This is a genomic window from Paenibacillus sp. J2L1-98 (assembly GCF_056269405.1).
In genome coordinates this window covers 1-57,671 of the sequence record NZ_JBWDNW010000015.1, presented here as the reverse complement: position 1 = coordinate 57,671, position 57,671 = coordinate 1, and the positions used below count along the sequence as shown (strand labels likewise).

At 44.9% G+C, this 57,671-nt stretch carries 46 protein-coding genes and 3 pseudogenes; 44 read left to right on the top strand and 5 right to left on the bottom strand.

The features are described from left to right. The first annotated feature begins 199 nt into the window (after positions 1–199). From AC0YNZ_RS22165 to glf, 5 genes are all read left to right on the top strand, one after another. Complete coding sequence (locus AC0YNZ_RS22165) at positions 200–3,088, top strand: glycoside hydrolase family 3 N-terminal domain-containing protein (RefSeq protein ID WP_475828672.1); 2,889 nt, start codon at positions 200–202, stop codon at positions 3,086–3,088. A 123-nt stretch (positions 3,089–3,211) separates the two neighbouring features. Next, complete coding sequence (locus AC0YNZ_RS22160; protein ID WP_475828671.1) at positions 3,212–5,659, top strand: beta-glucosidase; 2,448 nt, start codon at positions 3,212–3,214, stop codon at positions 5,657–5,659. Positions 5,660–5,665: 6 nt separating this feature from the next. Next, positions 5,666–6,295, top strand: a complete 630-nt coding sequence (locus AC0YNZ_RS22155) for a hypothetical protein (RefSeq protein ID WP_475828670.1) — start codon at positions 5,666–5,668, stop codon at positions 6,293–6,295. Between the two features lie 19 nt (positions 6,296–6,314). Further along, positions 6,315–7,331, top strand: a complete 1,017-nt coding sequence (locus tag AC0YNZ_RS22150) for a glycosyltransferase family 2 protein (RefSeq protein WP_475828669.1) — start codon at positions 6,315–6,317, stop codon at positions 7,329–7,331. A gap of 7 nt (positions 7,332–7,338) precedes the next feature. Further along, positions 7,339–8,523: a UDP-galactopyranose mutase gene (glf, locus tag AC0YNZ_RS22145; protein WP_475828668.1), complete on the top strand. Its 1,185-nt coding sequence runs from the start codon at positions 7,339–7,341 to the stop codon at positions 8,521–8,523. A 678-nt stretch (positions 8,524–9,201) separates the two neighbouring features. Here the strand turns inward: glf and AC0YNZ_RS22140 are convergent. Beyond that, on the bottom strand, positions 9,202–9,354 hold the full coding sequence (locus tag AC0YNZ_RS22140; protein WP_475828739.1) for a transposase: 153 nt from the start codon (positions 9,352–9,354) through the stop codon (positions 9,202–9,204). A gap of 578 nt (positions 9,355–9,932) precedes the next feature. Here AC0YNZ_RS22140 and AC0YNZ_RS22135 point away from each other — a divergent pair. The 3 genes from AC0YNZ_RS22135 to AC0YNZ_RS22125 all read left to right on the top strand — a co-directional run bounded on the left by AC0YNZ_RS22135 (position 9,933) and on the right by AC0YNZ_RS22125 (position 12,413). Further along, positions 9,933–11,846, top strand: a complete 1,914-nt coding sequence (locus AC0YNZ_RS22135; RefSeq protein ID WP_475828667.1) for a glycoside hydrolase family 30 beta sandwich domain-containing protein — start codon at positions 9,933–9,935, stop codon at positions 11,844–11,846. Between the two features lie 117 nt (positions 11,847–11,963). Next, a complete protein-coding gene (locus AC0YNZ_RS22130; protein ID WP_475828666.1) occupies positions 11,964–12,236 on the top strand; it encodes a hypothetical protein in 273 nt (90 codons plus the stop codon). Between the two features lie 39 nt (positions 12,237–12,275). Continuing rightward, on the top strand, positions 12,276–12,413 hold the full coding sequence (locus tag AC0YNZ_RS22125; RefSeq protein ID WP_475828665.1) for a hypothetical protein: 138 nt from the start codon (positions 12,276–12,278) through the stop codon (positions 12,411–12,413). Positions 12,414–12,559: 146 nt separating this feature from the next. On the opposite strand, the gene AC0YNZ_RS22120 is transcribed toward AC0YNZ_RS22125, so the two are convergent. Both AC0YNZ_RS22120 and AC0YNZ_RS22115 read right to left on the bottom strand, forming a co-directional pair. Further along, positions 12,560–14,191: a response regulator gene (locus AC0YNZ_RS22120; RefSeq protein ID WP_475828664.1), complete on the bottom strand. Its 1,632-nt coding sequence runs from the start codon at positions 14,189–14,191 to the stop codon at positions 12,560–12,562. A gap of 1 nt (position 14,192) precedes the next feature. Continuing rightward, on the bottom strand, positions 14,193–15,989 hold the full coding sequence (locus AC0YNZ_RS22115; protein ID WP_475828738.1) for a sensor histidine kinase: 1,797 nt from the start codon (positions 15,987–15,989) through the stop codon (positions 14,193–14,195). Positions 15,990–16,287: 298 nt separating this feature from the next. Between AC0YNZ_RS22115 and AC0YNZ_RS22110 the strand changes: the two genes are divergently transcribed. The 26 genes and pseudogenes from AC0YNZ_RS22110 to resA all read left to right on the top strand — a co-directional run bounded on the left by AC0YNZ_RS22110 (position 16,288) and on the right by resA (position 41,816). Beyond that, complete coding sequence (locus tag AC0YNZ_RS22110; protein WP_475828663.1) at positions 16,288–17,643, top strand: ABC transporter substrate-binding protein; 1,356 nt, start codon at positions 16,288–16,290, stop codon at positions 17,641–17,643. A 72-nt stretch (positions 17,644–17,715) separates the two neighbouring features. Next, positions 17,716–18,597 (top strand): carbohydrate ABC transporter permease, encoded by an 882-nt coding sequence (locus AC0YNZ_RS22105; RefSeq protein ID WP_475828662.1) that lies wholly within the window; start codon positions 17,716–17,718, stop codon positions 18,595–18,597. Between the two features lie 41 nt (positions 18,598–18,638). Continuing rightward, entirely contained in the window at positions 18,639–19,490 is an 852-nt protein-coding gene (locus AC0YNZ_RS22100; RefSeq protein ID WP_475828661.1) for a carbohydrate ABC transporter permease, read from the top strand. Next, on the top strand, positions 19,487–19,657 hold the full coding sequence (locus tag AC0YNZ_RS22095; RefSeq protein WP_475828660.1) for a hypothetical protein: 171 nt from the start codon (positions 19,487–19,489) through the stop codon (positions 19,655–19,657). Before AC0YNZ_RS22100 ends, AC0YNZ_RS22095 begins: the two co-directional genes overlap by 4 nt. A gap of 599 nt (positions 19,658–20,256) precedes the next feature. After that, positions 20,257–22,815: a glycoside hydrolase family 3 protein gene (locus AC0YNZ_RS22090; RefSeq protein WP_475828659.1), complete on the top strand. Its 2,559-nt coding sequence runs from the start codon at positions 20,257–20,259 to the stop codon at positions 22,813–22,815. A gap of 123 nt (positions 22,816–22,938) precedes the next feature. Further along, the gene (locus tag AC0YNZ_RS22085; protein WP_475828658.1) at positions 22,939–23,175 is read left to right on the top strand and encodes a hypothetical protein; all 237 of its coding nucleotides are present in this window, start codon (positions 22,939–22,941) and stop codon (positions 23,173–23,175) included. 75 nt (positions 23,176–23,250) lie between these two features. Beyond that, on the top strand, positions 23,251–23,601 hold the full coding sequence (locus AC0YNZ_RS22080) for a hypothetical protein (RefSeq protein WP_475828657.1): 351 nt from the start codon (positions 23,251–23,253) through the stop codon (positions 23,599–23,601). Between the two features lie 116 nt (positions 23,602–23,717). Then, complete coding sequence (locus AC0YNZ_RS22075) at positions 23,718–25,184, top strand: glycoside hydrolase family 30 protein (protein WP_475828656.1); 1,467 nt, start codon at positions 23,718–23,720, stop codon at positions 25,182–25,184. A 340-nt stretch (positions 25,185–25,524) separates the two neighbouring features. Further along, the gene (locus AC0YNZ_RS22070) at positions 25,525–26,592 is read left to right on the top strand and encodes an alpha/beta hydrolase (protein ID WP_475828655.1); all 1,068 of its coding nucleotides are present in this window, start codon (positions 25,525–25,527) and stop codon (positions 26,590–26,592) included. 171 nt (positions 26,593–26,763) lie between these two features. Further along, on the top strand, positions 26,764–27,009 hold the full coding sequence (locus tag AC0YNZ_RS22065; RefSeq protein WP_475828654.1) for a carbonic anhydrase: 246 nt from the start codon (positions 26,764–26,766) through the stop codon (positions 27,007–27,009). Continuing rightward, positions 27,009–28,781 carry a SulP family inorganic anion transporter gene (locus AC0YNZ_RS22060; RefSeq protein WP_475828737.1) on the top strand — a complete coding sequence of 591 codons (1,773 nt, stop codon included), beginning with the start codon at positions 27,009–27,011 and terminating at the stop codon, positions 28,779–28,781. Before AC0YNZ_RS22065 ends, AC0YNZ_RS22060 begins: the two co-directional genes overlap by 1 nt. Positions 28,782–29,063: 282 nt before the next feature. Then, positions 29,064–29,744, top strand: coding sequence for a response regulator transcription factor (locus AC0YNZ_RS22055; protein ID WP_475828653.1), 681 nt, complete (start codon positions 29,064–29,066; stop codon positions 29,742–29,744). Then, a complete protein-coding gene (locus AC0YNZ_RS22050; protein WP_475828652.1) occupies positions 29,741–31,204 on the top strand; it encodes a sensor histidine kinase in 1,464 nt (487 codons plus the stop codon). The genes AC0YNZ_RS22055 and AC0YNZ_RS22050 overlap by 4 nt, the downstream gene beginning before the upstream one ends. Before the next feature lie 412 nt (positions 31,205–31,616). After that, positions 31,617–32,381: a cytochrome P460 family protein gene (locus tag AC0YNZ_RS22045; protein ID WP_475828651.1), complete on the top strand. Its 765-nt coding sequence runs from the start codon at positions 31,617–31,619 to the stop codon at positions 32,379–32,381. Between the two features lie 32 nt (positions 32,382–32,413). Next, the gene (locus AC0YNZ_RS22040; protein ID WP_475828650.1) at positions 32,414–33,133 is read left to right on the top strand and encodes a DUF4405 domain-containing protein; all 720 of its coding nucleotides are present in this window, start codon (positions 32,414–32,416) and stop codon (positions 33,131–33,133) included. Between the two features lie 13 nt (positions 33,134–33,146). Next, a complete protein-coding gene (gene resB, locus AC0YNZ_RS22035) occupies positions 33,147–34,781 on the top strand; it encodes a cytochrome c biogenesis protein ResB (protein ID WP_475828649.1) in 1,635 nt (544 codons plus the stop codon). Positions 34,782–34,794: 13 nt separating this feature from the next. Further along, the gene (gene ccsB, locus AC0YNZ_RS22030) at positions 34,795–35,970 is read left to right on the top strand and encodes a c-type cytochrome biogenesis protein CcsB (RefSeq protein ID WP_475828648.1); all 1,176 of its coding nucleotides are present in this window, start codon (positions 34,795–34,797) and stop codon (positions 35,968–35,970) included. 20 nt (positions 35,971–35,990) lie between these two features. After that, complete coding sequence (locus AC0YNZ_RS22025) at positions 35,991–36,329, top strand: S-layer homology domain-containing protein (RefSeq protein ID WP_475828647.1); 339 nt, start codon at positions 35,991–35,993, stop codon at positions 36,327–36,329. Then, positions 36,326–36,673 (top strand): S-layer homology domain-containing protein, encoded by a 348-nt coding sequence (locus AC0YNZ_RS22020; RefSeq protein ID WP_475828646.1) that lies wholly within the window; start codon positions 36,326–36,328, stop codon positions 36,671–36,673. Before AC0YNZ_RS22025 ends, AC0YNZ_RS22020 begins: the two co-directional genes overlap by 4 nt. After that, positions 36,621–36,920: a cyclophilin-like fold protein gene (locus tag AC0YNZ_RS22015; protein ID WP_475828645.1), complete on the top strand. Its 300-nt coding sequence runs from the start codon at positions 36,621–36,623 to the stop codon at positions 36,918–36,920. Before AC0YNZ_RS22020 ends, AC0YNZ_RS22015 begins: the two co-directional genes overlap by 53 nt. A 352-nt stretch (positions 36,921–37,272) precedes the next feature. Beyond that, positions 37,273–38,247 carry an aldo/keto reductase gene (locus tag AC0YNZ_RS22010; protein ID WP_475828644.1) on the top strand — a complete coding sequence of 325 codons (975 nt, stop codon included), beginning with the start codon at positions 37,273–37,275 and terminating at the stop codon, positions 38,245–38,247. Positions 38,248–38,375: 128 nt separating this feature from the next. After that, a complete protein-coding gene (locus AC0YNZ_RS22005; protein WP_475828643.1) occupies positions 38,376–38,558 on the top strand; it encodes a hypothetical protein in 183 nt (60 codons plus the stop codon). 19 nt (positions 38,559–38,577) lie between these two features. Beyond that, positions 38,578–38,943, top strand: a complete 366-nt coding sequence (locus AC0YNZ_RS22000) for a cyclophilin-like fold protein (protein ID WP_475828642.1) — start codon at positions 38,578–38,580, stop codon at positions 38,941–38,943. A 190-nt stretch (positions 38,944–39,133) separates the two neighbouring features. Further along, positions 39,134–40,822, top strand: coding sequence for a dienelactone hydrolase family protein (locus AC0YNZ_RS21995; RefSeq protein ID WP_475828641.1), 1,689 nt, complete (start codon positions 39,134–39,136; stop codon positions 40,820–40,822). A gap of 237 nt (positions 40,823–41,059) precedes the next feature. Then, positions 41,060–41,270 (top strand): annotated as a pseudogene (locus tag AC0YNZ_RS21990) (c-type cytochrome biogenesis protein CcsB); the annotation flags it as partial. A gap of 18 nt (positions 41,271–41,288) precedes the next feature. Then, the gene (gene resA / locus AC0YNZ_RS21985) at positions 41,289–41,816 is read left to right on the top strand and encodes a thiol-disulfide oxidoreductase ResA (protein WP_475828640.1); all 528 of its coding nucleotides are present in this window, start codon (positions 41,289–41,291) and stop codon (positions 41,814–41,816) included. Positions 41,817–41,911: 95 nt separating this feature from the next. Here the strand turns inward: resA and AC0YNZ_RS21980 are convergent, their stop codons facing one another. Continuing rightward, a complete protein-coding gene (locus AC0YNZ_RS21980) occupies positions 41,912–42,457 on the bottom strand; it encodes a TetR/AcrR family transcriptional regulator (RefSeq protein ID WP_475828639.1) in 546 nt (181 codons plus the stop codon). An 89-nt stretch (positions 42,458–42,546) separates the two neighbouring features. Next, positions 42,547–43,094 (bottom strand): annotated as a pseudogene (locus AC0YNZ_RS21975) (TetR/AcrR family transcriptional regulator). Positions 43,095–43,479: 385 nt separating this feature from the next. On the opposite strand from AC0YNZ_RS21975, the gene AC0YNZ_RS21970 reads away from it, so the two are divergent. From AC0YNZ_RS21970 to AC0YNZ_RS21925, 10 genes and pseudogenes are all read left to right on the top strand, one after another. Continuing rightward, positions 43,480–44,520: an NAD(P)-dependent alcohol dehydrogenase gene (locus tag AC0YNZ_RS21970; protein WP_475828638.1), complete on the top strand. Its 1,041-nt coding sequence runs from the start codon at positions 43,480–43,482 to the stop codon at positions 44,518–44,520. A gap of 342 nt (positions 44,521–44,862) precedes the next feature. Continuing rightward, a complete protein-coding gene (locus tag AC0YNZ_RS21965) occupies positions 44,863–45,009 on the top strand; it encodes a hypothetical protein (protein ID WP_475828637.1) in 147 nt (48 codons plus the stop codon). Between the two features lie 59 nt (positions 45,010–45,068). After that, a complete protein-coding gene (locus tag AC0YNZ_RS21960; RefSeq protein WP_475828636.1) occupies positions 45,069–46,832 on the top strand; it encodes an RICIN domain-containing protein in 1,764 nt (587 codons plus the stop codon). 792 nt (positions 46,833–47,624) lie between these two features. After that, positions 47,625–49,388 (top strand): Rieske (2Fe-2S) protein, encoded by a 1,764-nt coding sequence (locus AC0YNZ_RS21955; protein ID WP_475828635.1) that lies wholly within the window; start codon positions 47,625–47,627, stop codon positions 49,386–49,388. A gap of 260 nt (positions 49,389–49,648) precedes the next feature. Next, positions 49,649–51,091 carry a GMC oxidoreductase gene (locus tag AC0YNZ_RS21950; protein ID WP_475828634.1) on the top strand — a complete coding sequence of 481 codons (1,443 nt, stop codon included), beginning with the start codon at positions 49,649–49,651 and terminating at the stop codon, positions 51,089–51,091. Between the two features lie 502 nt (positions 51,092–51,593). Then, positions 51,594–53,897: a glycoside hydrolase family 3 C-terminal domain-containing protein gene (locus AC0YNZ_RS21945; protein WP_475828633.1), complete on the top strand. Its 2,304-nt coding sequence runs from the start codon at positions 51,594–51,596 to the stop codon at positions 53,895–53,897. 116 nt (positions 53,898–54,013) lie between these two features. Then, on the top strand, positions 54,014–55,183 hold the full coding sequence (locus AC0YNZ_RS21940) for an MFS transporter (protein WP_475828632.1): 1,170 nt from the start codon (positions 54,014–54,016) through the stop codon (positions 55,181–55,183). 189 nt (positions 55,184–55,372) lie between these two features. Beyond that, positions 55,373–56,743, top strand: a complete 1,371-nt coding sequence (locus AC0YNZ_RS21935) for a glycoside-pentoside-hexuronide (GPH):cation symporter (RefSeq protein ID WP_475828736.1) — start codon at positions 55,373–55,375, stop codon at positions 56,741–56,743. Between the two features lie 29 nt (positions 56,744–56,772). Next, positions 56,773–57,036 (top strand): HPr family phosphocarrier protein, encoded by a 264-nt coding sequence (locus AC0YNZ_RS21930; protein WP_475828631.1) that lies wholly within the window; start codon positions 56,773–56,775, stop codon positions 57,034–57,036. A gap of 371 nt (positions 57,037–57,407) precedes the next feature. Continuing rightward, positions 57,408–57,671, top strand: a pseudogene (locus AC0YNZ_RS21925) (hypothetical protein); the annotation flags it as partial.

The window sequence follows — 57,671 nt, the reverse complement described above, 5'->3', positions numbered from 1 at the left end:
GTCGGAATTAATACCGTTTGTGTAAGTAAGCTTATTATTCGCATTAACTGTGTTAAGATAACTTCTGCAACAAGATGGAGCAGCATGGTAAAAATGAATACGCTTTTATTCAAGGGGTTATTTTAATCGATGTGAGGTGATGGTAACGATTCTTTTAGTTCCGAGATTTGTGGTGCCCAATAACTGAGGAGGGTTACGAATGTTAGAAATTAACTTTCAAGATGTAATAAACATCTTCAATCTTATTAAGCCATACTTGATTGCCTTCGGGATCGTACTGCTCATTGCCATTATTGCGATGATTGCAGTGAGGAAACTATCGAAACCGAAAAAATTTATGGTGCGAAGCCAGTCGGGAATCGTAATTTTCCTGTCACTCATTATTACAACTAATTTGATTTGTTATGGTCCGATGTCCACAATGCTTACTTTGGCCTCGGGTAGAGGCACGATTAGCGATGAAGCCGGAGCGCGAGCCGAAGCTCTAGGTCAAGAAATTGCAGCGGAGGGTATTGTTTTGTTGGACAATGAGAACAGCCTTCTGCCGCTTGAAAACGCTTCAAATATCAATATATTCGGATGGTCTTCTACGAATCCCGTTTACGGAGGTACCGGTTCAGGAGCACTTTCCGGTAAATATCCTACGGTATCTTTACAGGACGGCCTGACTAGTGCCGGATTTCGGTTGAATACTGATCTTGCTAATTTTTATACCGAATACAGGGATGCGCGTCCGGAAGTAGGCCTTTTTAAACAGGACTGGACATTGCCGGAACCACCTGCAGCTACTTACTCTGCAGAGATGATCAATAAAGCTAAAGAGTTCTCCAATACTGCACTGATTGTTATTTCCCGCGTTGGGGGAGAGGGCGCCGATCTTCCTACTGATATGAGTAAGGTTACCTACAACAACAATTCAACCTCTTATAGTGACTTTGAGAACGGAATGCATTATCTGGAACTGAGCAAAAGCGAACGTGACATGGTTGATCTCGTAACTTCTAATTTTGAAAACGTTGTTGTTGTATATAACGGAGCAAATGCTTTTGAACTTGGTTTTACTCAGGAATACGAGCAGATTAAGAGTGTACTCTGGATTCCGGGAGCAGGCCAGACAGGATTTAATGCCCTTGGTCAAGTCATAAGCGGTGCCGTAAATCCATCTGGGAAAACCTCGGATACCTTCGTATATGACTTGACAGCGGCTCCTTACCATAACAATATTGGAGACTTTGAATACAAAAATGTGGATGAGTTTAAGGTGAAATCCAAATTCACAGATGGGATTCCTACATTTGTAAATTACGTAGAAGGAATTTATGTTGGTTATCGGTTCTACGAAACGGCAGCCGCAGAAGGGCTGATCGATTATGACAGTTCTGTGCTTTACCCGTTCGGTTATGGCTTGTCATATACTGCATTTGAGCAGGAAATGGGAAACCTAACCGTAGATGGAGAAGGTAACATTTCGGTCGATGTAACGGTTACCAATACAGGTTCCGTAGCAGGTAAAGAGGTTGTGGAACTGTACTATACTCCGCCATATACGAATAGGGGCATTGAAAAGTCGGAAGTGAACCTTGTTAAGTTTGATAAGACGGATTTACTTGAACCAGGAGCTTCGCAGACCATCACACTGACCTTCAAAACGGAAGATATGGCTTCCTATGATACTTATGGCGCTGGTTCATGGGTACTGGAGGAAGGGGAATATCGGATTTCTCTGAGATCCGACTCGCATACCGTTATAAATGAACAAACATTTCTGGTAGATGAGACGGTCACCTATGCGGGAGACAATAAACGTTCTACCGATAATATCGCAGCTGTTAACCAGTTTGATTTTGCAGAAGGGGATGTTTCTTATTTATCCCGTCGGGATGGTTTTGTAAATTACAAAGAGGCTATAGCAGCTCCGGCATCCATGCAAATGAGCGAAGAAGCGAAAGCCAAATTTAAAAATGACTCCAATTATAATCCAGCGGACTACAACAATGCTGAAGACAAAATGCCTATAACGGGTGCCGATAACGGAAAGAAACTGGTCCAAATGCGGGGGCTCCCTTATGATGATGCAGCGTGGGAACCTTTATTGGATCAGTTGACCATCGATGAAATGGTATCGCTCATTGCATATGGGGGTTATGGGTCACAAGCGGTAAAATCGGTAGGCAAAATTGCTACGATCGATCTCGACGGGCCTGCTTCAATCAACAATAACTTTACAAAAGTCGGTTCTATCGGATTTCCTTCTGCTGTCTTGATGTCAAACACCTGGAACGAAGATATGGCAATGGCCTTTGGGGAAAGCATTGGTGAGATGGCGGAGGACATGGGCGTATCTGGCTGGTATGCTCCGGCAATGAATATCCATCGCTCCGCATTTGCAGGACGTAACTTTGAATATTATTCCGAAGATGGTTTCCTTTCCGGAAAGATGGCGGCAAATGCCGTAATGGGTGCTGAAAAATACGGTGTTTATGCTTACATCAAGCATTTTGCACTGAATGATCAGGAAATCAATCGGTGGAGAATGCTCAATACGTGGTCCAATGAACAGGCAATTCGTGAGATTTATCTGAAGCCTTTTGAAATTGCAGTAAAAGAAGGTAAAACCAAGGCAGTGATGTCCGCTTATAACTATATTGGAACGGAGTGGGCAGGTAGTTCCAACGCACTGCTTAATACGGTTCTCCGCGATGAATGGGGATTCCGGGGAGTGGTTGTTTCTGACTACTTTGCGGGGTTTGGTTATATGGATGCCGACCGGGCCATCCGCAACGGTGGAGATTTTTCTCTAATCCCATATGAAAATGACGGCAATATTGTAGATGACACCGAAAGCGCTACTTCTGTACTGGCAATGCGCCAAGCTTCTAAAAACATTTTGTATACCGCTGTTAACAGCCGTGCCTATAGCGAGGGAGCCCTCAATCAAGGCATGCCTGTATGGCAGATTGCGGCGATTATCATTAATGTTTTATTGGCTGGGATTATCATCTTGCTGGAAGTACTGATATTTAGGAAGTTCAGAAAAACCTTCAAAAAAGTGGTAGAAACACAAGAGGATAACAACGCTCTAGTGTGAACAATAACAGATAGTGGAGAACAGGTTTTCGATTAAAAATAAAATATAGGACATAGAGTAGTCTTTAAGTCTGTACTTAAGACTTCAAGACTGCTCTGATCCAAAATCGATGGAGAGAAAACCATGAAATATAAAGAAATCATCCAACAAATGACATTAGAAGAGAAATCTTCCTTAATGTCAGGCAAAGATTTTTGGCAGACACAGGATATTGAGCGACTCGGAATCCCCAGCATTTTTCTTGCCGACGGACCGCATGGAATTCGAAAACAGGCGGCAGCAGCAGACCACCTTGGACTCAATGAAAGTATTCCGGCCACTTGTTTTCCGACTGCCGCAACTGTGGCAAATAGTTGGAATACTGAATTAGGCGAGAAAATTGGGAAGTATCTCGGTGCAGAGGCTGTTTCGCAAAAAGTGAATGTCTTATTGGGACCCGGAATCAATATGAAGCGAAATCCTTTAGCGGGAAGAAATTTCGAGTATTTCAGTGAAGATCCTTATCTAGCTGGGAAAATGGCCGCAGGCTATATTCGAGGTATTCAATCACATGGCATTTCTGCCTGTGTAAAGCATTTTGCTGCTAATAATCAGGAAGAGAGACGAATGTCGATTGATACAATCGTTGATGAAAGAACGCTTAGAGAAATCTATTTGACCGCATTTGAAATTGCTATCAAAGAAGGTAAAACAAAAACGGTCATGTCTGCTTATAATATGCTGAATGGCTCCTACACGAATGAGGATTTACATTTGATGAGAGAAATTCTGCGCGATGAATGGAATTTCAAGGGTGTTGTCGTAACGGATTGGGGCGGAAGCCATGATCGTGTGGCAGGATTACTTGCTGGTAATGAACTCGAAATGCCGACAACTGCCGGCGAGACAAATGAGGAAATTATTCAAGCCATCAAAAGTGGGAAAATAAAAGAAGAAGTTTTAGATGAGTGTGTAGACAGATTGCTTGATCTTATTTTTACAACGGAAGAAGTATACAAAAATCCGCAAAACGAGTTTAATGTGCGAGAACATCACAAAGTAGCACAGGAGGCTGCGGAAGAATCCATTGTTCTTCTTAAAAACGAAGAAAATATATTACCAATCACAAAGGACAAAAAGGTCGCTATTATCGGAGAATTTGCGAAAGAAGCGCGATACCAAGGTGCAGGATCATCCATTGTAAACCCAACCATTATGGATAGTACATTAGATTGCCTTAAGGAATCGGGAATCGTTAGTATGGGGTTTGAGCCTGGTTTCGAACGTTACGGAAAGAAAAATCAGAAAAAAATCGATAAAGCGTGTGCACTGGCAAAAGATGCGGATATCGTTCTTTTATACATTGGTTTGGATGAAGCGACCGAAGCAGAGGGATTAGACAGACAGAGCATGAGGATTCCAGAGAATCAAATTGAGTTATTAGACGCTTTGTATCAAGTTAATAACAATATCATTGCGGTTCTCTCTTGTGGGGCAGCAGTAGAAATGCCATGGATTGATAAGGTAAAAGGATTGGTACATGGTTATCTGGCAGGTCAGGCAGGAGCAAGAGCCATTCTAAGGATTTTGTCAGGCGATGTGAATCCCTCAGGGAAATTGGCGGAAACCTATCCGCTTAAATATGAAGATACTCCTTCCTATCATCAATTTCCTGGTAAGGAAATCAGCGTAGAGTATCGAGAAGGTCTTTATATAGGTTATCGTTACTACGATACAGCAAATGTGAATGTACTTTTTCCGTTCGGTTTTGGACTTAGCTATACATCCTTTGAGTACTCCGATATTCAAGTAAATAAGGAAGGTGTAACCTTCAACATAACAAATACTGGAGAATTGGCAGGAATGGAGACTACTCAGCTCTATGTGGGTTGTAAATCCAAGGATATCTTCAGACCTAAAAAAGAATTAAAAGGATTTGCAAAGATCTTTATAAATCCAGGTGAGACAAAGACAGTAACCATTCCTTTTGACGATAAAACTTTCCGTTACTTTAACGTAAAGACCAATTGCTGGGAAATCGAAGCGGCTGATTATGAAATTATGATTGGTGCATCATATGCCGATATCCGATTGGCAGGCGTCATTTCAATTGAAGGTACGGGAGCGCCACTTCCGTATGATAAAGCGAAACTTCCATCCTATTATTCTGGAAAAGCAAACAAAGTTAGCTTGGAAGAATTTGAGAAATTGCTGGGTAAAAAAGTACCAGAAGCCAGATGGGATCGAACAAGACCGCTAGGATACAATGATACGATTGCCCAGTGCCAGTATGCAAAGGGTGGAATGGCAAGACTTGCTTTTAAATTAATTAATTTCTCACATTGGTTTCTAAGTAAAATCGGAAAGAGAAGTACGGCTAATCTTATCATGATGTCGATCTATCATATGCCGTTTCGTGGCGTTGCCAGAATGACAGGTGGCGTAATTAATATGCCTATGTTGGATGGTATTTTGATGATCGTAAATGGTCAGTTCTTTAAAGGTTTGCGTTATGTGTTAAAGGAAAGAAGAAAAAAGGAAGAGGTCGCAATGGCAAAAAAAAACGTGATGCAGGCGACGCAGGAGGCATAAAATAGGATGAGTAACGGAAAATTAGAAACGAATAAAAATGGTATAGGAATAGCAGGATTATGGAACAATTATAAGGAAAAGCATCCTAATACAGCTCAATTCATCGTATTCTTTTTGCTGAGTAGTGGAATGACCGTATTACAACTTATTTTAATGCCTGTTTTTAAGAGCATATTTGCACAAACATCATTAATAACTACAAGCTTTCAAGTTTTCCAGTTTGGACATAACTTTGATGGAAGTGCTTATTATTTATTCGATTATACAGCAGGTTCGCTTGCATCAGGAGGGGGAGGTGGGCTGGCCTATTTCCTCGCAGTTCAACTAACGATCGGAATTGCACAGATCATTAATTTTTTCGCTCAGAGAAACATTACATTTAAATCAAACAGCAACATTTGGATGGCTGCTTTTTGGTATGTAGTTGCGTATATTTTAATAACAATAGGTGCTGCCGCAGCTCAAGGATTCTACAAAGCTCCTATCTATAACCTATTAATGAACGTATGGGGAATGGGTTCATTTGGTGAAACAACAGCAGATCTTATTACAATGATGATAAATGCTGCAATTTCTTTCTGGGTATTTTACCCCATATTTAAAATCATATTTAAACAAGTACCTGCAAAACAGTAATAGTAAAGGTTGTGTTGGTATGAAATTATTATCAGTAGTAATTCCTTGTTATAATTCGCAAGAATACATGAGATATTGCATAGAGTCCCTTTTACCTGGTGGGGAGAATGTAGAATTATTGATAGTAAATGATGGCTCCATTGATCAAACAGCAGAAATTGCAAATGAATATGCAAAGAAATACCCAACTATAGTAAAAGTACTCCATCAGGAAAATGGCGGACACGGAGAAGCTGTAAATGCTGGTATCCGAAATGCAACCGGATTATATTTGAAGGTAGTAGACAGTGATGACTGGGTAGATACAAGAGCATATCTCAAAATACTAAAAACTTTGAACGATTTTGTGGTAGAAAAGAAATCAGTTGATATGATTATTAGCAATTTTGTATATGAAAAAGAAGGCGCAAAGTACAAGAAAGTTATGAAATATGAAAATGTGCTTCCAGAAGGGATAATTTTCTCTTGGGACGACATTAAGCCTTTTCGTAAAGGACAGTATATTTTGATGCATTCTGTCATTTACAGAACACAGTTGCTAAGAGATTGTGGGCTGGAACTTCCCAAACACACCTTTTATGTTGACAATTTATTTGTATATGTTCCACTTGAACATGTAAAGAAACTCTACTATATCAATGTGGATTTTTACAGATATTTTATAGGCAGGGAGGATCAATCGGTCCAAGAGAGTGTCATGATCAAAAGAATTGATCAGCAGATTAAAGTAAATAAGCTTATGATTGAACAGGTGCAAATTAAGAATATTGAAAGTCCAAGTCTTTACAAGTATATGCTTCACCATCTGGAAATTGTTACGGTTGTATCTGCTATTTTGTTAATACGTTCAGGAACGGCAGAGAATCTAGAAAAGAAAAAAGAATTATGGAAGTATATTAAGGAAAAAGATTTAGAATTGTATCGTAGTCTTAGACACGGGATAATGGGACAGTTAATGAATTTACCAGGACGGGCAGGACGTAGTATTTCTGTAGGGGCCTACAAAATATCACAAAAAGTTGTGGGATTTAACTAGTAACCAAATGAAAACAGTTTCAGGCGATCTTCGTTTATCATTTAAAAAAATTAGGAGTAGGATAACTATTAATACAAAATATGACTTTCTAATTGTCGGTGCTGGTCTTTATGGTGCGGTGTTTGCACATCAAGCTAAAAAGGCCGAAAAAACCTGCCTCATTATTGATAAGCGGAGCCATATTGCAGGAAATATTTATACAGAGAAAATCGAAGATATACAGGTGCATAAATATGGGGCACATATTTTTCATACAAACAATAAAGAAGTATGGCAGTTTGTCAACCAGTTTACTGAATTCAATCGATATACCAATAGTCCAGTTGCCAATTATCATGGTGAAATATATAACTTACCGTTTAATATGAATACGTTTAACAAAATGTGGGGCATAACCACTCCAGATGAAGCAAAGAAGAAAATTGAACAGCAGCGGAGAGAAAGATACGTTGAAAACCCGAAAAACTTAGAGGAGCAGGCTATTAACCTCTTGGGCAGCGATATATATGAAAAACTGATTCGCGGCTACACAGAAAAGCAATGGGGACGTCCTTGCACGGAGCTGCCAGCCTTTATTATTCGCAGATTGCCTGTTAGATTTACTTACGACAATAATTATTTTAACGATCTTTATCAGGGAATTCCAATGGGCGGATATACTGCTATGGTTGAACGAATGATTGAAGGAATCGAAGTAAAACTCGATACGGACTATCTGGAAGATAAAAGTTATTGGGATAGTCTTGCGGACAAGGTCGTGTACACCGGTCCTGTTGATGCTTATTTTAACTATCAGTTTGGTGTGTTGGAGTACAGAAGTTTACAGTTTGAAACTGAGGTTTTGAATACGGACAACTTTCAAGGGAATGCTGTCGTAAATTATACCGATCGCGAGACACCATATACAAGAATAATTGAGCATAAACACTTTGACTTCGGTACTCAACCCAAAACAATCGTCACACGTGAATATAGCGTCGAATGGAAACTAGGCGATGAGCCATATTACCCTATCAATGATGAAAAAAACAGTGCGCAGCATGAAAAGTATAAAACATTGGCTGAAAAAGAAAGCAACGTTATTTTCGGAGGGCGTCTAGGTGAATACAAGTATTATAATATGGACAAGGTCGTCGAAGTTGCTTTGCGCAAGGCAGAAGAAGTTTTAGAGCATAGAGGACTGACCCCATAGCATGAGACAAATTAAAACACAATCAAGAAAATTCCCCCATGTCGTCATATGAACTGCACCTCGTCAAGTAGACAGTATAATAATTAGGCGGCCTTGGTCCTGTATTCCATTAGACTAAGGCCGTTTAGTTTGCTTGTAATCGTTCGATGTCCCTCTTAAGCTCCTCAAAAGTATGGTACGTGTAGGTTCAAGTACCAACTAGAGGAAACCATTGAAAATAGAGAAAAGGGTTTATGGGAGATTTATCCAAATAATAGGGGAGGTGATTAAATGAACGATTTGCTTCAGGTCATACCCAAATTATATACATCTTTAGCTGATTGAATTGCTTGTATTATCTATATCTCGGTATTAAAAAATGTCTTAATGGATGGAAGCTTGTTACATTTTCTGGTGGAGCTCTGATTGTGCAATCTGTTTTTTGCAATTGACTAGGACGTGTTTTCAAACCTAATTTAGCCATAGTAAAATAGAGGCCAGTGATAAAAAGGCCCCAAAAGTGCAGGCCAGTTTATCGTAACGAGTAGCCAGCCTGCGATAGTGTTTGAGCTTATTGACCAAACATTCCACCAGATACGTTCTTTATAGAGCAAACAATCACACTGACGCTGAACCTTACTATATTTACGACTCGGAATTACAGCTTTACCTCGCTGCTCTTCAATAAGCGCCAGAATCTTATTTCATATCGTAGCCGCGATCGGCTATGATATTCATGCCTTTCAGTTCCATGTTTCGAAGCATTTCAAAGCCCGTGACACAATCGTGGCGATTTTCAGGCGTGAGTTCAAAACGAGGGGGATAACCAAGCGCATCCACAATGGCATGAATTTTTATCGTTAATCCGCCTCTGGAAAGTCCGATTTCCTGAAATTGCTCCCCCCTTTTGCGTCCGCCCCATGCTGATGGACGCGGACGATGGTAGCATCGATCATAATATTCTCAAAATCGGGAGATATAGAAACGTGCTTCAGAATTTCATTCTAGATACCAGCCATCTGTCAGCGTCGAAAACGCGTATACACCGTCTTCCATGAGCCGTAAAATTCAAGCAAATCTCACTATGGTGCGCCAGAGCTAGAATAAAGCTTTAGCGGCACCCAATGAACATAGCGGAAATCGGGCGAAGCATTATCGATTGAGGTCTTGAATACCATGAAACAGGTGGGTATTAAGTATTATTCATTGAGCAAGATGAGGGCGACGACCGCCTTGCAAGCATCCATAATTTCCAATATTTTTATCAATAAAATATACAAACAAAACGAAAGAATACCCCCTTTTTATTTTTTGAAAGTAACCTATAATAAAGATATTAATTAATGTAAGCGTGTTCAAAAAAAGATTCGGGGGCGAAATAATAGTTCGGATATCAGTTTGCTGTACATCTATTTTAGGAGGAAAGAACCATGATAACTTTAGCGGTCGGACCTAAAAAAAAATTACTCTCAAAAGGTTTGATCTTTTTTGTAACGATGGCTGTTTGGCTCACTTTTTTGAATTCAATCCAAGCGGAGGTATTTGCCGCACCATCACCTGTAGAAGTATATTTTAGTTCCGAATCCACTAATACGCTGCCTAAAAGTTCGAACTGGTATATGAATACAGCGACAGCAATGTCGGGCGTTACGTATCAACTAAGTAGGCAAGCAGACCTAATATTCAGCAACCCGAGCGGAGCTGATGTAACGACTATATCAATAAATCCAAATCTCCAATACCAGAATATATTAGGTATCGGTACTTCTCTTGAGGAATCGACCATTTATAACCTTTCACTTATGTCTGCTGGAAAGCGTGACGAAGTACTCAGGAAATTGATCGACCCGATAAATGGTGCCGGCATGAATCTGTTCCGGATAACCCTTGGTACTTCCGACTTCACGAACCGTGATTTTTATACTTATGAAGATACGCAGGGTAGTTTCTCCATTCAAAAAGATATCGATAATAAGATTATCGAAACGGTAAAAAAAGCAATATCAATCGGCAAACAGACTAATAATCCCATTAAAATTTTTGCAAGTTCTTGGACGGCACCCGCTTGGATGAAAACAAGCAAAAGCCTGATCGGTGGTTATTTGGACAGGCCATACACGAATCAATTAGCGGTATATTATCGCATGGCCATCCAGGCTTACCAAGCTCAGGGCATTCCGATTTATGCGATGACCATCCAGAACGAGCCTTTATTTGCTGCACCTGATTATCCTAGCATGCTGCTTACACCGGAAAACGAGCGCGAATTAACCATCGCCCTTAAGTCAGAATTTGACGCTCATAATTTAAGTACGAAACTATGGGCTTATGACCATAACTTCGGAGATGCATGGAGCCACGTACCTGGAGTTTTGAATGACACGCAGGCATATTCGTCTCTAGACGGAGTAGCTTTCCATGATTACTCCGGTGAGCCTAATGTAATGACAGAAATACACAATGCTTACCCGAATAAAAACATGATGGTAACGGAGCGTTCCTTGTGGGGAACCACAGGTGCGGACCGGATTGCACAATATTTCCGAAATTGGTCCACCACATATGAAGCGTGGGTAACGATGTTGGATCAAGATATCGCTCCTGAGAAATGGACAGGCATTCCGGATCCAACTATGTTGATCCAAAGCCCCACAAATCGGGATACTTACTGGGCAACGCCAGAGTACAATTTCATAGCCCAGTATTCAAAATTCGTGAAGTCTGGCGCAAAACGCATCGACAGCAACTATGGTTCTTCAGAAACGGTGACGAACGTATCTTTTATAAATACGGATAATACAGTCGTCAGCGTAGTAATAAACCAAACTGGTTCCACGCAAACCTTCAAACTGCTTGCTGACGGCAAAGAAATTTTGACAGCCATACCGGCCAAAACAGTTGCCACCTATAAATGGACTCGGGACGGAGCATGTGCTAATGCCCCGATTGGAGAAACGATTGCTATAAAAGCGACTGTAAATAATCGTTTTGTTGTTGCAGAGAATGGCGGGTCAAGTGCACTGATTTCAAACCGTGACACTGTCGAGACATGGGAAAAATTTCTTGTCGTGGATGCCGGAGGCGGAACTATTGCACTTAAATCACTGGCAAACAATAAATTTGTAACCGCTGAGAAAGGAGGCTCGGCGATCCTAATCGCTAACAGAGACATTGCTCAGGAATGGGAGCAGTTCTTTTGGATAAATAACGGAGACGGTACCTTTTCTCTTCTGTCTAATTCGAATATGAGGTATGTAACCGCAGAGAATGCCGGAAGCAGTCCTCTAATTGCAAACCGAACTTCAATTGGAGGTTGGGAGAAGTTTCAGTATTTCATTCAGTAAACGTCAAATAATCTCTAACCTAAAAAACCGCATAATGCGGTTTTTTTGTCTTATTCACTTGCATTGCATTAATGTTATCTGAACCTTCATAGCTTTCTGTTTTATCAAAACTTGCGCATGAAAAATCCTATACAATCCAAGGCAGAGAAGGGCTTAGGCATAGCCGACAATGTGCTCAGTCACGCATTTCAGCAGGAGCTTGGACTCACGTCGATCTCGGCACCCCAACTCAGTCGCAAGCACAAGAAAGTGAATCCGGATCTGCTTCAGCATGTGTTCGAGCGTCTCGTTAGGCGGATTCTCTCGACATACCGTGCACCGGCTCATCGCAACAAGATCAGGATCATCGACTCGACAACCGTTGCCCTGTGCTTGCAGAAGTACAAATAGGCCCAGTTTCGCAAGACTAAGGCGGATATCAAGCTCTACATGCGACTGGCATTTGTCGGCGAACAGGATGTCATGCCGGAGAAGGCAACCATCATGGCGACCAAGAAGAATGACCGTACTGAGCTCGATGAGCTTATCGATGAACCGGGCGTCACCTATGTGTTTGACCGCGGCTAATCGACTACGCGGCATTCGATCGCTACTGCGAGAGCGGCATCTCTTTCGTCACACGCCTCAAGAGGAATGCTTGCCTAGAGCCCCTGGACTCCTTTGAAATCCCGCAAAACAGCAGGAGCCATCCAATGGTCGGCTCCTGTTTTTTATCATAATAAATTTTCTTTTTTGTATTGGGAGGGCAACATCCCTGTCCATTTCTTAAATGTTTTCGTAAAATGGGCCTCATCGAAATATCCTACTTCTCTGGCTACCGTTTGTATTTTTTGATCCTTGGATTGCAGTAAAGCTTTCGCTTTTTCGATACGATATTGATGGATATAATCTAAAAAATTTATTCCAAGTTCCTGTTTGAAGAGAGTTGACAGATAGGTACTGGAAACGAAAAGGGATTTTGCGACTGTTACCAGCGAAAGGCTGCTTGAATTGTAATGTTCGGCAATATAATCTTGTGCTTGCTGCACTTTACGCTTCGGTATTTTGTGCGGATTAATAGCTTCGATAATTTGACGAATGATCCTGTACACGAATCCAGCCAATTCCTCTAGAGTTTCAATCTTGCTAACCTGTTCGTCAAAGCTGCCAAGTTCAAAAATCCAGTCGGAATCAGAGTTCTTTCTTCCTTTAGCCAGAAGCATCATTCTATTAATGAAGGTAAGTGTACGTAAGTTGATCTCTTTCCTGGAATGTGAGTAGTCTGCTTGAAATGTCGCGAGCCATCTCTCTGTGTCGGTGAGAACCTCGGCATAAAGTCCCGCTCTTAAATTTTCAAGCGCAGACTGCTCAACTTTCAACAATTCAATTTGATTAATATTTGTGGGGAGTGTTTCTTTCTTTAGCTCGGTAATATCTTGATAAAAGTAATATTTATCAGATCCATGGAAAAAGCGACGTTCAAGCGCTTTAAGTGCCTCTTCATATGCAATATGAAGGTGATTAATGTCTTCTTTTGAGTTACTGATTCCTGCACTGACCGTTACAGAAAGAAATTCATTTATATTTGCAAGAACTCGAGTTAAACCTTTGACTAACTTATCTTCCATTAACTCGAAAATCCCGTTACAAATAACGACTATGTTATCTTGTTCCTTTACAACCTCAATCGGTTGAATCAGATCATGCTCGAGTGTTTCTTTAAAAATATTAGAAACAGCAAAGCTAAGAAGCTCGGTATCCGTAGTACTGTAATTCAAGCTTTCCAATGTCCTGTTATCAATTCGTAACACTATGACAATGACATGTTCAAAGCTTGTATTCATACGGACATTCTTATGCTGCTCGCGACGGTTATCAGTGACTAAAGGAGGAAAGTTTAGCCATTGCTGCAATAGCTGGGATTTGACAAGAGGATTGTTAATATGCAGCTGATGTTCTAATCCTCTCATTTCATCCGTTAGTCTGCGCTGATTTAATATTTTCTCGGCAACACTTGTAAAGACAGTTTGGATTTCGTTAGGCGAACACGGTTTAACCAGAAAGTCGGATACACCAAGACGCAATGCACGCTGAGCATATTCGAAGTCGCCGTATCCAGAAAGTAGGACAATGGATATATCCCATTGTTGTTCGCGAATCTTCGTTACTAATTGCAGACCATCCATTAAAGGCATACGAATATCGGAAAGAACAAGATCAGCATGCTGTGATTCTAAAAAATGTAAAGCCTCCAACCCGTTTGCAGCTTGCCCGCAAATCTGGATTCCTAGCGTGTTCCAATTGATAAGATTCGTTAAACCCTCTCTTGTTACATCTTCGTCTTCTACAATCAACAGTTTAAGCATCTTAGTTATCACCTCTTGTTTTGGGGAGGGTAATCAATACTCTAGTCCCGAAGCCAGGTACGCTCTGGATATCAAGTGAAGCACGATCCCCGTAATACAACCGAATCCGGTTGCCGATATTTATTAGTGCGAAACTTTTGTTGTTAGTTAAGGAAGAACCGACCCGATACATATATTGCAACTCATCAAGCTTTTCCTCTGAGATACCTATACCGTTATCAGTGATTTCAATTTCTACCGTATCACCTGTAGAGTAAGCTTTGACATGAATGGTGCCCATATCGTCGGTCAAGGGTTCAATTCCATGAACCACCGCATTTTCAACAAGTGGTTGAAGAAGAAGCTTAGGTATAGAGAAAAGTTCGATCTTCTGCTCCATTTCCAATTCATAGGTCAGTCTGGTAGGGAACCGCATCTTCTGAAGAAATAAATAATGCTCCAAAAATTTAAATTCCTCTTTTAAAGAGATAACGTCTTTGCCTTGGCTTAAACTGATTCTGAATATACCTGACAGTGAGTATATCATCTCTTCGACTATCCGATCCCCTTTTTTATGAGCCGTCCAAGCAATCGTATTTAGCGTGTTGTATAGGAAATGGGGGTTAATCTGAGATTGAAGTACCTTGAGTTCGGCTTGTTTTTGCTTTAGCTCGAAGGAGTACATCTCATCAATCAGTTCTCTAATTCGCTGTACCATGACGTTATATCCGGCTCCAAGTTGTCCGATTTCATCCTGACCGTCTATTTTGACTTGTTCAAAGAAATTACCTTTTTGAAATTTCTTCATTGAAAGTAAAATGTTTCGTATTGGCTTAGTAATCACCCCTGAGATCGACCAGGAAACAAATACACTAAGAAGTAGGGTAATGAAGATAATGGTAATTGTCAGCCAGGTTATTCTGTCCATTTGAGCAAGCAATTCACTTCGCGGTTGCAGGACAAGCACATGCCAGCCAGTATTTAAGGATTTAATATGCGCGAATATCCATTTTGAGGAATCAATTGCAGAATCTATTAGCTCCGGGTCTGTTATAGCATGATCAAAGTATGGCAGTTCATTAATGTTTCTTCCGACCCATTCACCGGAACTGTTGGAAAGGATACTTCCATCCGTATCGATAACAGTGATTTCTACATTGTTTCCGGCAACGGGCAAATATGTTTTTCGTATGTCTTTTTCATCGATTCCTAGAAGAAGTATTCCTTCTGGCTTATAGGTTTCATTATTTTTTAAAACTCTTGTAAGCAGAAGCTTATTTTTGTTATCTCCAGAAAAGATGCTTTTTGTCCGTCCGGGAACTTCAACACTCCATGAATCGATTTTTTTACTTTGTAAAATTTTATCGTAATCATAAATTTGACGGTATTCTTCAAAAGAAATAGCGGATGATAACCCTTTATTATTAAATTGAATTGGAAGGAAATGATCCGAATAGATGGTTAGAAATTGAAAATAAGGCCGTGTAACCATAAGGCGGCTAATCGATTCGATTACAGTCTGGTTCATGACATACTGTCTATTACCGGTACGGGATTTCAATAAAGCTTGTATCTCCGGTGTCAAAAATAAAAAGTTTGATATATCAATAGCATCCTGAGCCATATAATCGAGATGGGAAATGACTTGGTTGGCCGTACTGGCTTGTTTAATACTCATTTTGTTAACGATTTCATTAGATGCGATGCGAAAGGAGACAAAACCGGTAAGTGTTATCGTCAACACGAGAAGAGGAACAAACCATAGTAAAATTTTGTGGCGTATCGGTAAGTTCAAATATCGAATATATGCATTTTTCATCAAGTCACCTACCTCTTTATTCAGTAATACGTTATACATTCACCTTATACTATAAGAACTTAATGAGAAGAATACCATCGGTAAATGATTCAAACCATAAGAATATACAAAAAATACGATAAAATGACCTAATTTAGGGCAGAGTAGGGATGCATGTTTCGTTAATTCTATGAAATCTGTTCTCTTCAATCTAATAAATATACAAAATATACAGAAGAATAGGTCCTACCAAGAAACGATGTTCACTCCTATAATGAGGACAGAAACACAAACAATACGAAATTAAGGTGGGGTTTCAATGAAAGGGTTCACTTGGAAAAAAGCAAGACTCGGATTGGCGGTTTTGATTGCGGCTGTCGGTTTATCGGCTTGTGGAGGCAACAAAGTTCCGGAAAATAATGCTGCTGAATCACAGGCTGAGACGTCCGCTGAGACGTATACGCTTAATTTTTTTACAAATAACTCCGACCGTTCTGTAGGCCAAGGAAAAATGGAGCAAGAGTTGATTGACCGATACATGGAAGAAAATCCGAACGTTACGATTGAAGTCGAGACGCTTTCCCCGGATCCGCAGTTTCAAGACAAAATCAAAGTATATAATTCTACCGAAGAACTTCCTGATATTATCAGTTCATGGGGGAACAGCAGTTACCTAAAGCCATTGGTTGATAGCGGGGCGCTTGCAGAAATTGATCGTTCGGCATTGACAGAACTTGGTTTCGTTGATGCTGCTCTTGACGGTTTCAGCTTTAACGATAAGCTCTACGGCTTCCCGAGAAACTCTGATTTCTGGGTATTATTCTACAATAAAAAGATTTTTGAAGATAATGGAATTACACCGCCTGCATCGGAAGCGGAACTAATGAAAACAATTGAGGTTTTGAAGGCAAAGAACATCATTCCGATTGCAATGGATGGACGAGAAGCATGGACTTCCGGTATTTGGTTTGATACTATGCTTCAACGCGTAACCGGTTCATGGAATAACTCCAAGGACGCATTTAACGGGACGGGAACATTTAATGACGGTAACACCGTTGCTGCAGCAGCAGCAATAAATAGATGGGTTGAAGCCGGAGCTTTCGGTGAAGGTTTCATTAACCAAGATTACGGAATGGCCCGCAATATGTTCGGTCAGGGTAAAGCAGCAATGTTCATGATGGGGCAATGGGAAATGGGGATGGCAACAGATGAGAACTTCCCGTCAGAAGTCCGTGATAATATAGGCGCAATCGCGTTTCCAACGGTTGAAGGCGGCAAAGGCACAACGAATGATTTGACGGCTTGGTTTGGCGGCGGTTACTCAGTATCTGAAAGATCGGAGCATAAAGAAGAAGCGATTGCCTTCCTGAAATGGATGTTCAAACCGGAAAACTGGGCAAAAGGCGTATGGCAAAACGGAATCACATTCCCGGCACAAAAATATGATGCGTTTCTGACTGGTAAAGAAACATCGGTACAACAAGATTTGAGCAAAATCTTTAACGGTGCAGCTTCCTTTAGCGGAACCGTTGCTCAAGACAAATTTACAGCTGATACGCAAAAAATATATTATGACTCCTTGCAGCAACTTGAAGGAGGAGATCTGAGTCCTGAAGAGTTCTCGAAAGCAATTGACGAAGCGGCGAAGAAATCTTTAAGCGATTCAAAATAAATTAAAAGAAATTTCAGGGCGGGCGGCAGCTTTTAACCACCCGCCCTGAAATTTTCGGACAGGGTGGTAGAGATGCATAAAATCTTGAGTGATCGAAATACGATATTCTGGCTGGTTGCACCAGGTCTGCTATTAGTTTCGTTATTAATTTTCATTCCCATTATGATGAGTTTTAATTACAGCATGACGGATTGGAAAGGGATCGGGGATTACCAATATGTAGGATTTCAGAATTACGCGGTTATTTTCAGCGGGGATAGTGTCTTTTGGAAGTCACTTTTGAATTCTGTGTTATTGGCGCTCGGTTTGATAGCTATCCAGCATCCTTTCTCAATATTTGTTGCAATGCTGGTCCAATATACAGGACGGTTTGAAAAGTTTCTTCGAGTTTGTATTTTTATTCCGGCCATCATCTCAACTTTTGTAACGACCAAACTTTGGACCAGTATTTTTGATACACAATTTGGGCTTCTTAATCGGGTATTAGATATCATTGGCCTTTCTAATTTAAAACAAGATTGGCTCGGTGACCCTGTCTGGGCAATAGTCTGTATTGTGTTTGTTTGTATGTGGCAAGGCTTTGGTTATGCATTTTTATTATATTATGCAGGTATAAAGGGCGTTTCCAAGGATTTGCATGAAGCTGCCATGCTAGACGGGGCCTCGCAATTTCAATTAAATACGAAAATCGTGCTTCCGCTACTTGCGCCAGTTATCAGGGTGAATCTTGTATTGGCGGTAGTTTCAGCCTTTAAACAGATGGAGACCGTTTACCTGATGACTGGGGGCGGTCCAGCAAACAGTACCCAATTTTTATCGACCTATCTGTATTCGAAAGCATTTCGTGAGAGTTTGTACGGTTATGGAAATGCAATTTCAATTCTGCTCGTCGTCATTTGTTTAATCGTAACTATCTTGATGAATCGTGCCATGAACCGGGAAGTGGGGGAATAATTATGAGTACAAAAACAATCAACATCACTGGGTCCCGTAAAGTGGAAACGACTTTCCTCAAAACATTAACTGGACAAATTGCGCGTATCGCTTTTTTCGTTTTTATGATCTTTATTGTATTTATTGATTTGTTTCCATTAATCTGGCTTTTCGATTTCTCGTTATTACGCAGCGGCGATTTTTTCGGATCGGACATTCTAAAATGGCCGAATCCGCCGATGTGGAAAAACTACTCAGACGCTTTCAAGAATGCGCAAATTCCGTTGCTTTTTGGAAACAGCCTTTTGATTTCCGCAGTCTCTATTTCCCTGACTATCTTTTGCTCGATTCCATTGAGTTATGCCTTGACGAGAATGAACTGGAAGCTTCGTAAACCTGTTCTAGCTCTCGTTATGGCTGGAATGATTATACCGATTTATTCGACATTACTGCCAACTTTTAGTTTATTTAATGAAATACGAATGTTGGATTCATACTGGGCATTGATTTTACCTTATGCGGCTTTCCAAATTCCAATCAGCATGTATATAATTACAGGCTTTATGGAAAGTGTGCCCCGTGCCTTAGAAGAGGCAGCGGTATTGGATGGTTTGACGGTTCCCGGAATGATTTTCAGAATCATTTTGCCTATCTTGAAACCGGCAATTGCGACAGTAGCTGTACTCGCATTTCTGAATTGTTGGAATGAATTTATTATGGCCGTTACATTTATTGATAAGGATTCGCTGAGGACCTTACCTTTCGCTATCGTTTATTTTATGGGGCAATATTCCTCCAATTATGGTGCACAGTTCGCTGTACTTGCAATGATATCGATTCCGTCGATTCTTATCTATTTAGGTTTCACGGATCAAATCAATAGAGGAATTACGGCTGGTGCAGTTAAAGGATGAAATACAATACGGACAAGAAAACGGTCGATCAGGAGGTTATTCCTGACCGGCCGTTTTCGTTTTGTGGGCAAGCGAAAGCCACCGGCTTACAGGCTTACTTTTCGCAAGCTTCGAGACAGGAATCCGCAGAAGGCCGAGGAAGCGGGAACATCTTTGCCTTGGCCTAAACTGATTTTGAATATTCCTGACAGTTTCAAACCATAAAAATATAAAACAACTACGACAAAATGACCTGATTTGGACAGAACGGGATTGTATATTTGGTTAATCTTGTTAAATCCTTCCTCTTCATTCTAATAAATATACAAAAAATACAGAAGAATGGTTCCTAGTAAGAAACGATGTTCATTCCTATAATTAGGACAGAAACACAATCAAAACGAAAGGAGGGCTTTCGATGAAAGTGCTTACTTTGGAAAAAATAAGACTCGGATTGTGAAGGAACCCGTTTCATACCCTTTTTGATGTTGTTGAAATTTTAAACATGACTAGTTGAATTTTTGTATAACACATCATCTGAATAAACGGTAAAGTTATATTTGCAAGTTAAACCTATTTTCAAGAGGGGGCTCAAGAGAAAAAAGATATTCGTATTTTGGGAAAAATCTACTGTGCTCGTCAGAATTGAACTCGAGGAGGAATAACTAGAGTGAAAGTTTCGTTAAAATCTATTGTACGTTCTTCAATGCTAGCCATCAGTCTTACTTTAGCCGTATCGCCATTCAGTTACGCCGCTTCAGCTGCTGGCAATCAGGACCGTCCTTGGATGGATACATCCCTGTCGCCCGAGAAGCGGGCCGACCTGGTTCTGGCTGAGATGACGCTGGAAGAGAAGGTCGACCTGATGAGCGGCAACCAGGAGTTTGGGACGTACGCCTTCTACAACGCCCCGATTCCTCGCCTCGGCATCCCGGAGCTGGCGATGCAGGATTCCGCGTCCGGTATCCACGCGCATGGCTGGCAGACGCTCAACACTGGAGAGCACGCGACGGCGCTGCCGTCGGCGCAGGCTCTCGGCGCCACTTGGTCGCGCGAGACCACCAAGCGCTACGCCGACCTGGTGGCCAAGGAGACCCTCGCCGCCAATGCCAACGTGCTGCTGAGCCCGGTCGGCGACATCCACCGCAACCCGTACTGGGGTCGCACCAACGAGAGCCCCAGCGAAGACCCGATCATGACGGGCAACTACCTGACCGACTTCACCAAGGTCGTACAGGACAACGGCGTGATCGCCACGCTGAAGCACTATCTGGCGTACAACCAGGAGACCAACCGTAGCAACGGCCAGAACACCGTGGTCTCCGAGCGCGCACTCCGTGAGGTGCACGCGCTCCCGTACGAGGCGGCCATCAAGGATGCCGACCCGGGCAGCATCATGTGCTCGTTCAACAAGATCAACGGCGTGTACTCGTGCGAGAACCCGCACACTCTGCGGGGTTTACTCGACAAGTTCGGCTTCACCGGCTTCGTCGGGACCGACTACGGTGCAGCGTTCACCACCCAGGGCTCGCTCAACGGCGGTGTTGACGTCGAGACCGGAAACAAGGACGCCTACTCCGACAAGCTGCTCCAGGCAGTCCAGAACGGACAGGTGCCAGAGGGACGTCTCGACCAGTCGTGCCTCCGCGTGCTCGTCACGATGTTCAAGTGGGGTCTCTTCGACCGCCCCATCGCGCCCGGAAAGATCGACGTCGCTGCGGGCAGCAAGCTCGCCCAGGAGGTTCAGGAGCAGGCCATTACGCTGCTCAAGAACGACGACAACGCTCTTCCGCTCGCTGCAGGGGCACAGAAGATCGCCGTGATCGGCGCTGACGCGGACCACAACGCGATTGGCGGCGGCACGCCGTTCGTCCTCGCGACCGAGCAGACGACGACTCTCGATGGCATCATGGAGCGTGCGAGTGACGCCGGTGCCACCGTCGAGTGGGTCAAGGGCAACGACCAGGCCAACGGCGCCAACACGCTGGAGACGCGCGGCATGACGGCGGTTCCGTCGTCGGTCCTCTCGCCGAACAACGGTGTCGGGACGGGTCTGGACTCCTGGTTCTGGAAGAACCAGAACTTCCAGGGCTCGCCCGACGTGAAGCGTATCTCCCCGCAGGTCAACTACGACGTGGGCATCCTCGCCACGCTGGACACCCCGGGACCGTCGCAGCTCACGCCGCCGCCGGTGAACTGCCCGGTCTGCGCCGGCTCTGCTGTTTATGAGGGCTGGATCAAGCCGCCGGCCACGGGCCCCTACCAGCTGTCGCTGACGGGCTTCGGTGACGCCGCCCTCGAGATCGACGGCCAGCAGGTGCTCTTCATGGACGGCGCATACGGAACGCTTCCCGTCTCGACGACCCCGGTCCTGAACTGGAACGAGGGCGAGAAGCACAAGATTCGCGTCACGTTCAACGGGAACGCCCCGTTCGAGATCCTCAAAGACGGTGCGGTGCTGCTGCAGTGGAAGACCCCGGAGGGTGCCCTCTCGCCGGAGATCCAGAAGGCCGTAGAGGCCGCGAAGAACAGCGACGTGGCCATCGTGTATGCCAACACGATCGAGGGTGAGGCGCACGACCGCGTGTCGCTGAAGCTTCCGCAGAGTGGCGACCAGCTCATCAAGGCAGTGGCTGCGGCCAACCCGAACACCATCGTGGTCCTCTCGACCGCCGGCCCGGTTACCATGCCGTGGCTGGACGACGTCAAGGCCGTGGTGCAGACCTACTACGGTGGTCAGCAGCAGGGCCGCGCGCTCGCCCGCGTGCTGTGGGGCGACGTGAACCCGTCGGGCAAGCTCACGATGACATACCCCACCAGCGAGGATGCTCTCGCTCCGGGTGTCGTGGCTCCCTACGCCGGCTCGGCCAACAAGGACGTCGTATACTCCGAGGGCGTCAACGTCGGCTACAAGGGCTACGCGTCCGCGGGCATCACCCCGCTGTTCGAGTTCGGTCACGGCCTGTCCTACACGACCTTCGAGTACAGCAAGCTCAACGTCCCGAAGAACGTGTCCGCCAAGGCGATCGAGAAGAAGACGATCAATGTGAAGTTCCAGCTCGCCAACACCGGTGCGCGGAGCGGTGACGAGGTCGTGCAGGTCTACCTCGGCCTCCCGTCGTCGACCGGTGAGCAGAAGCGACTCGTGGGCTACGCCCGGGTGAGCACCGAGGCCGGCAAGTCGACGAACGTGAGCATCGACATCGATGCGGGCGCCTCGACGCACCCGCTGGGCTACTTCGACACCGGCAGCGACAGCTGGAAGATCGCTTCGGGGATCTACACGGTCTACGTGGGCGGATCCTCGACCGACACGCCGCTGCAGGCGACGTTCACGGTCAAGTGATCACCAGGTAGAAAGCAATGGGGGGCGGGGCCGTCAAGGCCCGCCCCCCATTGCTGCCCCGGCTTCTCGTCTGAAGTCTAGATACGCTGAGTCCGCGATGGTGGGCTTTTGAGGAGGGTCGCAGTGACGGCAGGCGGTTTGCTTGTTTCGGTGTTGGCGATTCCGTCGACCGCACTGGCGATGAACTTCTACCGTGCCGATAGCGACGCGGAAGGTGACTTCCGCACGAGCGCCGCCGAGCGCCTCGATCGCCTTCGCGCGCACCTTCACCGCGTGAGCGATGGAGATCTGGTCTTGGTCGGTGAAGCCCCAGGGTGGAAGGGGGCACGCCAATCCGGCGTGCCGTTCTTCGAGAGCTGACCGGACAATGCGGGATTCGAGAGCGGCGACGCAACTGGATGGTCGCAGTGGAGTAACGGAAGAGTTTCGCAACAAGTGGACAGAGATCTTCCTTACACTGGAGACTTCAAACTGACACATTATTCTTCGCAGGACTATAGTCAGTTAACAAGTCAAACGGTAACCGTTCCGAACGGAACGTACAAGTTAACCGCTTGGGTACGTTCCGGAGGTGGTCAAAACGAATTGAAACTATTCGCCAAAAATTATAGCAAAGGCAATGACGAAGTGAATGCTGTCATTGGTTCCAGTCCGTTCAGCTACTGGAAGCAATACACGATTGAAAATATTCGTGTCACAAACGGGAAAATCGAAGTCGGCGTATGGTCTGACGCTAAAGCGGGCCAATGGGCGGCATTCGATAACTTCGAGCTGACAAGAAAGTAAACTCAAAAAAATCGATGTTATTAATGTAAGCAATGCAGAATCAATTCCCCACAATATTAATTATTGTGGGGAAATTTTTATTGAAAAAGGAAAGGATTTTTATGGAGGAACAAAAGATGCACCATCGGACAGGATGGATTCTCACCACCATTCTCGTAATCGGTCTGTTGATCGTTCTCGTAAGTAATCGTGATATTGTTCCCGAAAATAAAGCAGAGGTTTGGTTAACTACGGGGGATCAGTCCCACTTGTTATCGCAACAAGATCCAACTGTGTTTGCTAATGATAACGATGAATCTTTGCCGGTCATCGATGTAAACGCCAATGTCCGATATCAGAAGATGGACGGTTTTGGCGCGGCGGTCACGGGTTCTTCCGCCTATCTGATTAACCAAAAAATGTCGGATGAACAACGGGAAGCGTTAGTAAACGATTTATTTACGAGCCAAGGCATCGGCATGAATTTCATTCGCCACACCATTGGGGCGTCGGATTATTCAGTGGATGAAGACGGCAATCCGAGCAGCTATACGTATGACGATATTCCATCGGGGACGGACTATGAACTTCAGCATTTTTCTGTTGAGAAAGACATGGAAGTCATTCGCCTGCTGAAGGCGGCGGTGGACAAAAATAAAAGCATCAAAGTGCTCGGTACGCCATGGACGGCTCCGCCCTGGATGAAATTCGGCGAACAAACGTATAACGGCTGGTATTTAAATTACACAGATCCGCGCGTGTATGAAACATACGCTAATTATTTTGTTCGATATATCGATGCTTTTGCCCAGAACGGCATCCCGATCTATGCCATTACCGTCCAGAACGAACCGGAGTTTTCTACCCCGGATTATCCGAGCATGAACATGAGCGCTCCCGAACAAGCCATGTTTATCCGCGATTATTTGGGTCCCGCTTTTGCCAGAAATAGAATTCCCGCAAAAATTATCGCTTTCGATCATAATTGGGATTTAGGGGTGAGCTACGCCGATCAGGTGCTGAATGATAGCGGAGCAAGCGATTTTATCGCCGGCACCGCCTTTCATTGCTACGCCGGAACACCTGATGTGATGACAAGGGTTCACGATTCCTTTCCTGAAAAAGAAATCCACTTTACCGAGTGCAGCGGGGGTGAATGGAGTACTAACTTCGGCGATAATCTAAGCTGGCAAATGTCCAATCTCATCATCGGCGCGCCCCGGAATTGGGCGAAGTCCGTACTATTATGGAATATTGCGCTTGATCCAAGCGGCGGGCCCAAAAATGGAGGCTGCGGGAATTGTCGAGGCGTAGTCACCGTTGATCCGAATAACGGCGCAGTGACGAAAAACGTGGAATATTTTGCGATCGGTCACAGCAGTAAATTCGTCTTGCCCGGAGCGACGCGGATCGACTCTACGAATTATAGCGGAAGTATTGAGAATGTGGCGTATGAAAATCCGGACGGGTCGGTTGTGCTGATCGCGGTGAATACCGGTCCCGAAGCCGCTTCATTCAAGGTACGCTGGAAAGCTAAATCGTTCGCTTATACCCTGCCTTCAAAGTCGGCGGTCACATTCCGGTGGAACTCCTCTGTCAATTGATAAGGCGGATTCGAGTTCTCAGGTACAACATCTCTAATATGCGCAAACTTAAAGGGCCGTTATCTGACGGCCTTTTTTTGGAAATAAATACCAGAAAATTATAAGGTAATTCTAAGGTATCTCGAAGATTAATCTCAGGTATCTCGCCAATTTGTAAGGTAAAATCAATAACGAAAACGGTCGTTCGATCGGATAAGGTCAGGAGGTGATCTGCGAAATAACCGGGACCGTATCCATTTATTCGAAGTCCCCTCATGCAGTTCTGTTTACAGACAAAGAGGTTACAATCGAGACAAGGAGATAGGATTTCAGGAAAAACTACTTATTGGAAGGTGTTAAAATGAAAAAAAAATTTACTATCGCTCGTTTCCTCAAACTTACCGTTATGGCACTGGGCTTGGTATTAACGACGGCCGTCGTTAGCGCTGCATACACGCCGGACATGTCCAATGGAGCAGACAACTTTTACAAGAGCAACAAGGTAAACGTGCAGAAGGTTGAGTTTAAAAATCAATACAACATGAATGTCGTAGGGAATCTTTTTATTCCCAAAGGTTTGAAGAAGAACACCCAAAATCCTGCGATTATTGTCGGGCATCCTATGGGCGCAGTAAAAGAACAAAGTGCAAATCTGTATGCCACGAAAATGGCTGAACAGGGATTCGTTACTTTGTCCTTAGATTTGTCTTTCTGGGGGGAGAGTGAGGGTCAGCCTCGCAATGCTGTTTCGCCGGATATCTATGCCGAGGATTTCAGTGCCGCGGTGGATTTCCTGGGCACCCGGTCGTTTGTTGACAGGGATCGGATTGGTGCTATCGGGATCTGTGGCAGCGGAAGCTTTGTCATCAGCGCAGCCAAGATCGACCCGCGCATGAAAGCCATTGCGACAGTCAGCATGTACGACATGGGCGCTGCCAACCGTAATGCGCTTAATCATTCCCTGACACTTGAGCAAAGAAAGCAGATCATTGCAGAGGCAGCCGAGCAACGCTATGAGGAGTTCACGGGCGGTGAAACCAAATACACCGGCGGGACAGTGCATGAGCTGAATGAAGATAGCGACCCTATCCAGCGAGAGTTTTTCGACTTCTACCGTACTCCAAGGGGCGAATTCACTCCCAAGGGCTCGTCACCTGAATTCACGACACACCCGACGCTGACCAGTAACGTCAAGTTTATGAATTTCTACCCGTTCGCGGACATAGAGACGATTTCTCCTCGTCCCATGCTTTTTATCACGGGTGAGAACGCTCATTCCAGAGAGTTCAGCGAAGACGCCTACAAGCTGGCGGCCGAACCAAAGGAGCTCTATATTGTTCCGGGTGCAGGTCATGTGGATTTGTATGACCGGGTGAATCTTATCCCATTTGGCAAGCTTACATCCTTCTTTAAAGAGTATCTGAAATAGGGTGATGTCGTTCGATCGCATAAGGTCAGGGGGTGGTCTTCGAAATAACTAAACTGCAAACGGGAACTCGAGCGACAACATAGATAACACAGGTGGCGAAACGGGGGCGTAAGTGATAATGAGCCAACAAATGAAACCGTAATTTTCCGGGAGAATGGAGTGGAATAAAGAATGCATGAAAAATCCAATCTGACAAGAATACTCGAACGCACGGGAGTTAAGCTGGAGGATTGGCTACACGCGTTCGACGATGTGTACCAAAGCGTAAGTCATTCGGTTTCCGTGATTCGCAGCCATCCGTTCCTGGAGAAGAGCGGCATACCGGTTCACGGACTGGTTATCGACCCCCACACGGGCAAGCTGGAGCTGGTCGCCGACGGCAACCGCAGTGAACAGCCGGCGGAGATGGCGACATGATGAAGCTTCTTATCGACAACAGGTTTCAGGGCTACTCGCTGCGTCAGTTTCAGAAAGACCTGATGGCCGGTCTGATCGTGGGTATCGTCGCGATTCCGCTTGCCTTAGCTTTTGCGATCGCCTCCGGCGTTAAGCCGGAATACGGGCTTTACACCGCTCTTATTGCCGGATTCCTTACCTCGCTGCTCGGCGGATCGCGATTTGCCATCAGCGGCCCGACCGGCGCTTTCATCCCGGTTTTGTTCGCTATCGTCATGCAGTACGGATATGAAAACCTGCTGATTGCCGGATTCATGGCGGGCATTATGCTCGTCTTGATGGGAATCTTGCGGATGGGCGCGATCATTCAGTATTTCCCGAAGCCGGTGACGATCGGGTTTACTGCGGGCATCGCCGTCATTATCTTCTCGGGACAGATCGCCGATTTTTTTGGCCTGACGGATGTGCGGAAGCATGAGTTGTTCCATGAAAATATGATCGAAATCGCCGCCGCATTAAGCACGGTCAATATATTCAGCTTGCTGACCGCCGTCATTTGTCTTGCGGTGATCCTGCTGGCCACACGGTTTCTCCCGAAAATCCCCGGGGCGCTGCTCGGCCTGCTGGCATCGACTCTTGTCGCCGCTGTGTTCTATCCCGATCAAGTGGCGACCATCGGTTCGAAGTTCGGCGGCATTCCGAATGCGCTGCCGGAGCTGCAAATGCCGCAGCTTTCGATGGATAACCTCACCCTGCTCATCGGTCCGGCTTTGATGATCGCGATGCTCGGCTCGATCGAGTCACTGCTGTGCGCCGTCGTCGCCGACGGCATGACAGGCAGCAAGCATAACAGTAACCGGGAGCTCATCGGACAGGGCATTGCCAACATGGTCACACCGCTGTTCGGAGGCATTCCCGCCACGGGTGCCATTGCGAGGACGGCAACCAATATCCGAAACGGTGCTGTTTCTCCCGTATCGGGTATGGTTCACAGCCTGGTCCTCCTGGCCGTTCTGCTGGTCTTGGCGCCTTTAGCGTCGAAAATACCGTTAGCCAGCATGGCGCCCATCCTGATGTTCGTGGCATGGAACATGAGCGAGCACAAAGAATTCGCCCATATCCTGAAGACCAAATCGTACGATTCCGTCATCATGCTGGCGACTTTCCTGCTGACCGTATTTATCGATTTGACAACCGGGGTTGGGGTAGGCCTGCTTATCTCATTCATCCTGTTCGTCAAACAGATGAAAACGGCGCATACGGTAAGCAAAGTAGCGGCCGACTTCATCCACAACAAGGTATCGACGGAACGAGTCCGTGAAGGGGCCGCTTGTCCGCAAGTCAGCATGTTCAGCCTGGAGGGCCCTTTGTTCTTCGCTGCGACGCAGGCGCTTGAGGAATCGGTCGAGGGCGATATTCGCTCGGGTCAAAAGGTGATCCTGCTGCGCATGAGCAAAGTGCCTTACCTTGATACGAGTGGAGAAGGCGTACTGGCGGGCCTAGCAGACCGCATTCATAAAAGCGGCGGAGTGCTTCTCATCTCGGGTATTCGCAAGCAGCCGGAGAGCATGCTCAAGAAAACAGGGCTTTATGAGCGGATCGGAAGCAGCCGCTTTTTCGAACACACCGGCCAAGCCATCAATTACGTCATGACCTTACTTGACCAGGACAGATGCAAAGGCTGTACCAAGCTTGCTTTCCGGGAGTGCCCGTCCCTGTCCGGAGTGGAAGCAAAAAAATCCGTTGCGGGAGTACGGATCAAAGTGCCGGCATTTGCCGTCGATCAAAGTTGACATCTTCTTTTTAGTAAAAAGGCGCTTGCAGCCGGTCGGTTCAACCGGCGTGCAAGCGCCTCTTGTTGTGAGCCATATTCATGAGCGGCCATCGCGATCTGAACGCAAGCATCAATCTGAGAAACGAAGCCATCAGGCTTCTAACCGTAGGGACTACGGGGATAGCTTAATCAATATATTTGCCCGATAGGGTGAAGTTCTTAGGAATCCCCTTCTTCAAAAATCAATTGATTTTAAGAAGGGGTAGTTCAAGTATAATGTAAGACGAGGTGATTATTCTTGTTGCAGCCAGGCAATATTCGAGTGTTGATTGTAGACGATGAACAAAACATTTTGCAGTTTTTGGAGTTAGGGCTTCAAAACGGCGGATTCAATGTGCGGACCGCTTCAGACGGATTAGAAGCCGTCGTCCAGGCTCGGCAGTTTCTACCGCATGTTGTCGTCCTTGACGTGATGATGCCAGGCATGGATGGGTTCGAGGTTTGCAATCTGTTGAAAAAGATGGATAAGATGGGGATCATCATGCTTACCGCCAGGGAAGAGGTTGATGATCGGGTTAAGGCGCTGAATCTGGGAGCCGACGATTACATGATCAAACCTTTCAGCTTAAAAGAGTTGGTTGCGCGTATTCATGCCAGGGTGCGCAATATGTATCCCGAGATACTTGGTGAAGTGATCCGTGGACCTTTCCGGATTGACGACAGCCGGAGAGAATTCTGGTATCAAGAGGTTCTGCTTGAGCTCTCGCGCACCGAATACGAACTGCTTAAGTTTCTCGTTTTGAATCACGATCGTGTCATGAGCAAATCTTCCATTCTGGATGCGGTATGGGGACACGATTTCGTCGGAGATGAAAATGTCGTGGAAGTATACATCCGATATTTGAGGGAAAAGCTTGAGGATCGCTCGCATCAATTGATCCGTACGATTCGGGGTTCCGGTTACCGGATGAATTTCCAATGAAAGCCCGGTTCCGCTTTTGCCGTCGTGTCGAACCCAATTCTCTCGGCTTTCAGCTCCTCTCCCGCTCCATTTTGATTATGGCCGGACTTTTTATTTTAATTGGCGTTTTTCAATATTTCACGATGCAGCAGTTTTCGTACAGCAAAAAGGAGTGGGGGATTCAAAATCTGATCCGCTCTGTCTCACCCGAGATCTGGATCCGATGGAAAGAGGACAATTCATGGGGAAAAGACGATGTTGCTGCGATTAAATCGTTGCAAAACAACGTGGTGACGATCGCGTTCATCGAAGATAACGGGAACGTTTCAGATCTGTACGTCGATCCAAGCTACCCTTTACCGGTTCCCCGGCTGTCAAAGCAGGAATACCGCGAAATTTTTGAAAGCGACAAAATGACAAATGGTTATAAAATCATCCGGGACGAAAAGAACAACGTTAAAATGGTTATTTACCAGCTAGTCGGACCTGCAGATGCGGATCAGGGCATTGTTCAAGCAACCGTCGATTTGACAGAAACGTTGGCTTTTCAAAAGAATTTATTAACCATTTACGTGATTGGTTCGCTGATCGCACTGATTGTGGGAATGCTTACCTTCCGTCCCATCCTGCAGCGGATCATGGTCCCACTGTCAAGGATCGTGAATACCGTGGAACGAATCCACAGCGAAAATTTGAGTGAGCGTTTGCCGAACAAGCAGGGCCCCGCGGAAGTCGACCGGCTGGCTGTTGCCTTCAACGGAATGCTGAAGCGAATTGAAACCTCGTTTGTTTTGGAAAAAGAGATTCAAGAGCAAATGCGCCGTTTTATCGCTGACGCCTCGCACGAACTCCGCACCCCGTTGACCTCGATCCACGGGTTCCTGGAGGTGCTTCTCGATGGGGGCGCGGGTAAACCCGATCAACTGCAAAAGGCGCTAGAAAGCATGTATAGCGAATCGGAGCGGATAAATAAGCTTGTCGGAGACCTGTTGGCATTGGCGAGAATGGAACGCAGTCCGGATGTCCACATGACTCCGGGCAACCTCGGTGAACTTATTCGCCAGATGGAGCCGCATTTGCGAATGATCGCCGGAGCGAGGAGGATTCGGTTCGATTTGGTCGATGACCCGGCTATTGCTATTGATCCGGACAAGATGAAACAAGTCATCCTGAATTTGTTTCAAAATGCCGTTCAGTATACCGATCCATCCAAAGGCGTTATCCGTATCGGCCTGGAAAAAAGCGCCGGGGAAATCAGGCTTTTGGTCCAAGATAATGGTATCGGGATCAAGGAGATTCATGTTCCGCATCTATTCGAACGGTTTTACCGCGGCGAACCGTCGCGGGCAAGAAAGTACGGCGGGGCCGGTTTGGGGATGGCCATCACCAAATCGATCGTAGAACTGCACGGCGGCCGGATTGAAGTGGAAAGCCGGGAAGGGGAAGGCATGTTATTTCGTGTTTGTCTGCCGGTTGCGTAATTTCCGTTACTGCTCTTCCTTGGTTAAAGTTTCTTGCTAACGGGACCTGATAGATCAAATAAATACAGCGGTAGTCTAGGACAACTTCGTCCGAGGCACCGCTGTTTCTTTTTAATTTCAGCCAACGTTAAGGTAATTCTCAGGTTTCTCGAAGATAATTCTCAGGTATCTCGCCGCTTTGTAAGGTACAATCAAGAACGATCCCGCACACCGCAAGCTGGAGTTCGTCGTCGATGCTGCCACATCACCAAACCTCCTTTAAGATAATTAACAATATTATTTTTTATGTTGAATAACCAACGAATTGCATTAATTTAACCATTGTATGCAGCCTATTTATAATTATAAACTAATGTTGATTAACCAATAAATGATGTTTTTCTTAAAACGAAAACTGGAGGAAGAGAACAATATGAAAAAACGATTAATTCTGTTACTTGGATTACTGCTTTCCCTTATCCTTACTGCTTGCAGCAACACTTATACTGATACAATGGACACTCCAGAGCAAATTGATACAATGGGCACTCCTCAACAAGAGGAGAACTCTTCCGGGGCTAAGTCTGGGGAATACGCTGAGATCGGATCTGGGGCAAACCTTGTTAAATTCCCTGACTTTGAAAAGGGGATCGTGTTTGCAACTTACGATCGAGGAGACATTCATGAAAACATCTATGTAAACAGCAGGGAAGCGATTGAAGCAGTGCAGAACGGAGAGGAGCTTCCGAGCGGCACCGTAATCACTCTCGAAGGATATAAGGATGGAGAGATTGAACATTATTTAGTGATGGAAAAGCGTACCGGCTGGGGTTCCAAGTACTCGCCCGAAGATCGTAATGGGGATTGGGAATACCAGCATTTTACTCCTGAAAGAGAAGTGGCTGAAGATAATATTGGCCGTTGCTTTTCCTGCCACGCAAATCGGGAACGGGATGACTTTATGAATTCGATGGATCAAATGAAAGAGTTTGATTTAGATGAAGTTGCACAATCAGAGAACAGCAGTACAGAAACTCCAATCGCAGCCATGCCTGCAGAGGACTGGATGGTAAGTGAGATACCTGCTCATATGAATGGTTCTAAGGATGTATCTAATGAAGTAAGCAGACCAGTAGGGGAAGAAGAAAAAGCGGGAATACTTCAGGAAGTTCTATTGACAATGTATTTACATCAATAATTGAATAGTCAAAATAGAAAGAGGAGAATGACTTGAATCCAAAGATGCTTTTCAAGCTGGTAATCGACCTAACCATGACAATCCTCATGTTAATCGAAATGGCTTATTATATTACCGGCAATACAGCTCATGAATTCCTCGGCGTTTCAGTACTTGTACTATTTATCGTCCATAATTATTTAAATCGACGGTGGTTTAGTACGATACTGAAGGGAAAGTATAATCTACGGCGTATTCTGCAAATTGTACTCAATCTGCTCTTTCTTGCAGCAATGGCTGTGATGATGATATGCGGAATATTAATATCCAGTGAATTATTCTCCTTTATTCCGGTAGATGAAGACATGATCTTCCGGCAAATACATGTTCAGACAGCCTATTGGGGATTTATCATTATGGCATTACACGTAGGATTTTCTTGGGGTATGATTATCAATTCAGTACGGAGAATGACGGGAATCACCGGCACTAGCCGTATTCGCACCATTGGCTTACGAGTTCTTGCAATGTTGATTGTATTTTATGGGGTATATGCTTCCTTTGAAAGAGAGATTGGTACTAAGCTATCGATTTATAATCCATTTGGTACCTGGGTGAATGATGATTCCGCCATTAAATTTATCATTGACCACCTATCCATCATGGGAATCTATATTTGCGGTACACACTATGCTTTGAAATTTGTTCAAAAACAGGACAAGGGAGAACTCAAAAACACGGATATGGGTTCAAAAATGAGGATTATTAATTAGGAGTTTTTCTAAAATGGAACGTGTAAATTGCGAATGCGGTCATGTTAATCCACACGGAACACTACTTTGCGAATCATGCGGGAAACAAGCTGGTGAATATCTTTCGGAAAAGTCGGTGGATATGCGTTATGAAGGAAGTGCAAGACGTTCCCAAACGTATAATAAAACACTACTGGATAAGGTTTGGAACTTTTTCTCATCCGTAAAAGTAGGGGTCTGGATTATTGCTCTCATATTAGTCGCTTCTGCAATTGGAACAATTTTTCCTCAGCAGATGTATATTCCACCAGATGTAGTACCGGAACAATTTTATCGGGAACAATACGGCTTTTTCGGCCAAATCTATTATCAATTAGGCTTTAACAGGCTGTATGAATCTTGGTGGTATTTTCTGCTGCTAGCTGCTTTGGTAATATCACTTGTTATCGCAAGTTTGGACCGGGTAATTCCGTTATATTTTGCTTTGAAAAATCAAGGGGTTAAGCGACATGAAAGCTTCATACGCAGACAACGTCTTTTCAGTGAAACAAGAGTGAAAGAGAATTCAGATGAGCAGCTGGATTTTGTAATATCCAAATTAAAAAATAAACGGTACCGTATTCGAGAAGAAGAGGGGAATTTTCTGGCTGAGAAAAATCGATTTTCAAGATGGGGACCGTATGTAAATCATGTTGGCCTTATTATCTTCCTTATTGGAGGAATGCTCAGATTTGTACCGGGAATGTATGTAGACGAAATGCTTTGGATTCGTGACGGTGAAACAAGTGTTATTCCGGGAACCAATGGAAAGTATTACTTAAACAGTGACAAGTTTATTTTGGAAACTTATCAAAAAGATCAAGAGGATGAAGTATTTGCAAATGCCCTTTCACGAGTCGGAGATGGAAATGTCATTAAAAATTATCAAACGAATGTGACCTTGTATGAACGTAAAGGTGAGATCCTTTATGGAGACACACCCGAGCTCGTAAAGGTGAAAGATGAGCAGATCAAAGTGAATCACCCTTTAAAACACGATTCATTAGCTCTTTACCAAGTTTCCTACAAGTTAAATGAATTAAACAAGATGACATTTCGTTTAGTTGATAAAAAAACTGAAAAAAGCTTTGGCCAGATTAAGATAGATTTGTTAAATCCGCAAAAGGAGTATGATCTGGGCAATGAATATAAAGTTGAGATTTTAGAATATTTCCCTAATTTCTATTTTGATAGTAAAAGCCGGCCTGCAACAAGATCACAAGTTCCAGACAATCCGGCATTTTATTTTAACATGATATCTCCGGGAAACCCGGATGGTGAAAAAAGCTTTGTCGCCATACGAAATACAATCGAAACACGCGGAGATAATCAATTACAGATGAAATTTGAAAGCGTTGAAATGAAAAATCTTTCAGCCCTTACCGTTCGTAAAGACAATACATTATGGTTTCTTGGATTAGGAGGAGCCATTTTCATGTTTGGAGTTATACAGGGGATGTACTGGAACCACCGGAGAATATGGATCAGAAGAAGCAGTGACGCAATATTGATTGCAGGCCATACAAATAAAAATTGGCATAGTATCCAAAATGAAATAAACAATATTTTAAAAGAAACCGGCTTACAAGAATTAACTGATCAAACAAGCAGGAAAAGCGAGACTAGCTAGAAGGAGGAGAATAATGATCGCTTTTAGCGGCAACTTGCTTTATGCAGCATTCTTTCTATATTTATTTTCTACCTTTCTGTTTGGCGGGGCTATTCGTGATCGGAGAAAACAATACGAAAAACCAAGTAAAGGGGCTGCAGTCGCAATAAGTGTGACCATTCTAGGCTTTGTTACACACATGGGTTATTTTATCACAAGATGGATGGCTTCCGGACACGCGCCGGTGAGCAATATGTTCGAGTTTGTAACAGCTTTTTCTATGATGTTTGTGCTGGCATTCATCATCCTTTATTTTTTGTATAAAGTGTCAATCTTGGGTTTATTCACTTTGCCGATTACATTATTAATGATTGCCTATGGAAGCTTGTTCCCGACAGATGTCTCTCCATTAATCCCAGCATTGCAATCGGATTGGCTTGCTATTCATGTAACTACAACGGCACTAGGTTCAGCTGTTCTAGCCAGCAGCTTTATTGCAGGTATCATTTATTTACTTCGTTCTGTTGAACAGACGAAACCGTCAATGAAAACCTTCTGGCTTGAGGTGATCATGTACACCATTGTGGCGACACTTGCTTTTATTGTTATTACATTGGTTTTTAGAGGATTGCAATATGAAGCTGTTTATAAATGGGTCGATAATAATGGCCAAGAGATGGAGACCATTTATAGTCTTCCTTCCCTTATAGGGCCTAATCAAGGCGAGCTGCTTACAGAAGGTAAAATGGAGGCTTTAGCCCAAGTACCGGCTGTTATTGACGCAGGAAAACTAAATACAGTCATTTGGTCTGCTGTCACGGGTTTGCTTTTATACCTCATACTAAGACTGATTCTCAGGAAAAGAATTTCTGCAGCTCTTCAGCCATTAACGAAAAATATTAAGCTTGATTTGGTTGAAGAAATTGGATATAGGTCGGTTGCGATCGGATTTCCGATATTTACTTTGGGCGCACTTATTTTTGCAATGATCTGGGCTCAAATAGCCTGGACACGTTATTGGGGATGGGATCCCAAGGAAGTATGGGCTCTGATTACATGGTTATTTTATGCTGGATATTTGCATTTGCGGCTCTTTAGAGGATGGCATGGTGAAAGATCAGCATGGCTCGGAGTCATCGGTTTTGGAATCATAATTTTCAACCTGATTTTTGTTAACCTGATTATCGCCGGATTGCATTCTTACGCTTGATAGGTATAAGGAGATGATTTTTGAAAAGAAAGCGAACATCGCATTTCATTAGCCTGCTTCTGGGAATCGTTCTGATTATCTGTATGACTCCCTCTGCTTTCGCGGCAGACTATAACGATGTTGCAGACAGCACATGGTATCATAGCGCCGTAGACTATATGGACAAGAAAAACCTGATGACCGGTACCGGAGGAGGAAACTTTGAGCCGGAAACATCAATGACTCGCGCGATGCTTGTTGCAATACTGCACCGTATCGAAGGTTCTCCGGTAGTATCAGGCAACAGAGGCTTTTCCGATGTCCCCGAGGGCAGCTACTGGTTGCATGGGCGGAAGCAAATCAGATCGTTAAACGTGTGAGCGACGGCAGATTTGCGCCGCACAGCCGTATTACCCGTCAGGAATTCGCCGCCATCCTGTACCGTTATGCCAATTCTAAAGGATATGACGTTTCTGCTTATGCCGCATTTGACAGGTATTCCGACGCATCGCAGATCAGCTCCTATGCAGAAGCTGCCATGCACTGGGCGGTAGGAAGTCAAATCCTTCAAGGCAGCAGCGGCAAACTGACGCCCTCCGGCTCCGCAACCCGTGCCCAGGCTGCGGCCTTGTTTATGCGATTTATGGAAAACATTGCGAAGGAAGAGTCTTTTGAGCCAATTGTTATTGATTGCACAGCTGTCGATGACAGTCAACATGTCTGAACTGAACGGCGTAGAGAAATACTATCATTTTTCGAGTGATCTGCCTGTTGCATCAACAGAAAGGCCGGCAACGATCCACGCAGGCGAAATAATGCTCTGGTCCTCCAATAGCCTGGTGCTTTTTTATAATACGTTTTCCAATTCATACGGCGGATACGTCAAACTCGGATATATAGAGGACATCGCCGTTCTTGCATCGGCACTTGGGACAGGGAGCGTTCAGGTTACATTTTCCGTCAGAATTTAAACGCCGAAGCTGCACCGTCAAACAGCGATCCTTCTGTTGACGAATTTGCTTACTATGCTCCATGGCGGAATCTATATATTTTACAATGGCCCGGCTGCCACTGTTCTATAACTGAAAGGGAAATAGCAAATCACATGGAGTTTATAAGTGCGGTTTATTGATGAAAACTGACCGTTGAAATGTAATGGGTCAGACAGCCCTTAACGGCAGTTCGCCCATTTCGTTGATAAACGCTTATAGGTTTTCTAAACTTGCCCTGAACGGTTTGATACCATTGGCAGTTGCAAATATCAGAGGAAAATATAAAGAACAATTGAAGGCATCTTACCTATTTTGCGGAGGTTGATGGAAAATGAAAATGATGCCGTTAGAGCGTCGAGGAATATCGGACAGCCGTTTAGTGCTGGGCTGCATGGACTTAGGCGGAAGCTGGGATTTTGCGGACCCGGTTACATCCAGCCACATTCGTCAGGCGGAGGAAGCTGTGGAAGCAGCTCTTTCTATTGGAATAACAATGTACGACCATGCGGACATTTATAAGAGTGGCAAATCGGAATTCGTATTTGGACAAGTTCTTAAGCAGCAGCCCCGGCTTCGCGAACAGATCGTCATTCAATCCAAGGTAGGCATACAGCTCACTGACGGCATTTTGCCGCAGCGATTCGACTTCTCGAAAGAGCATATTCTGCATTCGGTGGACGGCATATTAGAGCGGCTTGGCACACAATATTTAGACGTGCTGCTGCTGCACCGCCCGGATCCGTTGATGGAGCCAGATGAAATCGCCGAAGCTTTCACGAAGCTGAAGCTGTCGGGCAAAGTGCGCAACTTTGGCGTATCGAATATGAGCCCGGGCCAAATTCGCTTTCTGCAAAGCGCATTGCCTGATCCATTCGTCGTAAACCAGCTGGAGATGAGTCTGCTGCGTCATCACTGGATCGATCCAGGCATTCACATTAATCAGAGTTTAAAGGAAAACTTCCCTGAAGGGCTTATGGAATTTATGCAGATGGAAAATATTCAGATTCAAGCATGGGGTCCTTTAGCTCAAGGCAGACTTTCAGGAAGAGCATCGGAAAACGCGACTGAAGCGGAAATGAAAACAGCTGCGCTCGTTCAGCAGATCGCCGATGAGAATGAGACGACGCCTGAAGCGATCGTGCTCGCTTGGCTGATGAAGCATCCCGCTTGCATACAGCCAGTCATCGGCACGGTAAATCCTAAACGTATTCTCGCCTGCAAAGATGCTGCTAGACAAGCGGAAATCATGACTAGAGAGCAATGGTACACGCTGCTTGTTAGTGCCAGGGGCGTAAATTTGCCTTAAGTCTCATTAACGAGACACATGGAAGATTGGACGTATTGATTAATAATGCCGGCGTGTATATGAATGAGAATGAGAAGTTATTTGATTGGTAAGAAAAGTTGATCATGCAAATAGTAGGAGGCAATCGGATGAAAAAAATTTTGCTATTGTTTTTCTCTTTAGTAATAGCCTTCACCCTTGTTGCTTGTGGCAGTAAAGACAATGATCGTTCCAATGCAAATGGCGGGGAACTCATAAGCAATAATTCAAGTAAGGAACAAGCGGATACAACTGACGGATCAAACCAAAATACAAGATTCGGCACAAGCTAATAAAAACGGTGATGAAGCGATGAAAGTGAAATTGAAGATCAACAACGAGGAAGTCATTGTCAATATGTATGATAACCTTACGAGCAGGGATTTTGTGGGGAGACTCCCGTTAACCTTAACGTTCGAAGACTACAGTGGAATCGAAAAAATTAGCTATTTAGACGAAAAATTATCTACTGAGGATGCGCCGTCAGGCAGTGATCCTTCAACTGGAGATTTCGCCTATTATGCCCATTGGGGAAATGTAATCTTTTATTATAATGATTTCGGTTATTCAAACGGACTTATTCAATTAGGCAAGATTGAGTCCGGAACGGAAGAGTTTGCTGAAAAGCTCGCAAGTATGGGCGATGATTTTACGGTTACAATTGAAAGAATGGAATAGTTAGAATCACAAAAGGAACATGCGTAAAACTTAGAGGGCCGTTATCCGAACGGTCTTTTTGTTTTACAATAAATACCCTAAATCTATAGTTCTAAGGTAATTCTAAGGTATCTCGAAGATTAATCTCAGGTTTCTCCCTAAATTGTAAGGTACAATCAATAACGATAAAGGTCGTTCGATTGCATTAAACATGACTGCTGTGAACCGGCTCATCAAGGGTCGTATTGAAATTAGCGAAGGATTTCGCAATTTGCTGCGATTGGCAACGAATCGCCGTCAGAGTCGCTGCTTTGGAAGGGGGAAGGCAAACAAGAAAAATATTCTTTGTGCAATTTTCAAACGTGAACAGATGAACATTAACACAATAACAGTGGAGGTAAAAATGAAAATAAAATCTTTTATGAAACGCGGCTTAACAGCGTTGATACTGAGCATGTTTTTATCCACGACTCCCGTTGTATCTGCTGATAACTCCCAAGCATGGGACATGACCTTTGCTCAAAACGACAAGGTGACTGTTGAAAAAGTCTCATACACTAACAGACTTGGCATTAACATAGTCGCGGATTTGTATCTTCCTAAAAACATAGATAGAGCAAAGAAATCTCCCGCAATCATTGTTGGACACCCGTTCGGCGGCGTGAAGGAACAGACGTCCGGCTTGTATGCCCAGGAGATGGCAGAACGGGGCTTTGTAACCCTTGCTTATGACGCCTCCTACAATGGAGAAAGCGGAGGGCAACCGCGTAATATTGCTTCTATGGAAACGTTAGTCGAAGATTTCAGCGCGGCCGTAGACTTTTTGGGCACACGCCCGTTTGTGGACCGTAACCGTATTGGCGTCATCGGCGTTTGTGCCAGCGGCGGATTTGCGATCAACGCTGCTCAGGTTGACCCTCGCCTGAAGGCCGTCGCGACAGTTAGTATGTACGACATGGGCCGCGCCACCCGTGAGGGCGTGGGGTATGCGCCAATACCAAGCGAAGTAATGACCGAGGATGAACGGACAAGAGTTCTTGAAGAAGCCGCTGAACAGCGCTATATCGAATTTGAGGGCGGACAGAAAATATTCGGCTTAGGAACTGCCGTGAAACTAAAACCCTCACAACAAGCGGCTCTCCAAGAGTTCATTGAATACTACGGTACGCCTAGGGGAGCTCACCCCCGCTCAGCCGCCTTGAGCCTTACGAGCACTGGGTCGCTCATGAACTTCTTCCCGTTCTCGCAGATTGAGACGATTTCTCCTCGTCCAATTCTGTTCATCGCAGGTGAGAATGCCCACTCCAGATACTACAGCGAAGACGCCTACAAGCTGGCGGGCGAATCGAAGGAACTCTATATAGTTCCAGGCGCAGGACATGTGGATCTGTACGACAGAATGGAGTACATCCCATTCGACAAGCTCGAGTCCTTCTTCAGTAAAAATCTGGATGGAAAAGGCGTATCCGGTTTAGCTGCACCAACAGCATCGAACGTTTTGATTGATGGCAGGGAAGTCGCGTTTGAAGCTTATAACATCAACGACAACAACTTCTTCAAACTACGCGACCTGGCTATGGTTGTGAATGGATCTGAAAAACAATTCGAAGTAAGTTGGGATGCAGCGAATAACGCCATCAATCTATTGTCGAGTAGAGCATATACACCTGTTGGCGGTGAACTGGCGGTATCCGCTAAGCCAGAGTCAAAACGGGCTTTGTCAACAAGCTCCAAAATATATGTCAATGGCGAAGAGATTCAGCTTACAGCCTACAAAATTGACGGCAACAACTATTTCAAGCTTCGGGATATCGCAAAAGTATTCAACATTGGCGTTACATGGGATGGCATGACCAAAACGGCAGGCATCAATACAAAGATTGATTATAAAGAGGAATAGCACCCAGCCGACATTTTCCGTTGATCAAAGTTGACATCTTCTTTTTAGTAATAAGGCGCTTACAGCCGGTCGATTCGACCGGCGTGCAAGCGCCTCTTGTTGTGAGCCATATTCATGAGCGGCGCCTGTGTGCGGCATCTTGTTGCGGTCAGGCAATATTCGAGTGTTGATTGTAGACGATGAACAAAACATTTTGCATTTTTTGGAGTTAGGGCTTCAAAACGGTGGGTTCAATGTGCGGCAGCTCTTCAGCCATTAACGAAGAATATTAAGCTTGATTTGGTTGAAGAAATTGGAATTGGATATAGGTCGGTTGCAATCGGATTTCCGATATTTACTTTGGCATGGTGAAAGATCAGCATGGCTCGGAGTCATCGGTTTTGGAATCATTATTTTCAACCTGATTTTTGTTAACCTGATTATCGCCGGATTGCATTCTTACACCTAATAAGTAAAGGAGGTTCAGATGAGGAACAAAAAAACCAGATTTATTCTTCGCTTGAGTCTGCTGCTTATTATGATTTCAGCCATAACTTACACACTTTATCAGCATTTCTTTACTGAAAAAAATCAGGTTCAGGTTGGAGATCAAGCACCTGATTTTGTACTTGAAGATATGGAAGGAAATAAAGTTCAGCTATCAGACTTAAAGGGAAAAGGAGTTTTCTTGAATTTCTGGGGGACATGGTGCAAACCATGCGAGCAGGAAATGCCTTATATGGAGAGCCGGTATATTCACTATAAAAACCTTGATGTAGAAATATTAGCTGTTAATGTTGGGGAAAGTGGAGTTGCCATTGAATCTTTTGTTAAAAAACATGGACTCACATTTCCCGTTCTGAAAGATAAAGACCAAGCTGTCACTGAAGCATATGATATTACCCCAATTCCGACTTCATTCTTAATCGATAAGAATGGAAAAGTTCTAAAGGTTATAACCGGTTCTATGACTGAAAAGGATATAGCAAATTACATGGAATTGATAAAATCATGAAAATGATTGAGTCCTTCGAGAAATCATATGTGCCCGGTTTAATAGACCAGAGCGTCCCGACAGGTTAAGCAGGACGCTCTGGTTAGATACATGGATTATAGAGTTCTCTCTAACAATGCCCCAACTTGTTTCGCCATTACTTGAGGAGAATAAGGCATTCCATTCCTAATCCACCATTCAATTATCCCTACATAAGCGGCCCCATTATATTGCAAGATAACATCATCATTTATGTCTGAATTTTTTCCACTTGTCTTGTCAAGTTCATCTCTAAAATCATCCATAAAAAACGTAAGCAGCCGTGTTCTAAAAGATGGGGCTCCTTTACTCGCTAACATTGTCGAAAAGAACAAATAGTTTTTTTCAAAGTAATCAAAAAAGGGCTCCGTGCAGTTGATAAAATCCAATTTGCATGCCCATTCCCCCATTTCCCTAAGCTCCTGAATATGAGCTTCGATGAGTTTATCCAGCAAGTCAAATTTGTCCTGATAATGAAGATAAATTGTACCACGGTTAATGTTTGCCCGGTCGGCAATATCCTGAATTGTAATGTTATCAAAGCTTTTTTCAGTCATCAGCTCAATGACAGCCTTTTTCATTGATTCTTGAGTTTTAAGAACTATCCGATCCACTTTCGCCATCGTATATTCAACCTATCTTTCATTTATAATTAACACTTTTGATACCGTGACCCTTCAGTCTCCCAAGATTGAAACGTCAAAAGCATGGATTACAGGCTTCTCTCTAACAAGGCCCCAACTTGCTTGGCCATTACTCGTGGCGGATAAGGCATACCATTCTTGATCCACCATTCAATTACCCCAACATAAGCAGTTCCGGCATATTGTAGTATAATATCTGCACTTAGATCTTTATTCCAATCGCTTTCTTTGTCAATCTCACCTTTGAACCCTTCAATAAAAGAAGCAAGAAGCCGATTTCTAAAGAATGATGGAGTCCCTTTACTTGCTAGCATGGTCGAAAAAACAAATAATTCTTCTCGAAATATTCAAAAAAAGGTACAAGACCTTCGAACCAATCCATTTCACATGCCCATGTTCCCATCTCCCCTAATTCATTAATGTGTGATTCTATGAGTTTATCCAACAGATCATATTTATCCAGATAATGAAGATAAATGGTTCCGCGATTTACGTTTGCTCGGTCAGCAATATCCTGAATGGTAATGTTATCGAAACTTTTTTCAGTCATCAGTTCAATAACCGCTTTTTTCAAGGCTTCTTGCGTTTTAAGAACTCTTCGGTCCACTTTTGCCATAATAAACTCCACCAAACTTTCTTAGAAAATGAACAGTTTTGATTACTGTGTGATATATCAACAAATTGCGTTTTTTTAACCATTGAACGTAAGCTTCTTACATCTATAATAATAGACGATGTTTGATTACATTTTGCTTACACGCTTTCTGTTGGTTTAGTGATTAATCAATGACTTGGCTTCCCGAAAGATAATCAACAATTTTATTGATTTATTTGAATAAGCAACGAATTGCGTTCTTTTAACCATTGAAAGTATTGTGATTCTATTTATAATTATAAACAGATGTTGATTAAACATGAAGTGTTGATTCGGTTTTATTGCTGAATCACAACCAATTCGATTGTCAAAACTAATTAATTCATTGATTGCAGGAGGTTATACGATGATTAATGCTAATGCACGCGCTACATTCAGTCCAGAAGGCCCATTCAAACTGACCGCGATCGAACGTAGGGATCTCCAGCCGCATGATATTCTCATTGAGATTAAGTACGCTGGTATTTGTCACTCTGATATCCATGCATCTCGCGGCGAGTGGGGACCTGTAAACTATCCTTTCGTTCCAGGGCACGAGATCGCCGGAATTGTCACCCAAGTTGGTTCGGAAGTTAAAAAGTATGCTGTTGGCGACCGAGTAGGGGTAGGCTGTATGGTTGACTCCTGCAGAGAGTGCGATAACTGCCGTAAGGGAGAGGAGCAGTATTGCCTCGATGGAATGACGGGAACCTATGGATCTACCGACAGGTACGGGCAATATACGCAGGGCGGGTATTCCACTCACATTGTCGTAACAGAAGACTTCGTGGTTAGAATTCCTGACGGTATTGAGCTTGATGCCGCCGCACCGCTTTTGTGTGCCGGTATCACAACGTACTCGCCGCTGCGTCATTGGGGTGCTGCACTTGGCAAAAAGGTAGCTGTTATTGGACTTGGCGGGCTTGGACACATGGCTGTGAAGTTCGCTCATGCCATGGGGGCAGAAGTTACGGTTTTATCACAAACATTGAAGAAGAAAGAAGACGGTCTACGGCTTGGCGCGAACCATTATTATGCCACGAGCGATCCGGAGACGTTTAAGCATTTAGCTGGTTCGTTCGATCTCATCATAAATACAGTGAGCGCGGAGATCGATATTAATGCCTACCTTTCGCTCTTGGCGCTGGATGGAACACTGGTCAACGTCGGTGCGCCATCGGAACCGTTGCCAGTTCAAGTATTCTCGCTTATCCCTCATCGTCGGTCGTTTGCAGGATCGGCAATCGGTGGAATTCGCGAAACGCAGGAAATGCTTGACTTTTGCGCTGAACATAGAATTTTCCCTGAAATCGAGATTATATCGGCTAACCAGATTGATGAAGCCTGGGAGCGCGTACTGGCATCAGATGTCCGGTATCGCTTTGTGATCGATATCAGCACAATGTGAGTCGCATGATAAGCTGAGTAAGGAAGCTATTGCGTTTCTGGAAGAGCCGTATGTACCACATCCAGTGGTCGGTCTTGATATAGAAGGCTTTAAATAAGATTAATCCTAGCAAAATATTAGGGGCACGCCTACACCGGTGTGCCTCTTTACTTGGAGGAAAAAAATACACGATTGGTAGCTGCAGAAATCAATGGTGAGATGGAAAACGAATCGATTGGTAACAATCGACCTTGGGGTAAAACGATCCTTAGATTTACTTCCGGAATCTTGTGCAAATTCCGAAAAGAGCAACTCTTGATTAAGAGCCTTACATTTGAAAAGTAGACTAGGAGATTCTCTGTAATGAGCAATAACAACAATCAGCATGTGTTTAGACAGGCTTTGCTGCTGGGTTTATTTTCGACACTGGGGCCTTTTACGATCGATATGTATTTACCGGCGTTCCCGGAGATTGTTAAGAGTATATTGGATTTTTCCAATACCCATTAGTTGAAATGGTTTACAAAATAAAAATAAAAATATATGTAAAATTCAGGGAGGTAATATAAGTGAAAAAAAAGCTGGTTACTTCGCTTCTGCTTGTGGCAATAACACTAAGCCTTATGATCCCTCAGGGAAAAGATAAGCTTGCAACAAGTCCTTCTGATGCTTGGATACAGGTATGGAGCGATGAATTTAATCAGTCTGATATGAGCGCACCCGACGAAAACAAATGGTCCTATGATATCGGTACGGGAACCCTTTATGATATTCCGGATGGTTGGGGGAATAATGAACTGCAGTATTACACAGATAGAAGAGAAAACTCCTATATTCAGAATGGGAAGTTGGTTATTAAAGCATTAAGGGAAAACTACGGCAATAAATCTTATACTTCAGCAAGATTAATATCGAAGAATAAAGGTGATTGGACATATGGGCGTTTTGTTATCCGTGCCAAACTTCCAAATAATCGGCCAGCCGGTGTCACCGATCAAACAGGGTTGAATGGTATTTGGCCTGCTATCTGGATGCTGCCTACAGATAAAGTGTATGGGACTTGGCCGGCAAGTGGAGAAATCGATATTATGGAGATGGTAGGTAAAGAAATTGTAAACAATAATTATAGTATTTTTGGAACTCTACATTTTGGTAATCCTTGGAGTTATACAAATAGTCCCTATAATTTGGCAGTAGATGGTCAATTTCATGATTTCTCAGTCGAGTGGGACCCGGGAGAGATTCGCTGGTATGTAGACAACCATTTATTCCAAACACGGCGGTCTTCTGAGTGGTACAGTTCAGGTAGTGGCGGACCGAATAAGCCATTCGATCAAAATTTCCATATGCTTCTGAATTTAGCGGTAGGTGGTACCTGGCCAAGATCCCCTGATGCATCGACCTTGTTCCCGCAGACAATGGAAGTGGATTATGTGAGGGTTTATCAACGTCCAGCTACAGGTATTATTTCTGGTGCGGAATATAAACTAATCAATTTAAACAGCAATCGTGCTCTTAATGTGGCTGGTGCTGGGACAGCGGATGGGAGCAATGTACAATTAGCAAATGATAACGGCAGTTTCGCACAAAGATGGAAGGTGGTTGCAAATACAGATGGGACATATAAAATGATCAATAAAAATAGTGGTAAAGTATTAGATGTAGCTGCTAGTGGAACATCCGATGGTACCAGTGTTCAAATTCGGTCTGACAATGATTCAGTTGCTCAAAAGTGGCAATTTATCAGCAACGGAGACAATACGGTTCGCCTGATGAATCCCAATAGTGGTAAGATGCTGAATCCGGCATTTAATGGAACTGCAGATGGCACAAGTGTGCAAATTTATAGAGATAACGGGAATATATCTCAAAAATGGAGTCTTATACTGGTAGAAACTCAGGTTATCTCGGGTAAAACTTATAGTCTGGTTAATTTGAATAGTGAGAAAGCGTTGGATGTCGCAGGAGGCGGAACTGCAAATGGTACAAATGTTCAAATAGCCTCTGTAAATAATAGTGGAGCTCAGCAATGGCAGGCCATTGCGAATGGTGATGGAACTTACAAACTGCTTAATCCAAATAGTGGAAAATCCCTGGATGTGGCAGGAGCAGGAACTTCGGATGGCACTAATGTTCAAATTGCGGATTACAACGGTAGTGGAGCTCAAAAGTGGACCTTTGTAAGCAATGGTGATGGAACTTATAGGCTGCTCAATCCGCTAAGTGGAAAAGTATTAGATGTAGCCTCTGGGGGAATAACAGACGGTACCAATGTACAAATCTGGAGCAATAACGGTTCAGGTGCTCAGAAGTGGGTTTTAATTGCGCATTAATTTTAAAAATCAACAGCGTCAGCCGTACGAATCGCCAACGCGACAATGGTAAGCGTGATGTTAGCGGTGCCGCTGAACGGTTATGGTTGGCGGTAGGAGCGGCCCATGTAACCATTGTAGGCAATGTGGTTGCCGGTTGGATTTCTGGACAAAAAGCCGACTTATCCAATAAGGATTTCATGAATTTTGGTCGAACCCTCATGGTTCGAGGGGGGTCTCCATCATTCTGGCTCAACTGGGCGTTGCCGCCGGGCTGAACCCGAGCCTTACTCCCTTCACAGCCTTTTATGTACTGATTTTGGCCATCGCAGTTCCGCTTATGGCGAAATAAGCATTGAACATTTATAACGGTTTGAATCAGATGTTCTCATATTATCACATGTTCGCCGACTCGGGGCAGCAGGCCGGTTTAACAATGGATTTTGAAAGGGTGAGCCTTTCAAGGTCCATTTTTTTGATCCTGATTTCAATTACCACAGACATCAGTTGTTGTAGAAGGTTATATAAGTTACTGTAAAATATGTTGTAAAGGATTTTTTTGCGTACATTTAAATATGACAGAATATTATGAAGTTTCAGATAACATTAATGCAACGCTAGTGAAGTATAATACATTCGCTTTTAAAATGGTAAAAGAAACCTCTATTTTTGTCGTGCCGATTTCCGGCTCATTTATGAAGCAATGGCCGGGGTATTAAGGTATTATAAAACTATGGAAAAGAACGCAGAGGATTCTGACCGGGTACGATTGTTGTACGTTGGAGTGCAGCTTAAAAAAAGGAGGATGTATTGATGAGTGTAAGTTTAAACTGGATTTCAGCAGGGAATTTGGAAGCGCTTAAAGAAGAAGGCGCAAAGGTTATACGAGGCGGTATCGCTGTTTTTTATCATGAAGACCAAGTATACGCGGTGGACAACCGCTGCCCGCATTTAGGCTTTCCTCTTCATATGGGGAGCTTGTGCGACGGGATTTTGACGTGTCATTGGCATCATGCCCGGTTTGACGTTTGCAGTGGCGGTACTCTTGATCCGTGGGCGGACGATGTTCCCTCGTATGAAGTGCGAGTCGAAGGCGGTGAAGTGTGGGTAAATCCGGTTTCCAGAAGTGCGAAAGGCGCGGCAAAATATAAGCATAAACTGAAAGAAGGACTCGAGCAAAATATCGGCATCGTCATCGCGAAAGCGGTCGTCGGACTGATCGAAGCGGGAGTGCCGGAGCAGGACATCGCCCGCATTGGCATCGAATTCGGCACGACATATGGAACGGGCTGGAACGCCGGACTTACGATTCTTACAGCGATGGCGCAAAGCGTCGACAAGCTGGATAAGAACGGCAAAATACTCGCCTTGTACCAAGGCCTTGTCCATGTCTCCCGAGGCAGCTCGGGCAGAGGGACCCGCCACTTGCTGTCGGCTCTGCCTTCGGCGGACGTGCCGTTCGAACGGTTGACCGAGTGGTATCGCAGCTGCATAGAGGTACGGGATACGCAGGGCGCTGAGAAAGTGCTGATCACCGCTATTTTGAAAGGCATTGACACGAAGCGGTTGTCGGATATGATGCTTGTCGCCGCAACAGATCACTTTTACTTGGATGGCGGGCATGTATTCGATTTCCACAGCAAAGCTTTTGAGGCGCTAGAGTGGGCGGAGGTGTCGCAAAAGGAGCAGATTTTAACTTCGCTCGTGCCGATGATGGCTCGTCCGACACGGAGCGAGGAGCTGCACCAGTGGCAGGCGCCGCTGAACCTCGTAGAGCCGATCAAACAAGCGGTCAACGAGCTGGAACAGAATGCGGCGCAGGCGAAGCTCGCCGTTGGGTCAACGGATACGCGGCTGTCTGCTGATATGGAAGAGCAATTGCTGCAGCAGCTGCTGAGCGATAAGCCAGAGCAGACGATAGCTTTGCTGCGCGACCTGCTTATCACGGGAACGGCTCCGGCAAAATTGGCACAGCTCGTTGCTTTGGCCGCCGCGGAACGGATCGTTCGTTTCCATACGCAGAACGATTTTGGCGATTGGATTGCAGTGCTCCATACGTTCACTTATGCTCACGCCGTGCATGAAAGGCTGCTGCAATCAGATGAGCCGCTGCTGCAGCGGGCGATTTTTCACGGAGCCGTTAGCGTATATCTTGACCGTTTCTTAAACGTGCCGGCAGCCGTGCGTCCAAAGCCGTCCGGCTCCAGCGCGCCGGCCAACCATCAAGATCTGCTCGATTTGCTCGATCTGCGTCAGCAGGTCGGACCGGCCGCGCAATGGGTGATGGACTACATTCATGGCGGCGGTGAGTCGGGGGCGCTGCTTAACACGCTTGGCCATGCGCTGTTGCGGGAGGATGCGGAATTCCATTCTTTCCAAATGTATGAGGCAGCAGTGGCCGAATATGACCGCTGGCAAGCGGCGGCAGGCTCTTTTGCGGAGAAGGCCAAAGAAACGATATTAATAGCCTGCACCCGATATTTGGCGGCACATGCGCCAACTGCGCGCGAGCTCCCGCATACGGCTAAAATTGCCTGGAGGCTGCATAAAGGCGAACGGTTGTTTGAAGAAGAATAGCAGATGGACACACGCTAGTAACACTATGGGCAAGGATGGACGATAAAGGAGCAGCTGCCATTGGCAGACTGCTCCAAGGCTAAAGGACAACCTGTTGCAATTCAATGGCTTCGTATAGTGCCTATTTAAAAAGCATAAATCAGAACTCTAAAAAAATGATCATAAGACCCACCGCAAATTTGGGATAAAAATCAGACATTTGTAATTGATGAATGCCATATAAATAACTGTGAAATTCTGTGGTGAAAGGATCGGTTATCATGTGGGATTACCCAAATAATTGGATCCCGGCTATATCACTGGAGCAGATGGCCAATACGAGCTATGACGTTATCATAATTGGAAGTGGTGCGGGCGGGGGGGCAGCGCTTTACCGGTTATGCGAGCTTTGGAAGAATCACGGGGCTATGCGAATCGGAATACTCGAAAAGGGTAATAAGCTATTTCATTCTCATGCCCTGAATATTCCCACTATGAATGTCACACGTATGCGAGATAAATTATGGCCCGATAATTCGACTTATGTCGGGGCACACCTGCCGCAATTTTCAGGAGCCAGACTAACGTTTGCGCTCGGCGGGAGAACGTTGTTTTGGAATGGGATATCTCCTCGTCCTCCTCAGTACGAAATTCAACAATGGCCTGTCCATCCAGGGGAAATGGACATATATTTTAGAATCGCTGAAAGGATCATGAAAGTCACCACATCATATGCTCAAGGTTCATCGATTCAGAATATACTGATGAACCGGCTTCATGCGAACGGTATTCCAGAAGCGACTGATGTCCCGGTCGCCATTGATATGAATGGTTCCCATCTTGGAGAAATTCACTCCAACGCATGGTTCAGCTCTTTAAACTTTCTTGCCTACGCCCTAAATGACAGGCCGTTCGATCTTGCTTTAAATTCTTACACGACACGAGTGCTTGTCGAAAATGGGAAAGCTGTTGGGGTTACTGTAATGTCTCCAGAAAAAAGAACTTACATCATTCGGGCAAAAAACGTCATTGTTTCAGCCAGTGCTTTAGAAACGCCTCGGATATTGCTTCATTCGGGCATCCAAGGTCCGGCGATCGGACGCTATTTAACCAACCATTCGTTAATTGTAGGCACTGGCAAAATCAGCTCCAGGCAGTTTCCGGATCCTATTGGCAACCTGGCTATTTTAAAGCAGGAAACTTGGCAAAATCCTTATCAGATTCAAATATTCGGGACTGGTCCGTATTTTTCATACCAGCAATTCGAAGAAAAGGTGCCACAAGAAGAACTGGCCGTGAGCTTAGGGGCTCTCGGCAGGGTGGAGTCCCGATCTGAAAACCGGGTTTATTTGGACCCCGGCGTACGGGACGATTATGGGGTGCCTATGATCCAGGTCAACTTTTCATACAGCAGCAGAGACCGCATGGTTATCAACGAAATGCACCGGGGCATTATTCAGACGGCTTCGGCAATGGGAGTTGCTTTGGTTGAGGAACCTGACTTGTTTCCGCCGGGAAGCGACTACCATGAATCATGTACCTGCAGAATGGGCACAGACCCGGCTCTTTCCGCTACGAACCGCTTTGGCCAAATTCATGGAATTACCGGTCTATATATAGCGGACAACAGTGTTCTGCCTTCTCTTGCATCGGCGAATCCAACTCTTTCCACCATGGCTTTAGCGATAAGAACGGCGGATCATATTGTCCGACAGAGCGGCTGAAATTTAAGCTTCAATGGCTGGTGCTTTGATGAACATTCGCGGGAGTGATTGTGAAAATTACTCCACCTATGAAGAGCTTGACGTTAACCGTACTGTATCAAAGCATAATTTCAAAGTGAGGTATCTCCTAATGGGGGATACCTCATTAATTTATACGCGATGTTTAACAAACGTGAAGAAGCATAACGCTTTGGTGTCATCATTATTAAGCAACAGTTTATATTTGGCTGGATGGCGCTTCCCGGTAAAGGACACTCGTTTCATTGAGCATTACCTTCTGATGTTGTTGAAATTTTAAACATGACTAGTTGAATTTTTGTATAACACATCGTCTGAGATAAACGTTAAAGTTTTATTTGTAAGAGGGGAAAAGCAAAATGAATAATTGCTTATGCAATTTCTAATTAGCAGTACCCTGTCTTATTCCTTATACACTTGGCTGCATACGCAAAGGAATCTGTGTGGGCGCGGTTTGGTATCAAATAGGCAGAGGGAGGAAATAATGATGAAATCTAATGTGCAGTCGGATATTATTCAAGGGCTGATAGCCCAAATGACGCTGGAGGAGAAGGCCAGCCTTTGTTCCGGGCTTGATTTCTGGCATACGAAAGGAATCGAGCGGCTCGGCATCCCTTCGCTGATGGTGACGGATGGCCCTCACGGATTAAGGAAGCAAATGGAGGGTGACGATCACCTGGGGCTTCATGACAGTGTGCCCGCTACGTGCTTTCCGTCGGCAGCCGGAATGGCCGCTTCATGGAACCGCGAGCTGATTAACCGGATCGGCGAGGCGCTCGGCATGGAATGCCAGGCTGAAAATGTCGCCCTGCTGCTCGGGCCGGGAGCGAATATCAAGCGGTCTCCGCTTTGCGGACGGAACTTCGAATATTTCTCGGAGGATCCTTATTTATCCTCGGAGTTGGCAGCTAGCCACATCAATGGCGTGCAAAGCCAGGGCGTCGGCACGTCACTAAAGCATTTCGCCGCGAACAATCAGGAGCACCGCCGCATGACAGTTGACGCAGTCATCGATGAAAGGACGCTGCGAGAAATATACTTGGCCAGCTTCGAAGGTGCCGTTAAGCAGTCGCAGCCTTGGAGTGTGATGTGCTCGTATAACAAGGTGAATGGGGAATTCGCGTCGGAGAATGAATGGCTGCTGACGGAAGTGCTGCGTAAGGAGTGGGGCTTCGATGGCTTCGTCATATCCGACTGGTTCGCCGTAAATGAGCGTGTGAAGGGACTTCAGGCAGGACTGGAACTGGAGATGCCATCCAGCTATGGGGTCGGCGATTCCAAGATTGTCCAAGCCGTACGCAGCGGACAGTTATCTGAACAGACGTTAGACCGCGCAGTAGTGCGGTTGTTGAACTTTATTTTCAAAGTGGTCGAAAACCGGCAGAAGGACGCATCGTTTGATGCAGAGGCGCATCATCGTTTGGCGCGAGAAGTTGCGCAGGAATGCATGGTCCTGCTGAAAAATGAGGATGGAATCCTGCCGCTGCAAAAACGGGGGACGATCGCCATCATCGGAGAATTCGCCGAAAAACCGCGTTATCAAGGCGGTGGAAGTTCCCATGTCAATCCGACGAAGCTCGACGATGCGCTCGAAGAGATGATAACCGCGGCAGGGGATGAAGCACGGATTGTATACGCCCAGGGCTATAACTTGAACAGCGACGAGGTCGACGCTGAGCTTGAGCAAGAGGCTAAGAATGCGGCGGCACAGGCGGATGTTGCGGTGCTGTTCATCGGATTGCCGGAGCGCTACGAATCGGAGAGCTACGACCGCACGCATCTTGCTATTCCGGCTAATCACCAGGCGTTAATCGATGCCGTGGCGGAAGTTCAGAGCAACCTCGTCGTCGTGCTCAGCAACGGCTCAGCGATCGAGATGCCTTGGATTGACAAGACGAAGGCCGTGCTGGAAGGCTATCTCGGCGGACAGGCGTTCGGAGGCGCAGTGGCGGACCTGCTATTCGGCCGAGTGAGTCCGAGCGGCAAGCTTGCGGAGACGTTCCCGGTCAAGCTCAGCGACAATCCGTCCTTCCTGAACTTCCCGGGCGAGAGCGATAAGGTCGAATACCGCGAAGGCCTGTTCATCGGCTACCGCTACTATGACGCGAAAGAACTGGAACCGCTCTTTCCGTTCGGCTTCGGACTCAGCTACACGCAGTTTGCATACAGCGATCTTAAGGTGGACCGGACTTCCATGAAAGACTCGGAGACGTTAAACGTTCAAGTCACGGTAACTAACACCGGAAAAGTCACGGGCAAGGAAATCGTACAGCTCTATGTGCGTGACGTTGCAAGCACCGTCATTCGTCCGCAGAAGGAGCTGAAAGGCTTCCGGAAAGTCGAGCTGCAGCCAGGGGAGAAGAAGACCGTGGAATTCGTGCTGGATCGCAGAGCGTTCGCTTATTACAATACGGAGATTGGCGATTGGCATGTGGAAAGTGGCGCTTTCGACATTTTGATCGGCGCTACGTCGCAACAGATTTCGCTGCAAACCGCGGTCGAAATCGAAGGCGGCACCGCTCTACCCGTCAGATATCACCGCAACACGATGGTCGGTGACATATTGGATAACCCGAGGGCAGCTGAAATGGCAAAATTGTGTATGGACAAATTTGCAGAATTCGGGCTTGTGGATCAGCTCTCTGACAACCCCGACATGCTGAATGCGATTATACGGTATTTCCCGCTTCGATGTTTGGTCGCTATGGGGCAGGGAGCTTATACGGAGGAAATGCTGGCAGAGGATTTGAAGAAGCTGAACGAGTTGGAGACAGCGGCAGTCAAGTAAGCGGAAAGCCAGTCGGAACGACACACCGTAGAAACCGGGTCGGAGAAAGATTTCTTAACCCGGTTTTCTAAGGTTTTCAAAAGATTAGTCCATTTAAATGAAGATAGGGATGAATAATGAAAGCTGAACGAAATTATTTGCTTATATTCATAATGACTATAGGCGTTTTCAGTATTTTAAATACTGAAATGGGTGTTATCGGAATATTGCCATTAATTGCTGATCATTTTCATGTCAGTATAGCTACAGCCGGGTTGTTCGTGAGTCTCTTTGCGCTTGCTGTTGCAATATCCGGTCCAACGATGCCTTTATTATTTTCGGGCATAAATCGAAAGAAGGTAATGTTGCTTGTTCTTGGCGTTTTCATTCTGAGCAATATTGTCTCCGCATTCGCATCTAACTTTAACATTGTATTAATTGCCCGTGTAATTCCAGGGATTTTCCATCCCATATATGTTTCATTGGCTTTTACAGTAGCTGCAACGTCAGTCAGCAATGAAGAAGCTCCAAAAGCTGTTTCCAAGGTGTTTATTGGAGTATCTGCCGGCATGGTACTTGGCGTACCGGTCACTAGTTATATTGCAAGTGCAGCTTCGTTTGAAATGGCGATGTTATTCTTTGCGATCGTGAATGCTGTAGTATTCATTGCCACATTCCTATTTGTACCATCCATGCCTGTTAAGGAAAGACTTTCTTATGGAGAACAATTAGGAGTATTAAAAAAATCAATTACTTGGCTTTCCATTGCGGCTGTTATTTTCATGAATGGTGCCGTATTCGGTGTTTATAGTTTCCTTGCTGAGTATCTTGAAACCATTACGAAAATTTCTTGGAATTTAATCAGTTTAATGTTGCTTGTATACGGTGCGGCCAATATTATCGGAAATATTATCGCAGGGAAGCTGCTTATTAATAATGCCACCAAATCTGCTGTGTCTTTTCCTTTCGCATTAGGAGCTGTTTATATCATCCTATTCTTAACGGGACAGTTCAGTATGCCTATGGCTTTTTTAATTTTGGTTTGGGGTGTAATAGCGGGTATAGGAAGTAACATTAATCAGTATTGGATTGCGTCTGCAGCCCCCGAGGCTCCTGATTTCGCTAACGGATTATTTTTGACATCCGCTAACTTGGGAACAACAATGGGCACAGCTGTATGCGGATTCTTTATATCAGGAATAGGTACACAATACGTTGTATTAGGTGGATTTTTATTCTTGATATTAAGTATTGTATCTATTTTGCTCAGAACCTACATGTATAATCCCACAAAACAATTTTCGTAATTGCATAGGTCTCTCTAAAACTTTGGAGAGCATCTCGTGACATATATATGCCGCTTGCAGCCTGCTCGCATCCGGAGGAGGACTTGACAGCGAAGAGGAGCTTTTGGCCTCGCTTGATGAAACGAATTGTCATTGAAAGGAGCACAAACGAGATTGAATACAGGAGCAGTTTCTTCAAAAAGTCCCACCATGCCCGAGGCAAAAGTCGTGGCGGACACAGATAAGCAATCAGCAAAGCTCAGCATGAAAGAAAGATTGGGGTATGGCGTAGGTGATTTCGCGAGCAATTTGATCTGGACATCGGCAGCAACCTTCCTGAGTTTCTATTACACAGATGTAATCGGACTATCGGCAGCGGCTATCGGTACGCTGCTGCTGATCGCGCGGGTGTTGGACGCATTTATCGACATTGGCGTCGGCGCGCTTGTCGACAAGACGAAGTCACGTCACGGCAAAGCCCGGCCTTGGCTGCTGTGGATGGCGGTACCTTTCGGTGCAGCGGGCGTGCTGCTATTCACGGTGCCTGATATCGGGTCGACCGGAGTTTTAGTTTACGCATATATCACCTATTTATTGGTGAATCTGGTATACTCCTGCATCAACGTGCCTTATGGCGTTCTTAATTCTTTAATGACTCAGGAGCCATACCAGCGCTCATTGCTCAATATTTACCGGATGGTCATGACGATTTCGGGTGCCTTATTCGTTACCTTTATCACCATGCCACTCGTAAATTTGTTCGGGGGAGGCAAAACAGGCTGGATCTGGACGTTCGTGGTGTTCGCCGTACTGTCCGTCGCTCTGTTCCTGACTACCTTCGCCTCGACGAAGGAGCGAGTCAAACCATCGGTCGTTCAAAAGGAAATTCCGCTCAAGCGTGCCGTACATGCCTTGTTCCGCAATAAATACTGGGCCATGATACTCGGTTTTTCTGTAATCTACTTTATCGAGTACAGTATCATCACCGGAATGAATGTTTATTATACCCAGTATATCCTCGGGGACAGCGGGCTCGTAGGATTAGTTGGTATGGCAAGCCTGCTGCCGATTCTTGTTGGTCTGTTTTTCATCGCGCCGTTCATCAAAAGATATGGAAAGCGGAATGCAGCGATCCTCGGCAGTGTCATTATGATTGCAGGATCGCTGATTATAGCCTTAGATCCCGCCAGCCTTCCGGTCGTATTAACCGGTGTAATCGTCAGAGCGATCGGAATGATGCCGATTACAGCTACGCTCCTTGCCATGCTGGCTGACACCATTGATTACGGTGAATGGAAAACGGGCATGAGAACGGAAGGTTTGGTCTATAGCGGGGGCAGCTTCGGGGCGAAAGCGGGAACCGGTCTGGGAGGGGCCTTCGTCGGATGGGGCCTTACCCTGGGCGGCTATATCGGCGGTCAGGAAACAATCAGCAGTTCTGCCAGTACGGCGATTCAGGTTCTCTTTATCTATCTCCCAGTCATTTTGGGCATTCTGCAAATCGTATTCTTGTGGTTTTACAAGCTCGATAAGGAGTACCCGCAAGTGATAGAGGAACTGGAAGCGGTTCGGACAAACTAAATGGATAAAATGGCTGGAAGGAGTAGGTTATGACTTCAATAGATGTGATGGTTCAGCAGAATGGTTTTCCGTTACTGTTCGCCAAAAAAATCACCGAAACGGCAACGGCTTTTACAGAAGAGGAGATCCGCGTCGTTTGGAAGGCCAAAAATATTGTTTCCGATGCCAAAAGCATTCTCGGCGTGATGGCACTTGAAGTGATTAGCGGTACGACACTCACCATTACTGCACAAGGGCCGAGGGAGCAGGAGGCAGCTGAAAAACTGGTCGAATTGATTATCCAGAATCGGTAAAGGCGGCATTCATTGTGCTGCCTTTCGTCTAAATATATGGAAATAAAAGTAATTTTGCTCAATCTAACAAAGAGGGCCGCCGAAACTCCAGGCGGCCTTCTTGTTATGCGATTCGATTGAAAATTTCAACATGTTAAGCTGATAGTTGTAACAGGAAATGGCCACGATTGGCTATAAGTGCGGCTCGTAACAATATTGCTCCATATGTCGAAGCACTTCCTGGTAAAGAACACTCGTTCATGAGCCTCACCTTTCTAATGTAGTTGAAATTTTAAACATGACAAGTTGAATTTTTGTATAACATGTCATCTGAAATAAACGGTAAAGTTACATTTGTAAGCGATATCATTAATTCGAGGGGGAAAAGCAAGTTGAAAAAAATGCGTGTAATGAGTCTAGTTGTTTCTGCTGCATTGACTTTGACATTGGCGGCTTGCGGTGGAAACAAGACCGAGAGCGGAAGCGGCGAGGCTGGAGGTGCGGCGAAGGATAACGGCGGAGAGAAAAAAATTACGCTCACCTTCCAAACCAATCAGACGGACAAGAGTACAGCCTCTTATCAGATCGAGGAAGAGATTGCAAACAAATATATGAAGGAACATCCAAACGTGAAAATCGAATGGGACCGTCTGGAT

What these genes read in the sequence shown, in the direction of transcription:
- AC0YNZ_RS22165 (WP_475828672.1), top strand. Translation starts at nt 200, where the DNA reads ATGTTAGAAATTAACTTTCAAGATGTAATAAACATCTTCAATCTTATT.
- AC0YNZ_RS22160 (WP_475828671.1), top strand. Translation starts at nt 3,212, where the DNA reads ATGAAATATAAAGAAATCATCCAACAAATGACATTAGAAGAGAAATCT.
- AC0YNZ_RS22155 (WP_475828670.1), top strand. Translation starts at nt 5,666, where the DNA reads ATGAGTAACGGAAAATTAGAAACGAATAAAAATGGTATAGGAATAGCA.
- AC0YNZ_RS22150 (WP_475828669.1), top strand. Translation starts at nt 6,315, where the DNA reads ATGAAATTATTATCAGTAGTAATTCCTTGTTATAATTCGCAAGAATAC.
- glf (WP_475828668.1), top strand. Translation starts at nt 7,339, where the DNA reads ATGAAAACAGTTTCAGGCGATCTTCGTTTATCATTTAAAAAAATTAGG.
- AC0YNZ_RS22135 (WP_475828667.1), top strand. Translation starts at nt 9,933, where the DNA reads ATGATAACTTTAGCGGTCGGACCTAAAAAAAAATTACTCTCAAAAGGT.
- AC0YNZ_RS22130 (WP_475828666.1), top strand. Translation starts at nt 11,964, where the DNA reads ATGAAAAATCCTATACAATCCAAGGCAGAGAAGGGCTTAGGCATAGCC.
- AC0YNZ_RS22125 (WP_475828665.1), top strand. Translation starts at nt 12,276, where the DNA reads ATGCGACTGGCATTTGTCGGCGAACAGGATGTCATGCCGGAGAAGGCA.
- AC0YNZ_RS22120 (WP_475828664.1), bottom strand. Translation starts at nt 14,191, where the DNA reads ATGCTTAAACTGTTGATTGTAGAAGACGAAGATGTAACAAGAGAGGGT.
- AC0YNZ_RS22115 (WP_475828738.1), bottom strand. Translation starts at nt 15,989, where the DNA reads ATGAAAAATGCATATATTCGATATTTGAACTTACCGATACGCCACAAA.
- AC0YNZ_RS22110 (WP_475828663.1), top strand. Translation starts at nt 16,288, where the DNA reads ATGAAAGGGTTCACTTGGAAAAAAGCAAGACTCGGATTGGCGGTTTTG.
- AC0YNZ_RS22105 (WP_475828662.1), top strand. Translation starts at nt 17,716, where the DNA reads ATGCATAAAATCTTGAGTGATCGAAATACGATATTCTGGCTGGTTGCA.
- AC0YNZ_RS22095 (WP_475828660.1), top strand. Translation starts at nt 19,487, where the DNA reads ATGAAATACAATACGGACAAGAAAACGGTCGATCAGGAGGTTATTCCT.
- AC0YNZ_RS22090 (WP_475828659.1), top strand. Translation starts at nt 20,257, where the DNA reads ATGGATACATCCCTGTCGCCCGAGAAGCGGGCCGACCTGGTTCTGGCT.
- AC0YNZ_RS22075 (WP_475828656.1), top strand. Translation starts at nt 23,718, where the DNA reads ATGCACCATCGGACAGGATGGATTCTCACCACCATTCTCGTAATCGGT.
- AC0YNZ_RS22070 (WP_475828655.1), top strand. Translation starts at nt 25,525, where the DNA reads ATGAAAAAAAAATTTACTATCGCTCGTTTCCTCAAACTTACCGTTATG.
- AC0YNZ_RS22065 (WP_475828654.1), top strand. Translation starts at nt 26,764, where the DNA reads ATGCATGAAAAATCCAATCTGACAAGAATACTCGAACGCACGGGAGTT.
- AC0YNZ_RS22060 (WP_475828737.1), top strand. Translation starts at nt 27,009, where the DNA reads ATGAAGCTTCTTATCGACAACAGGTTTCAGGGCTACTCGCTGCGTCAG.
- AC0YNZ_RS22050 (WP_475828652.1), top strand. Translation starts at nt 29,741, where the DNA reads ATGAAAGCCCGGTTCCGCTTTTGCCGTCGTGTCGAACCCAATTCTCTC.
- AC0YNZ_RS22045 (WP_475828651.1), top strand. Translation starts at nt 31,617, where the DNA reads ATGAAAAAACGATTAATTCTGTTACTTGGATTACTGCTTTCCCTTATC.
- resB (WP_475828649.1), top strand. Translation starts at nt 33,147, where the DNA reads ATGGAACGTGTAAATTGCGAATGCGGTCATGTTAATCCACACGGAACA.
- ccsB (WP_475828648.1), top strand. Translation starts at nt 34,795, where the DNA reads ATGATCGCTTTTAGCGGCAACTTGCTTTATGCAGCATTCTTTCTATAT.
- AC0YNZ_RS22010 (WP_475828644.1), top strand. Translation starts at nt 37,273, where the DNA reads ATGAAAATGATGCCGTTAGAGCGTCGAGGAATATCGGACAGCCGTTTA.
- AC0YNZ_RS22005 (WP_475828643.1), top strand. Translation starts at nt 38,376, where the DNA reads ATGAAAAAAATTTTGCTATTGTTTTTCTCTTTAGTAATAGCCTTCACC.
- AC0YNZ_RS22000 (WP_475828642.1), top strand. Translation starts at nt 38,578, where the DNA reads ATGAAAGTGAAATTGAAGATCAACAACGAGGAAGTCATTGTCAATATG.
- AC0YNZ_RS21995 (WP_475828641.1), top strand. Translation starts at nt 39,134, where the DNA reads ATGACTGCTGTGAACCGGCTCATCAAGGGTCGTATTGAAATTAGCGAA.
- resA (WP_475828640.1), top strand. Translation starts at nt 41,289, where the DNA reads ATGAGGAACAAAAAAACCAGATTTATTCTTCGCTTGAGTCTGCTGCTT.
- AC0YNZ_RS21980 (WP_475828639.1), bottom strand. Translation starts at nt 42,457, where the DNA reads ATGGCGAAAGTGGATCGGATAGTTCTTAAAACTCAAGAATCAATGAAA.
- AC0YNZ_RS21970 (WP_475828638.1), top strand. Translation starts at nt 43,480, where the DNA reads ATGATTAATGCTAATGCACGCGCTACATTCAGTCCAGAAGGCCCATTC.
- AC0YNZ_RS21965 (WP_475828637.1), top strand. Translation starts at nt 44,863, where the DNA reads ATGAGCAATAACAACAATCAGCATGTGTTTAGACAGGCTTTGCTGCTG.
- AC0YNZ_RS21955 (WP_475828635.1), top strand. Translation starts at nt 47,625, where the DNA reads ATGAGTGTAAGTTTAAACTGGATTTCAGCAGGGAATTTGGAAGCGCTT.
- AC0YNZ_RS21950 (WP_475828634.1), top strand. Translation starts at nt 49,649, where the DNA reads ATGTGGGATTACCCAAATAATTGGATCCCGGCTATATCACTGGAGCAG.
- AC0YNZ_RS21945 (WP_475828633.1), top strand. Translation starts at nt 51,594, where the DNA reads ATGATGAAATCTAATGTGCAGTCGGATATTATTCAAGGGCTGATAGCC.
- AC0YNZ_RS21940 (WP_475828632.1), top strand. Translation starts at nt 54,014, where the DNA reads ATGAAAGCTGAACGAAATTATTTGCTTATATTCATAATGACTATAGGC.
- AC0YNZ_RS21935 (WP_475828736.1), top strand. Translation starts at nt 55,373, where the DNA reads ATGCCCGAGGCAAAAGTCGTGGCGGACACAGATAAGCAATCAGCAAAG.
- AC0YNZ_RS21930 (WP_475828631.1), top strand. Translation starts at nt 56,773, where the DNA reads ATGACTTCAATAGATGTGATGGTTCAGCAGAATGGTTTTCCGTTACTG.